56 protein-coding genes and 1 riboswitch (2 of these 57 only partly in view) are annotated in these 55,536 nt (G+C 62.3%); of the genes, 26 read left to right on the top strand and 30 right to left on the bottom strand.

Features of this window, described 5'->3' with window-relative positions:
* Together trmD and rimM are read right to left on the bottom strand one after the other, a co-directional pair.
* Positions 1–53 carry the beginning of a tRNA (guanosine(37)-N1)-methyltransferase TrmD gene (gene trmD, locus ASD64_RS02115; RefSeq protein ID WP_056099890.1) on the bottom strand. It extends 634 nt beyond the left edge of the window, so only the first 53 of its 687 coding nucleotides appear in the window; its start codon is at positions 51–53; its stop codon lies off the left edge, out of view.
* Positions 50–670, bottom strand: coding sequence for a ribosome maturation factor RimM (rimM, locus tag ASD64_RS02120; protein WP_056099892.1), 621 nt, complete (start codon positions 668–670; stop codon positions 50–52). Before rimM ends, trmD begins: the two co-directional genes overlap by 4 nt.
* Before the next feature lie 115 nt (positions 671–785).
* Here rimM and ASD64_RS02125 point away from each other — a divergent pair, with 115 nt between their 5' ends.
* From ASD64_RS02125 to ASD64_RS21320, 3 genes are all read left to right on the top strand, one after another.
* Positions 786–1,727 (top strand): tyrosine recombinase XerC, encoded by a 942-nt coding sequence (locus tag ASD64_RS02125; RefSeq protein WP_056100219.1) that lies wholly within the window; start codon positions 786–788, stop codon positions 1,725–1,727.
* A 321-nt stretch (positions 1,728–2,048) separates the two neighbouring features.
* The gene (locus ASD64_RS02130) at positions 2,049–2,264 is read left to right on the top strand and encodes a hypothetical protein (protein ID WP_056099894.1); all 216 of its coding nucleotides are present in this window, start codon (positions 2,049–2,051) and stop codon (positions 2,262–2,264) included.
* A gap of 205 nt (positions 2,265–2,469) precedes the next feature.
* On the top strand, positions 2,470–2,868 hold the full coding sequence (locus ASD64_RS21320; protein ID WP_200957776.1) for a hypothetical protein: 399 nt from the start codon (positions 2,470–2,472) through the stop codon (positions 2,866–2,868).
* Between the two features lie 70 nt (positions 2,869–2,938).
* Here ASD64_RS21320 and lpdA read toward each other — a convergent pair whose 3' ends face one another.
* The 9 genes from lpdA to ASD64_RS02180 all read right to left on the bottom strand — a co-directional run bounded on the left by lpdA (position 2,939) and on the right by ASD64_RS02180 (position 14,502).
* On the bottom strand, positions 2,939–4,345 hold the full coding sequence (gene lpdA / locus ASD64_RS02140; protein WP_056099900.1) for a dihydrolipoyl dehydrogenase: 1,407 nt from the start codon (positions 4,343–4,345) through the stop codon (positions 2,939–2,941).
* Positions 4,346–4,422: 77 nt separating this feature from the next.
* Complete coding sequence (locus tag ASD64_RS02145) at positions 4,423–4,947, bottom strand: hypothetical protein (protein WP_056099903.1); 525 nt, start codon at positions 4,945–4,947, stop codon at positions 4,423–4,425.
* A gap of 12 nt (positions 4,948–4,959) precedes the next feature.
* The gene (gene odhB, locus ASD64_RS02150; protein WP_056099907.1) at positions 4,960–6,246 is read right to left on the bottom strand and encodes a 2-oxoglutarate dehydrogenase complex dihydrolipoyllysine-residue succinyltransferase; all 1,287 of its coding nucleotides are present in this window, start codon (positions 6,244–6,246) and stop codon (positions 4,960–4,962) included.
* 31 nt (positions 6,247–6,277) lie between these two features.
* Positions 6,278–9,271 carry a 2-oxoglutarate dehydrogenase E1 component gene (locus ASD64_RS02155; RefSeq protein WP_056100222.1) on the bottom strand — a complete coding sequence of 998 codons (2,994 nt, stop codon included), beginning with the start codon at positions 9,269–9,271 and terminating at the stop codon, positions 6,278–6,280.
* Positions 9,272–9,408: 137 nt separating this feature from the next.
* A complete protein-coding gene (gene sucD, locus ASD64_RS02160; protein WP_056099909.1) occupies positions 9,409–10,305 on the bottom strand; it encodes a succinate--CoA ligase subunit alpha in 897 nt (298 codons plus the stop codon).
* A 4-nt stretch (positions 10,306–10,309) separates the two neighbouring features.
* Positions 10,310–11,506 carry an ADP-forming succinate--CoA ligase subunit beta gene (gene sucC, locus ASD64_RS02165; RefSeq protein WP_056099912.1) on the bottom strand — a complete coding sequence of 399 codons (1,197 nt, stop codon included), beginning with the start codon at positions 11,504–11,506 and terminating at the stop codon, positions 10,310–10,312.
* Positions 11,507–11,521: 15 nt separating this feature from the next.
* Positions 11,522–12,490, bottom strand: coding sequence for a malate dehydrogenase (gene mdh / locus ASD64_RS02170; RefSeq protein WP_056099915.1), 969 nt, complete (start codon positions 12,488–12,490; stop codon positions 11,522–11,524).
* A gap of 223 nt (positions 12,491–12,713) precedes the next feature.
* Positions 12,714–13,931: a cell division protein ZapE gene (gene zapE, locus ASD64_RS02175; RefSeq protein WP_056099918.1), complete on the bottom strand. Its 1,218-nt coding sequence runs from the start codon at positions 13,929–13,931 to the stop codon at positions 12,714–12,716.
* Between the two features lie 31 nt (positions 13,932–13,962).
* Complete coding sequence (locus tag ASD64_RS02180) at positions 13,963–14,502, bottom strand: protease inhibitor Inh/omp19 family protein (RefSeq protein ID WP_056100225.1); 540 nt, start codon at positions 14,500–14,502, stop codon at positions 13,963–13,965.
* Between the two features lie 228 nt (positions 14,503–14,730).
* Between ASD64_RS02180 and ASD64_RS20315 the strand changes: the two genes are divergently transcribed.
* The 5 genes from ASD64_RS20315 to ASD64_RS02200 all read left to right on the top strand — a co-directional run bounded on the left by ASD64_RS20315 (position 14,731) and on the right by ASD64_RS02200 (position 19,550).
* Complete coding sequence (locus tag ASD64_RS20315; RefSeq protein ID WP_082549814.1) at positions 14,731–14,892, top strand: DUF1328 family protein; 162 nt, start codon at positions 14,731–14,733, stop codon at positions 14,890–14,892.
* A 138-nt stretch (positions 14,893–15,030) separates the two neighbouring features.
* The gene (gene dapF / locus ASD64_RS02185; protein ID WP_056099920.1) at positions 15,031–15,912 is read left to right on the top strand and encodes a diaminopimelate epimerase; all 882 of its coding nucleotides are present in this window, start codon (positions 15,031–15,033) and stop codon (positions 15,910–15,912) included.
* Positions 15,912–17,210 carry a tRNA (N(6)-L-threonylcarbamoyladenosine(37)-C(2))-methylthiotransferase MtaB gene (mtaB, locus tag ASD64_RS02190; protein ID WP_056099923.1) on the top strand — a complete coding sequence of 433 codons (1,299 nt, stop codon included), beginning with the start codon at positions 15,912–15,914 and terminating at the stop codon, positions 17,208–17,210. Before dapF ends, mtaB begins: the two co-directional genes overlap by 1 nt.
* A 14-nt stretch (positions 17,211–17,224) precedes the next feature.
* Positions 17,225–18,838: a signal recognition particle-docking protein FtsY gene (gene ftsY / locus ASD64_RS02195; protein WP_056099926.1), complete on the top strand. Its 1,614-nt coding sequence runs from the start codon at positions 17,225–17,227 to the stop codon at positions 18,836–18,838.
* A 52-nt stretch (positions 18,839–18,890) separates the two neighbouring features.
* Positions 18,891–19,550, top strand: a complete 660-nt coding sequence (locus tag ASD64_RS02200) for a septation protein A (RefSeq protein WP_056099928.1) — start codon at positions 18,891–18,893, stop codon at positions 19,548–19,550.
* 41 nt (positions 19,551–19,591) lie between these two features.
* Here ASD64_RS02200 and ASD64_RS02205 read toward each other — a convergent pair whose 3' ends face one another.
* The 4 genes from ASD64_RS02205 to ccmA form a co-directional block, all read right to left on the bottom strand.
* Positions 19,592–20,167: a DsbE family thiol:disulfide interchange protein gene (locus ASD64_RS02205; protein ID WP_056099931.1), complete on the bottom strand. Its 576-nt coding sequence runs from the start codon at positions 20,165–20,167 to the stop codon at positions 19,592–19,594.
* Positions 20,164–20,337, bottom strand: a complete 174-nt coding sequence (ccmD, locus tag ASD64_RS02210) for a heme exporter protein CcmD (RefSeq protein WP_056099935.1) — start codon at positions 20,335–20,337, stop codon at positions 20,164–20,166. Before ccmD ends, ASD64_RS02205 begins: the two co-directional genes overlap by 4 nt.
* A gap of 134 nt (positions 20,338–20,471) precedes the next feature.
* Positions 20,472–21,137 (bottom strand): heme exporter protein CcmB, encoded by a 666-nt coding sequence (ccmB, locus tag ASD64_RS02215; protein WP_056099938.1) that lies wholly within the window; start codon positions 21,135–21,137, stop codon positions 20,472–20,474.
* Between the two features lie 81 nt (positions 21,138–21,218).
* Positions 21,219–21,830: a heme ABC exporter ATP-binding protein CcmA gene (ccmA, locus tag ASD64_RS02220; RefSeq protein WP_056099941.1), complete on the bottom strand. Its 612-nt coding sequence runs from the start codon at positions 21,828–21,830 to the stop codon at positions 21,219–21,221.
* A 275-nt stretch (positions 21,831–22,105) separates the two neighbouring features.
* On the opposite strand from ccmA, the gene acnA reads away from it, so the two are divergent.
* The 3 genes from acnA to ASD64_RS02235 all read left to right on the top strand — a co-directional run bounded on the left by acnA (position 22,106) and on the right by ASD64_RS02235 (position 26,538).
* Positions 22,106–24,808, top strand: a complete 2,703-nt coding sequence (gene acnA, locus ASD64_RS02225) for an aconitate hydratase AcnA (protein WP_200957777.1) — start codon at positions 22,106–22,108, stop codon at positions 24,806–24,808.
* 171 nt (positions 24,809–24,979) lie between these two features.
* Positions 24,980–25,762, top strand: coding sequence for a DUF1223 domain-containing protein (locus ASD64_RS02230; protein WP_056100230.1), 783 nt, complete (start codon positions 24,980–24,982; stop codon positions 25,760–25,762).
* Positions 25,763–26,151: 389 nt separating this feature from the next.
* Positions 26,152–26,538 carry a DUF2794 domain-containing protein gene (locus tag ASD64_RS02235; RefSeq protein ID WP_056099943.1) on the top strand — a complete coding sequence of 129 codons (387 nt, stop codon included), beginning with the start codon at positions 26,152–26,154 and terminating at the stop codon, positions 26,536–26,538.
* 112 nt (positions 26,539–26,650) lie between these two features.
* Here ASD64_RS02235 and ASD64_RS02240 read toward each other — a convergent pair whose 3' ends face one another.
* Together ASD64_RS02240 and ASD64_RS02245 are read right to left on the bottom strand one after the other, a co-directional pair.
* Positions 26,651–27,784, bottom strand: coding sequence for a patatin-like phospholipase family protein (locus tag ASD64_RS02240; protein ID WP_056100233.1), 1,134 nt, complete (start codon positions 27,782–27,784; stop codon positions 26,651–26,653).
* A 23-nt stretch (positions 27,785–27,807) separates the two neighbouring features.
* Complete coding sequence (locus ASD64_RS02245) at positions 27,808–28,590, bottom strand: 3-hydroxybutyrate dehydrogenase (RefSeq protein ID WP_056099946.1); 783 nt, start codon at positions 28,588–28,590, stop codon at positions 27,808–27,810.
* 237 nt (positions 28,591–28,827) lie between these two features.
* Between ASD64_RS02245 and ASD64_RS02250 the strand changes: the two genes are divergently transcribed.
* The 3 genes from ASD64_RS02250 (at position 28,828) to ASD64_RS02260 (ending at position 32,647) form a co-directional block, all read left to right on the top strand.
* Positions 28,828–29,832: an iron ABC transporter substrate-binding protein gene (locus ASD64_RS02250; protein ID WP_056099949.1), complete on the top strand. Its 1,005-nt coding sequence runs from the start codon at positions 28,828–28,830 to the stop codon at positions 29,830–29,832.
* Between the two features lie 146 nt (positions 29,833–29,978).
* Complete coding sequence (locus ASD64_RS02255; protein WP_056099952.1) at positions 29,979–31,562, top strand: ABC transporter permease; 1,584 nt, start codon at positions 29,979–29,981, stop codon at positions 31,560–31,562.
* Positions 31,559–32,647, top strand: a complete 1,089-nt coding sequence (locus tag ASD64_RS02260) for an ABC transporter ATP-binding protein (RefSeq protein WP_056099954.1) — start codon at positions 31,559–31,561, stop codon at positions 32,645–32,647. The genes ASD64_RS02255 and ASD64_RS02260 overlap by 4 nt, the downstream gene beginning before the upstream one ends.
* A gap of 80 nt (positions 32,648–32,727) precedes the next feature.
* Here ASD64_RS02260 and ASD64_RS02265 read toward each other — a convergent pair whose 3' ends face one another.
* The gene (locus ASD64_RS02265) at positions 32,728–33,951 is read right to left on the bottom strand and encodes an argininosuccinate synthase (RefSeq protein WP_056099958.1); all 1,224 of its coding nucleotides are present in this window, start codon (positions 33,949–33,951) and stop codon (positions 32,728–32,730) included.
* 257 nt (positions 33,952–34,208) lie between these two features.
* Between ASD64_RS02265 and ASD64_RS02270 the strand changes: the two genes are divergently transcribed.
* On the top strand, positions 34,209–35,474 hold the full coding sequence (locus ASD64_RS02270; protein WP_056100234.1) for a Glu/Leu/Phe/Val family dehydrogenase: 1,266 nt from the start codon (positions 34,209–34,211) through the stop codon (positions 35,472–35,474).
* 116 nt (positions 35,475–35,590) lie between these two features.
* The gene (locus tag ASD64_RS02275; protein WP_056099960.1) at positions 35,591–36,232 is read left to right on the top strand and encodes a LysE family translocator; all 642 of its coding nucleotides are present in this window, start codon (positions 35,591–35,593) and stop codon (positions 36,230–36,232) included.
* Here the strand turns inward: ASD64_RS02275 and ASD64_RS02280 are convergent.
* Positions 36,204–36,716 carry a hypothetical protein gene (locus ASD64_RS02280; RefSeq protein ID WP_056099963.1) on the bottom strand — a complete coding sequence of 171 codons (513 nt, stop codon included), beginning with the start codon at positions 36,714–36,716 and terminating at the stop codon, positions 36,204–36,206. The genes ASD64_RS02275 and ASD64_RS02280 overlap by 29 nt on opposite strands.
* On the bottom strand, positions 36,716–37,951 hold the full coding sequence (rlmN, locus tag ASD64_RS02285; protein ID WP_056100237.1) for a 23S rRNA (adenine(2503)-C(2))-methyltransferase RlmN: 1,236 nt from the start codon (positions 37,949–37,951) through the stop codon (positions 36,716–36,718). Before rlmN ends, ASD64_RS02280 begins: the two co-directional genes overlap by 1 nt.
* Before the next feature lie 130 nt (positions 37,952–38,081).
* On the opposite strand from rlmN, the gene ASD64_RS02290 reads away from it, so the two are divergent.
* Positions 38,082–38,393, top strand: a complete 312-nt coding sequence (locus ASD64_RS02290; RefSeq protein ID WP_056099966.1) for a DUF1294 domain-containing protein — start codon at positions 38,082–38,084, stop codon at positions 38,391–38,393.
* Between the two features lie 13 nt (positions 38,394–38,406).
* Here the strand turns inward: ASD64_RS02290 and ASD64_RS02295 are convergent, their stop codons facing one another.
* The 3 genes from ASD64_RS02295 to ASD64_RS02305 form a co-directional block, all read right to left on the bottom strand.
* A complete protein-coding gene (locus tag ASD64_RS02295) occupies positions 38,407–38,907 on the bottom strand; it encodes an invasion associated locus B family protein (protein WP_056099969.1) in 501 nt (166 codons plus the stop codon).
* Positions 38,908–39,167: 260 nt separating this feature from the next.
* Positions 39,168–39,530 carry a YkvA family protein gene (locus ASD64_RS02300; RefSeq protein ID WP_056099972.1) on the bottom strand — a complete coding sequence of 121 codons (363 nt, stop codon included), beginning with the start codon at positions 39,528–39,530 and terminating at the stop codon, positions 39,168–39,170.
* A gap of 89 nt (positions 39,531–39,619) precedes the next feature.
* On the bottom strand, positions 39,620–39,916 hold the full coding sequence (locus tag ASD64_RS02305; RefSeq protein WP_056100240.1) for a 4a-hydroxytetrahydrobiopterin dehydratase: 297 nt from the start codon (positions 39,914–39,916) through the stop codon (positions 39,620–39,622).
* A 53-nt stretch (positions 39,917–39,969) separates the two neighbouring features.
* Here ASD64_RS02305 and ASD64_RS02310 point away from each other — a divergent pair, with 53 nt between their 5' ends.
* Positions 39,970–40,488, top strand: a complete 519-nt coding sequence (locus ASD64_RS02310) for a low molecular weight protein-tyrosine-phosphatase (RefSeq protein WP_056099974.1) — start codon at positions 39,970–39,972, stop codon at positions 40,486–40,488.
* Here ASD64_RS02310 and thpR read toward each other — a convergent pair.
* Both thpR and ASD64_RS02320 read right to left on the bottom strand, forming a co-directional pair.
* Positions 40,392–40,988, bottom strand: coding sequence for an RNA 2',3'-cyclic phosphodiesterase (gene thpR / locus ASD64_RS02315; RefSeq protein WP_056099977.1), 597 nt, complete (start codon positions 40,986–40,988; stop codon positions 40,392–40,394). The two genes, ASD64_RS02310 and thpR, sit on opposite strands and share 97 nt — an antisense overlap.
* 126 nt (positions 40,989–41,114) lie before the next feature.
* Positions 41,115–41,759 (bottom strand): arylesterase, encoded by a 645-nt coding sequence (locus tag ASD64_RS02320; RefSeq protein ID WP_056099980.1) that lies wholly within the window; start codon positions 41,757–41,759, stop codon positions 41,115–41,117.
* A gap of 64 nt (positions 41,760–41,823) precedes the next feature.
* Between ASD64_RS02320 and ASD64_RS02325 the strand changes: the two genes are divergently transcribed.
* The 4 genes from ASD64_RS02325 (at position 41,824) to ASD64_RS02340 (ending at position 46,761) form a co-directional block, all read left to right on the top strand.
* Entirely contained in the window at positions 41,824–42,519 is a 696-nt protein-coding gene (locus ASD64_RS02325) for an ABC transporter ATP-binding protein (RefSeq protein WP_056099983.1), read from the top strand.
* Positions 42,519–45,068 carry an ABC transporter permease gene (locus ASD64_RS02330; protein ID WP_056099985.1) on the top strand — a complete coding sequence of 850 codons (2,550 nt, stop codon included), beginning with the start codon at positions 42,519–42,521 and terminating at the stop codon, positions 45,066–45,068. Before ASD64_RS02325 ends, ASD64_RS02330 begins: the two co-directional genes overlap by 1 nt.
* 234 nt (positions 45,069–45,302) lie before the next feature.
* On the top strand, positions 45,303–46,082 hold the full coding sequence (locus tag ASD64_RS02335; RefSeq protein ID WP_056099989.1) for a Bax inhibitor-1/YccA family protein: 780 nt from the start codon (positions 45,303–45,305) through the stop codon (positions 46,080–46,082).
* A 106-nt stretch (positions 46,083–46,188) separates the two neighbouring features.
* On the top strand, positions 46,189–46,761 hold the full coding sequence (locus ASD64_RS02340) for a GNAT family N-acetyltransferase (RefSeq protein WP_056099991.1): 573 nt from the start codon (positions 46,189–46,191) through the stop codon (positions 46,759–46,761).
* A 134-nt stretch (positions 46,762–46,895) separates the two neighbouring features.
* Here the strand turns inward: ASD64_RS02340 and ASD64_RS02345 are convergent, their stop codons facing one another.
* From ASD64_RS02345 to ASD64_RS02360, 4 genes are read right to left on the bottom strand one after another with little or no spacing between them, the layout of a single operon-like run.
* Positions 46,896–47,687, bottom strand: a complete 792-nt coding sequence (locus tag ASD64_RS02345; protein ID WP_056099994.1) for an ABC transporter ATP-binding protein — start codon at positions 47,685–47,687, stop codon at positions 46,896–46,898.
* On the bottom strand, positions 47,684–48,685 hold the full coding sequence (locus ASD64_RS02350; protein ID WP_056099999.1) for a FecCD family ABC transporter permease: 1,002 nt from the start codon (positions 48,683–48,685) through the stop codon (positions 47,684–47,686). The genes ASD64_RS02345 and ASD64_RS02350 overlap by 4 nt, the downstream gene beginning before the upstream one ends.
* Positions 48,682–49,548: an ABC transporter substrate-binding protein gene (locus tag ASD64_RS02355; RefSeq protein ID WP_244480680.1), complete on the bottom strand. Its 867-nt coding sequence runs from the start codon at positions 49,546–49,548 to the stop codon at positions 48,682–48,684. The genes ASD64_RS02350 and ASD64_RS02355 overlap by 4 nt, the downstream gene beginning before the upstream one ends.
* Positions 49,548–51,353, bottom strand: a complete 1,806-nt coding sequence (locus ASD64_RS02360; protein ID WP_156459975.1) for a TonB-dependent receptor domain-containing protein — start codon at positions 51,351–51,353, stop codon at positions 49,548–49,550. Before ASD64_RS02360 ends, ASD64_RS02355 begins: the two co-directional genes overlap by 1 nt.
* 260 nt (positions 51,354–51,613) lie before the next feature.
* Positions 51,614–51,814, bottom strand: a riboswitch (cobalamin riboswitch).
* Between the two features lie 158 nt (positions 51,815–51,972).
* Between ASD64_RS02360 and purE the strand changes: the two genes are divergently transcribed.
* From purE to ASD64_RS02380, 4 genes are all read left to right on the top strand, one after another.
* Positions 51,973–52,470, top strand: coding sequence for a 5-(carboxyamino)imidazole ribonucleotide mutase (purE, locus tag ASD64_RS02365; RefSeq protein ID WP_056100008.1), 498 nt, complete (start codon positions 51,973–51,975; stop codon positions 52,468–52,470).
* On the top strand, positions 52,467–53,552 hold the full coding sequence (locus ASD64_RS02370; RefSeq protein WP_056100011.1) for a 5-(carboxyamino)imidazole ribonucleotide synthase: 1,086 nt from the start codon (positions 52,467–52,469) through the stop codon (positions 53,550–53,552). The genes purE and ASD64_RS02370 overlap by 4 nt, the downstream gene beginning before the upstream one ends.
* Positions 53,553–53,693: 141 nt before the next feature.
* The gene (gene ykgO / locus ASD64_RS02375) at positions 53,694–53,819 is read left to right on the top strand and encodes a type B 50S ribosomal protein L36 (RefSeq protein WP_056100243.1); all 126 of its coding nucleotides are present in this window, start codon (positions 53,694–53,696) and stop codon (positions 53,817–53,819) included.
* Between the two features lie 122 nt (positions 53,820–53,941).
* Positions 53,942–54,538 carry a hypothetical protein gene (locus tag ASD64_RS02380; protein ID WP_056100014.1) on the top strand — a complete coding sequence of 199 codons (597 nt, stop codon included), beginning with the start codon at positions 53,942–53,944 and terminating at the stop codon, positions 54,536–54,538.
* Between the two features lie 49 nt (positions 54,539–54,587).
* Here the strand turns inward: ASD64_RS02380 and pyk are convergent, their stop codons facing one another.
* Positions 54,588–55,536, bottom strand: partial view of a pyruvate kinase gene (pyk, locus tag ASD64_RS02385; RefSeq protein WP_056100016.1) — the 3' portion only. The gene runs 497 nt beyond the window's last position; only the last 949 of its 1,446 coding nucleotides appear in the window; its start codon lies beyond the right edge, outside the window; it ends in the stop codon at positions 54,588–54,590.

A 55,536-nucleotide genomic window follows, 5' to 3' on the forward strand; every position in this document is an offset into this window, starting at 1 on the left:
GCGCCCGGAAACATTTCCGGATAGAGCGTCAGCACGGACGCGGCAAAGCTCACCGGTTGCCTCCGGAATCCTTCGGTCCGCGCGGGCGGCGTTTTGCATCGAAACCGTCACGCCCCGGCTCCGTTTCGATGTCCGGCTCGCCATCGCCGTCCTCATCCTCGACCAACCCGGCGGCAACCGTATCGATACGTACGAAGCCGGCGGCAATCGAAACTTCCGGAACCGCTGCCAGCGTAAAGGGAATAAGCACGCCCTTGCGGCTGCCAACCATCAGGTCGAGAATATCGCCACCACCGAAATTCTGCACTGCCAGCACCTTGCCAATGGTCGCGCCGGTTTCGTCCTTGACGGCAAGGCCGATCAGATCGGCCTGGTAGAACTCGTCTTCCTCGACCGTTTCGGGCAGTACGGAACGGTCGACGAAAAGCTCGGTGCCGGTCAGAGTTTCCGCCGCGTTACGGCTGTCTATGCCCTTGAAACGCACCACCGCAACGTTGCCAGCCGGCCTTATGCTCGTGATCTCGAAGCTGCGGCCATCTTTGGACGACAGCGGCCCGTAGTCGCCGAGCGCCTCGGGTGCGCCGGTAAAGGTCTTGACGCGCAGTTCTCCCTTGATGCCGTGCGCGGCTCCGATGACGGCCATCTGGACGGGGTTGTTAAGCTTGGGCATCCACTGAATCCTACGCTTTATCATGTCCTAAATTTTGGGCATTCGCATTACAAGCGCCCTTCACCGCTTCCTAACCTCGCTTCAGCAAGATGGCGAGACGGAGATGGAAACGATCATGCAGGAACAATTCCTGATTTCGGCAAAACCCGACCTGCAAAAAGCACGGCAGTGCTGGCTTGCCACGCTGGCGGGCGAGCGCCGCCTGTCCGCGCTTACCGTCGAAGCCTATGAACGCGACACCCGCCAGTTCCTGCAATTCCTGACCGGACATTGTGCTGGGCCGCCGGGCATAGCCGACATCGCCGACCTGCGGCCAGCCGACCTGCGTGGTTTTCTCGCAGCGCGCAGAAACGCCGGAGCCGGTGCGCGCACGCTGGGTCGCGGCCTTGCCGGCATCCGCTCGCTGCTGCGCTTCCTCGAACGGCAAGGCTTGGTCAATGCGGCAGGCGCAGCAGCCCTGCGCGCGCCCAGGCAACCCAAGTCGCTTCCCAAGCCGCTAACCGCAGAAGACGCCAGGCGCGTCGTCTCGGCCCGCGAACAACTGGCCGAGGAGCCATGGATCGCCGCACGAAATGCCGCCGTGCTGACCCTGCTCTACGGTTCGGGCCTGCGCATTTCGGAAGCGCTCGCACTGACTGGTAGCGACCTTGTCAACCAGCGCGAAACGGTGCTGCGAGTGACCGGCAAGGGCGGCAAGACCCGGCTGGTGCCGGTTCTGCCGGTCGCGCTACAGGCAATTGCCGAATATCGGCGGCTTTGTCCGTTTCATCTCGGAGCCGAGGGGCCGCTGTTTCGCGGCGCGCGTGGCGGCCCGCTCAACCCGGCCATCCTCCAGCGCGAAATGGGCAAGTTGCGCTCTGCGCTGAACCTGCCGGACACCGCAACGCCGCATGCGCTGCGTCATTCCTTCGCAACCCACCTGCTTGGACGCGGTGGCGATTTGCGCACCATCCAGGAACTGCTCGGTCACGCCAGCCTCTCGACCACGCAAATCTACACGGGTGTCGACACGGCGCGTCTGCTGGAAATCTACGAGTCGGCGCATCCGCGCGCCTGAGGACGCGACCTTTCGCGCGGCATCCCGACAATTTTCCGGCACTCGTTAACGGTTTGGCTGCGATTTGGATTTACGCTCCGTGCCATGAAACGCGCCATCATCATAGCAGACCGCACCGCCCTTATCGGCATTAAACTGCTTGCAGCATTGAACGTGCTGTTCTTCCTGTCGTTCCTGGCCATTTTGATGTCGGCCGCTTAACGGACCTCCATCCCGATCCGCTGACACAAGCAAGCCTGCTGCTCACGTAAAGCGTGATTGGGCCGTCCTAATCAAATCTGCTAGCCTCTTCGGACACTGATAAAGTGGAAGGAGAAGAGCATGACAAAAGCGCTTATCCTGGCAGCGTCGCTTGGCCTCTCGGTGTCGGCAGCAAACGCTTGCGACTACTTGAAATCCGCCGACAGCGCCGCTGTAGACAAAACGGCTGTGGTCGCGAGCATTTCGGAAGATCAGGCAGTCCCGATGTCGGTTCCGGGCGACCAGATCGTATTGCCGCTGCCTTCGCAGGCCGATACGGGTCAACCAACTCAATAAGCTTCGCGGTAGCGAACTATCTCAGGCTCGTCGGGGCGACTGGTCCGATCCGCAAGGGTCGGAACCGAGCGTGTTTGCCGTGGTACTCGTATGTGTGAATCCCCCGATCTGATGTGTGACGGATAATGCACGATCGGTGATGAAACCCATTCGCCGTTTGTGCGTTGATGGGTATTGCCCGATGCATTTCACCCAGGAGGACAGCATGGCCAACCCGAACAAGCCGGACCCGAACGATCCACGACTGACGGATCCGTTGAACCCGGTACCGCCGCTCTCAACATCCGATCCGCGCATTGGCAATCGACCGCCGATGGGACAGCGAAGCAGCGGCAGCACATGGCTGATAGCGCTCATCGTCATCGTCTTGGCGATCGTGGCCTACTACATATTCGTGCGCAGCGAACCGGCAGTCCCAACCGCCGAGCAGCCTGCGGCCACCGAATCCGCACCAGCACCAGTCGAACCTGCTCCTGCCGAGCCGGCTCCGGCCCCGGCAGAAACAGCACCTGCTCCGACTGAAACCCAACCCGCACCGGCTCCGACTGAGTCGGCGCCCGCTGAACCGGCACCGGCCGAACCGGCTCCGGCTCCCGCCAACTGACCGCCGTTCAAGCTGAAAGCAAAACGGCCCGCCGATCGGCGGGCCGGTTTTAGAACGCGAAAAACGCCTGTCAGATGTGGATCGGCTTGAAGAAGGTGGCGAGCGCCGCTTCCTTGATCGCTTCTGACATGGTCGGATGGGCGTGGCAGGTTCGGGCGAGATCTTCCGACGAGCCGCCGAATTCCATCAGCACCGTCAACTCGTGGATCATCTCGCCGGCCCCGAAACCGACGATGTGGGCGCCCAGGACGCGGTCGCTGGCCTTGTCAGCCAAAATCTTCACGAAGCCGTCCGTGTGCTGCATGGCGCGCGCGCGGCCATTGGCGGTGAAGGGGAATTTGCCGATCTTGTAGTCGACGCCGGCCTTTTTCAGTTCTTCCTCGGTCTTGCCGACCGAAGCGATTTCCGGGCTGGTATAGACGACACCGGGAATGACGTCGTAATTCACATGGCCGGCCTGGCCAGCGATGATCTCGGCCACCGCAACGCCCTCGTCCTCGGCCTTGTGAGCCAGCATCGGCCCGGCCACCACATCGCCGATGGCATAGATGCCGGGGATGTTCGTTTGCAGGCGAGCATCGGTCCTAACCCGGCCGCGCTCGTCCATCTCGACGCCGGCCTCGTTGAGGCCGAGGCTGTCTGTGTAAGGCCGCCGCCCGGTAGCGATCAGCACGACATCGGCGTCGACAGTTTCGGCAGCGCCGCCCTTGACCGGCTCGAAGGTCACCGTGGCGCCCTTCTTGGCCTTGGCAACGCCCGTCACCTTAGCGCCCAGCTTGAAGGTGAAGCCTTGCTTGCCGAGCATGCGCTGGAATTGCTTGGATACCTCGCCATCCATGCCGCCAAGGATGGCGTCGAGGAATTCGACCACCGTGACCTTGGCGCCGAGCCTCGCCCAGACCGAGCCGAGTTCAAGGCCGATGACGCCGCCGCCGACCACCACCAGATGGCCAGGCACCTTGTCCAGCGACAGCGCGCCGGTGGAAGACACGATCGTCGTCTCATCGATATCGACCTTGACGCCCGGAATGCCCGCGACTTCGGAGCCGGTGGCGATGACGATGTTCTTCGCCTCGATGTCCTGGCTCTTGCCGTCTTCGCCGGCGACGGTGACCTTACCCGCCGAAACCACCTTGCCGGTGCCGCGGAAGGTGTCGATCTTGTTCTTCTTGAACAGGAAGGCGACGCCGCTGACATTGGCCGCAACGGTCGTGTCCTTGTGCGCCATCATCTTCTTGAGGTTGAGTTTGGGCGCGGAAATCTCGACACCCAGCGTATCGAAGGAATGGCCGGCCTCGGCGAACATTTCGGAGGCGTGCAGCAGCGCCTTGGACGGAATGCAGCCGATGTTGAGGCAAGTGCCGCCGAAGGTGTCGCGCTTTTCCACCACGGCAACCTTCAGACCAAGTTGCGCTGCCTTGATGGCGCAAACATAACCGCCCGGGCCCGATCCGATAACGACGACGTCATAAGCCATGATACCAATCCTTCCAGCCGGTCCTCCGGCACCTTCGATTTATGCAGGGCGAAACGCTTCCGCCACCAGCCAGCCATTTATTCCTGGCAACCCTTCAATGCAAAAACGTCCCACGGCACCTTGGACAGACCATCTTCCCCGTAGACTGCCGACAGGCGCAGCGTGGGACCCAAGTCAGGAAAGATCAGGGCCTGCGGCGCATCCACGCCTTCGGCCGCAATGAGTTCCACCTTCCCGTCGGCGTTCGCCGAATAGACGACCCCTTCCCACAGCGTGCAGGCGGCGATCTCCTCGCCGGTGACATCACCTTCAGGGCACTGATACATCAGCGAGGCATAGGGCCGCCTGACCCCTTCGCTCCACATCACCATGCCATCGAGGACGACCCCCTTGTCGAGCACCATCTTGAAAGTGTTGGTCACCACCGCCGACTCACCTGTCGGCCTGAAATCGATCCATGCAGCGTCGTCGCGGTCACTGTAGACGGCAAGCTCCATGGGACAAGCGGCATGGGCAGGCGTCAGCGATGCAAGCAGCAAAGCCGACGCCACCGTACCCCGGAAAAACCGGGCGTTTCGCAAGCGGGTTGTGCCTGCTGCCATGGTGCCGAACCCTTACAGGTCGAGCACCAGCCGCTCCGGATCCTCCAGGCTTTCCTTGACCCGCACGAGGAAGGTCACGGCCTCCTTGCCGTCGACGATACGGTGATCGTAGGACAGCGCCAGATACATCATCGGACGAATGACGATCTGGCCGCCAACGACGACCGGGCGCTCCTGGATCTTGTGCATGCCGAGGATGCCCGACTGCGGTGCGTTGAGGATCGGCGTCGACATCAGCGAGCCGTAGACGCCGCCATTGGAGATGGTGAAGGTGCCGCCCTGCATGTCGGCAACCGAGAGCTTGCCGTCGCGCGCGGCGAGACCCAGGCGGCCGACTTCCTTCTCGATCTCGGCAATCGACATGGCGTCGGCATCGCGCACCACCGGCACGACCAGTCCCTTGTCGGTGCCGACCGCGACGCCGATATGGGCAAAGTTCTTGTAGATGATATCGGTGCCGTCGATCTCGGCGTTGACCGAGGGGATTTCCTTCAGCGCATGCGTCACCGCCTTGGTGAAGAAGCCCATGAAGCCGAGCTTCACGCCGTGCTTCTTCTCGAACACGTCCTTGTATTTGGTGCGCAGTTCCATGACCGCCTTCATGTCCACCTCGTTGAAGGTCGTGAGCATGGCGGCGGTCGACTGCGCTTCCTTCAGCCGGCGAGCGATGGTCTGGCGCAGCCGCGTCATGCGCACGCGTTCCTCGCGCGGCGCATCGTCCACGGACGATGGCGCACGAACCGCGACAGAAGCGGCAGGGGCGCGAGGGGCTTCGGCCGGTTGCGACGGGGCGCCCCTGGCGACGGCGTCCAGAACGTCACCCTTCAGCACCTGGCCACGTTTGCCGGAGCCGGAAACCTGATCGACGGAAAGGTTTGCCTCGGCAAGCAGCTTCGCGGCTGCCGGAGCCGGCGGCATGGTGCGCGCTTCGATTGGCGTATCGCCAGCGATCTTGGCGCCCTGGGCGGCCGCTTCCTTGGTTGTCGAAGCCGCAGTCGGTGCCGACGCTTGCGCCACGGCCGTTTCCTGCCTGGGCTCGGGCGCTGCGGATTTGCCTGCGCCGCCGCCGGCAATGGTGCCGAGCAAAGCCCCGACGGCGACGGTCTCGCCTTCCTTCACCGCGATTTCGGCAAGGGTTCCCGCAGCGGACGCCGGAACTTCGATGGTCACCTTGTCGGTTTCGAGTTCGACCAGCGGCTCGTCCATGGCGATGGCGTCGCCGACCTTCTTGAACCACTTGCCGATGGTCGCTTCGGATACGGATTCGCCGAGAGTGGGAACGCGGATTTCAGTAGCCATTTTGCCTGTCCGTTCTTTCTCTTCCAGATTCTTATTCGCCGAGCGCGTCTTCGAGCAGGGCGGCGAGTTGCGCCAGATGCTTCGACATCAGGCCGGTTGCCGGGGAAGCGGCAGCGGGACGGCCAGTGTAGCGTACCCGCTGGTACTTGGCGTCGATATGAGCCAGCACCCATTCCAGATAAGGATCGATGAACGACCAGGCGCCCATGTTCTTGGGCTCCTCCTGGCACCACACCATCTGGGCCCCGCGGAAGCGAGACAGTTCGGTGATCAGCGCCTTGGCCGGGAACGGATAAAGCTGCTCGACGCGCAGCAGATAGATATCGTTGATGCCCCGCTTCTCGCGTTCTTCGAGAAGGTCGTAGTAGACCTTGCCGGTGCACAAGACGACGCGGCGGATCTTGGAGTCCTTCACCAGCCGCACGAGATCGCTGCCACTGCCAGCCGACTGCGCATCATCCCACAACAGGCGATGGAAAGCGCTTTCGCCCGACATTTCCGACAAGCTCGACACCGCCCGCTTGTGACGCAGCAGCGACTTCGGCGTCATCAGGATCAGCGGCTTGCGGAAATCACGCTTCAACTGACGCCGGAGAACATGGAAATAGTTCGACGGCGTGGTTGGATAGACCACCTGCATGTTGTCTTCGGCACAAAGTTGCAGGAAGCGCTCTAGGCGGGCGGAGGAGTGTTCCGGTCCCTGCCCTTCGTAGCCGTGCGGCAGAAGGCAAACGAGACCAGACATGCGCAGCCACTTGCGCTCGCCCGACGAGATGAACTGGTCGAACACCACTTGGGCACCGTTGGCAAAGTCGCCGAACTGCGCTTCCCACAAGGTGAGAGCCTTGGGCGCGGCCAGCGAATAGCCGTATTCGAAGCCAAGCACGGCCTCTTCCGACAGCATCGAGTTGATCACCTCATAGCCGGCTTGCGCCGCCGAGAGACTGTTGAGCGGAATGTAGCGGGTTTCATCCTTCTGGTCGTAAAGCACAGAGTGGCGCTGCGAGAAGGTGCCGCGTTCGGAATCCTGGCCGGATAGCCGCACCGGGTTGCCATCGAGCAAAATGGCGCCAAAAGCCAGAGCTTCGGCGGTTGCCCAGTCGATGCCCTCGCCCGACTCGATGGCGTTGCGGCGGTTATCGAGGAAACGCTGGATCGTCCTGTGCGCCTCGAAGCCCTTCGGCACCTCGGTCAGCTTCTTGCCGATCTCCTTCAACGTCTTCACCGGCACGGCGGTCTTGCCGCGCCGCTGTTCGTCCTGATTGTCCGCGGTGCGCAGGCCCGACCAGGCCCCGTCAAGCCAGTCGGCCTTGTTAGGCTTGTAGGACTGGCCGCTTTCGAACTCCTGCTCGAGATGCTCGCGCCAGTCGGCCTTCATCTTGTCGAATTCGGCCTGGGTGATGTGGCCTTCGGCGATCAGGCGTTCGGCATAAAGCTGCACCGTGGTCTTGTGAGCGCGGATTGCACGGTACATGTTCGGCTGGGTGAACGCCGGCTCGTCGCCCTCGTTGTGGCCGAAGCGGCGGTAGCAGAACATGTCCACCACCACCGGCTTGTGGAATTTCATGCGGAACTCGGTCGCAACCTTGGCGGCATGCACCACGGCTTCCGGGTCGTCGCCGTTGACGTGGAAGATCGGCGCTTCGATCATCTTGGCAACATCGGACGGATAAGGCGACGAGCGCGAGAAGCGCGGATTGGTCGTAAACCCGATCTGGTTGTTGATGATGAAATGCAAGGTGCCGGCAACGCGATGGCCGCGCAAGCCTGACAGGCCGAGAATTTCGGCGATGACGCCCTGGCCGGCAAAAGCCGCATCGCCATGAAGAAGCAACGGCAGCACCTTGGCGCGCTCCTCCAGCGGCACGATCGCCTCGCGGGCACGCCCGTAGAGTTGGTCCTGCTTGGCGCGCGCCTTGCCCATCACCACGGGATCGACGATCTCGAGATGCGAGGGGTTGGCGGTCAGCGACAGATGCACCTTGTTGCCGTCGAATTCCCGGTCCGACGATGCGCCGAGGTGATACTTCACGTCGCCCGAGCCTTCGACATCGTCGGGGGCATAGGAGCCGCCCTTGAACTCGTGGAAGATGGCCCGGTGCGGCTTCGCCATCACCTGGCTGAGCACGTTGAGACGCCCGCGATGGGCCATGCCCAGCACGATCTCCTTCATGCCGAGTTGGCCGCCGCGCTTGACGATCTGTTCAAGTGCCGGGATCAGCGACTCGCCGCCATCGAGGCCGAAGCGCTTGGTGCCCTTGTACTTGACGTCGATAAACTGTTCGAAGCCCTCGGCTTCGATCAGCTTCAGCAGGATCGCCTTCTTGCCTTCGGCGGTGAACGAGATTTCCTTGTCGGTACCTTCGATACGTTCCTGAATCCAGGCCTTCTCTTCGGGATCCGAGATGTGCATGAATTCGACGCCGAGCGTCGAGCAATAGGTGCGGGTGAGAATTTCCAGCATCTGCCGGACGGTGCCGAACTCAAGTCCAAGCACATTGTCGAGGAAGATCGGCCGGTCGAAGTCGGCCTCGGTGAAGCCGTAGTTCTGCGGCGACAACTCGTTGTAGTCTTCGAGTTCGCCGGCAATTCCGAGCGGATCGAGCTTGGCGTGAAGATGGCCGCGCATGCGAAAGGCGCGGATCATCATGATCGCGTGAACGGAATCGCGTGTCGCCTGATGCACGTCGGTCTCGGAAAGCGCTGTCCCGTCGACGACCGCCTTTTCCTTGACCTTCTTCTCGATGACCTTCTCGACCAGGCCCCAATTGCCGTCGAGCGCCGAAATCAGTTCGCCATTGGCCTGCAGCGGCCAGGACGGCTTCGCCCAGGAAGCGCCCCGGGCATTCTTCCTGACGTCAGCGGCATCGTCCTTCAGCGCTGCGAAGAAGTCCTGCCATTCCGGGTCCACGGAGGCGGGATCGTCTTCATAGGCCGCATGCAGGGCTTCGATATAGTCGGCATTGCCGCCATAAAGGAAGGATGTGAGGGAGAATTGGTCGTTGGTTTGATCTTGTCTCGCCATGTCGCGCTCGAAGCCTGAGGCTTCATCTCCTTGCGTTTGCGGCACCGCCGCCCCATGCCTTGCGGCCGTTGCCGCCTTGTCTACGTCCACCCTTCCTGGTTGTACCGCGCCGGGTGCAGGACCGCCCGGCGCGTCGATCAGCCTTTGATCGCTTCGACCAGAGTCGTTCCCAAACGTGCGGGTGATGGCGAAACCTTGATGCCGGCCGCTTCCATCGCGGCGATCTTGTCTTCCGCCCCGCCCTTGCCACCGGAGATTACGGCACCGGCATGGCCCATGGTGCGGCCGGGAGGTGCCGTACGCCCGGCGATGAAGCCGGCCATCGGCTTGCTGCGCCCGCGCTTGGCCTCATCCTTGAGGAACTGGGCCGCATCTTCTTCGGCCGAGCCGCCGATTTCGCCGATCATGATGATCGACTTGGTCTCGTCGTCGGCCAAAAACATTTCGAGCATGTCGATGAACTCGGTACCCTTCACCGGATCGCCGCCGATACCGACGGCCGTCGATTGGCCAAGGCCCGCATTGGTGGTCTGGAACACCGCCTCATAGGTAAGGGTTCCGGAGCGGGAAACAACGCCGACCGAGCCCTTCTTGAAGATGTTGGCCGGCATGATGCCGATCTTGCACTGGTCCGGCGTGACGATGCCGGGGCAGTTTGGTCCGATGAGCCGCGACTTCGAGCGGTCGAGCCGCGCCTTGACCTTGACCATATCCATCACCGGAATGCCTTCGGTGATGCACACGATCAGCGGGATTTCGGCCTCGATCGCCTCGATGATCGCGGCCGCAGCGCCCGCTGGCGGAACATAGACGACGGACGCGTTGGCACCGGTTTTTGCCTTGCCTTCCGCAACGGTGGCGAAGATCGGCAACGGCGCGCTGCCGTCCCATGTCTCACCGCCCTTCTTCGGGTGGATGCCGCCCACCATCTGGGTGCCGTGATAGGCGAGCGCCTGTTCGGTATGGAACGAGCCGGTCTTGCCGGTCAGGCCCTGAACGAGAATTTTGGTATTCTTGTCGATGAGAATGGACATACGCTCAGTTTCCCTTCACCGCCGAGACGATCTTCTTGGCGGCGTCATCGAGATCGTCGGCCGAAATGACGTTGAGGCCGCTCTCGTTGATGATCTTCTTGCCAAGGGCGACGTTGGTGCCTTCGAGACGCACCACCAGCGGAACCTTGAGCCCGACTTCCTTGACCGCCGCGACCACGCCCTCGGCGATGACGTCGCATTTCATGATGCCGCCGAAGATGTTGACGAGGATGCCCTTCACGGCTGGATCGGCGGTGATGATCTTGAACGCAGCCGTCACTTTTTCCTTGGTCGCGCCGCCGCCGACATCGAGGAAGTTAGCCGGCTCGGCTCCATAGAGCTTGATGATGTCCATGGTCGCCATGGCAAGACCCGCGCCGTTGACCATGCAGCCGATATTGCCGTCGAGAGCCACATAGGCGAGGTCATACTTCGATGCCTCGATCTCCTTTTCGTCCTCTTCCGTGGTGTCGCGAAGCTCGACCACGTCCGGGTGACGGAACAGCGCGTTGTTGTCGAACGACACCTTGGCGTCGAGCACGCGCAGCCTGCCGTTCTTCATGACGATCAGCGGATTGACCTCGAGCAGGCTCATGTCTTTTTCGACGAAGGCCCTGTAGAGCAGCGGGAACAGTGTCTCGCCGTCCTTTGCCGCCTCGCCATCGAGCTTCAGCGCGGCATTGAGCTTCTTCACGTCATCGGCGGCGACGCCCTTTTCCGGGTTGATCGCCACGGTGACGATCTTCTCCGGCGTGTCGTGCGCCACAGTCTCAATGTCCATGCCGCCCTCGGTCGATACGACGAAGGCGACGCGCCCGACCGTGCGGTCGACCAGCAGCGACAGGTAAAGTTCGCGGGCGATGTCGGCGCCGTCCTCGATATAGAGACGGTTGACCTGCTTGCCGGCGGGGCCGGTCTGCTTGGTGACCAGCGTCGAGCCCAGCATCTCGTTGACGTTGGCGACCACCTCGGCCACCGACTTCGACAGGCGAACGCCGCCCTTGGCGTCCGCGGGCAGTTCCTTGAACTTGCCCTTGCCGCGGCCACCGGCGTGGATCTGGCTCTTCACGACATAAAGCGGGCCGGGCAGCGCCTTGGCGGCAGCTTCCGCTTCGCTTGCCTTGAATACCGGCACGCCATCGGCAACCGGGGCGCCGAAACCTTTCAGGAGCTGCTTGCCCTGATACTCATGAATGTTCATTCGACGTGGCTCCGATCACTTCTTGGCAAGTTGCGGGGCGATCTTGACGCAGGCCTCGGTGAGTCCCTGGACCGCGCCGACCGACTTCTCGAACATCTTCTGCTCGGCCTTGCTGAAATCGATCTCGATGACGCGCTCCACGCCACCGGCGCCGATCACCACCGGCACGCCGACATAGGTGTCCTTGACGCCATACTGGCCGTTGAGGTGCGCGGCGCAGGGCAGCACGCGCTTCTTGTCCTTGAGGTAGCTCTCGGCCATGGCGACCGCCGAAGCCGCCGGCGCATAGTAGGCCGAGCCGGTCTTCAAAAGGCCGACGATCTCACCGCCGCCCTTGCGGGTGCGCTCGACGATGGCGTCGAGCTTGTCCTTCGAGGTCCAGCCCATCTTGACCAGGTCGGGAAGAGGGATGCCTCCCACCGTCGAATAGCGGATCATCGGCACCATGTCGTCGCCGTGGCCGCCCAGCGTCATGGCGCTGACGTCTTCGACCGACACCTTGAATTCCTCGGCAAGGAAATAGCGGAAGCGCGACGAATCGAGCACGCCGGCCATGCCGACGACGTGGCTCTTGGGCAGGCCGGAGAACTTCTGCAGCGCCCACACCATGGCGTCGAGCGGGTTGGTAATGCAGATGACGAAGGCCTTCGGCGCATATTTCTTGATGCCGGCCCCGACCTGTTCCATCACCTTAAGGTTGATGCCGAGCAGGTCGTCGCGGCTCATGCCGGGTTTGCGCGGCACGCCGGCGGTGACGATGCACACATCCGCGCCTTCAATGCCGGCATAGTCGTTGACGCCGACATAGCGCGTGTCGAAACCGTCGACCGGCGAAGATTCCGCCAGATCCAGTCCCTTGCCCTGCGGAATGCCTTCGGCGATGTCGAACAGCACGACGTCACCGAGTTCCTTGAGGCCGATGAGGTGGGCGAGCGTGCCGCCGATCATGCCCGAGCCAATGAGCGCTATCTTGTTGCGTGCCATGTCAGGATCAATTCCCTTTGCTGTGACGGCGCCACGACGGCGTCGAGGATGAGGCCGGTAGGGTGCGGGGAACCCGCGAGAATTCGCCGCACGCAATAGCCCCGCCCCGCGAACAATTCAAACGATTATTTCCACGCCTGAAATTTCAATCGGTTATAAATGGTTTGAGTTACGTAAACGTCAAAATATTTCGTCGAGCGCGACGATTTTGACCTCTTTGGGGCTAGGTCGCCCGCTCTTCGACCGGGGTCGCCTCTGGTCCGTTGCCGTTGCCGGCGTTGTGCCGCTCGGCCCACGCCTCCAGCCAGTCGCGGCTTTGCATTTCGATGAGTCTTGAAGACGTGCGGTCGAACTCGAAAGCTTCGGTGACGCCGGCGCGGCCCGCATAAAGCTTGTCCGGGCGATCTTCGGCGCTGACAACGAGGCGCTTGTGCGTATCGTAGAGGGTGTCGATCAAAAGAATGAAGCGCTTGGTGGGATTGCGCCGGGTCTGATCGAGCACTGGCACGCGGTCGATGAAAATCGTGTCGAAGCGTTCGGCGATGGCCAGATAGTCGCGCGCACCGAGCGGAGCATCGCAAAGTTCGGCAAACGAGAAACGGGCAGCCCGCTCGACGGCGCGGGGCACATCCACGGTACGGCCCTTGATCTTTATCGCCACGGCTTTCTCGGGCTGGTCTTCGGTCATTGCCGCCCATGCCGTATCGAGCGCCGCGTCGGCGGCTGCGTCGGCCGGCGTCACATAGACCGGAAGGCTGTTCAGCTTTTCCAGCCGATAGTCCCTGTCACTGTCCAACCCCAGCACTTCTGTGTGCCGTTGCAGAATGCTGATGAACGGCAGGAAGAGTTGCCGGTTCAGCCCGTCGCGGTAAAGGTCGGCTGGCGCGACGTTCGACGTGGCCACCAGCACGACGCCATTATCAAACAGCGCCGAAAACAGGCGCGACAGGATCATCGCGTCGGCGATATCGGTGACGGTGAATTCATCGAAGCACAAAACCCAGGCTTCGTCGGCCAGAGCGCGCGCCACCGGCGCGATTGGGTCGTCTTCCTTGACCGAGCCGTTCTTGCGCGCATGCCGGTGTCTCTGGATGCGGTCGTGGACATCGGCCATGAAGTCGTTGAAATGCGCGCGGCGTTTGCGCCTAACCGGCAAAAGCTCGAAGAACATGTCCATCAGCATGGTTTTGCCGCGCCCGACGCCGCCATGGATATAGAGGCCTTTGACCGGCTCGCGCGTCTCGCGCTTGCGCCCGAACAGCCAGCCGAGCGCGCTGGACTTTTGTGCGATCCGTTTTGCCGAAATAGTGTCGATCAGCTTGTCGAGCCGCGCTGCAATGCGCAACTGCTCGGCATCGCGGACCACGGCGCCGCTTTCGACCATGTGGTCGTAGCGCTGCCTGACGGTCGCGTGGGTCTGGAGGCCGTCACGCAGATGCATTTGTCTCTTCGCCGAATAAGCCCTATCCGGCTTAGCGTGTTAGCGAAATGGCTTGCCCATTGGAAGTCTGGCCATCGAATTTACCGCCGCCGGACGAATAGAGCCGGGCCAGCGTACCGCCGTCCTGATCATAGAGGGTGAGCTGCTTGCCGGCCACGTTCCATGATTTGACGCCATCGACTGGCGCCGGGCAGCGCAGCGGGCCGGCGCGGTAGCCTTGCCCGAACTTGGTCTGCGGGGTGGCGACCTTGCAGCTCTGGCCGGCGACATTGGCGGTCCAAACACCCGCGACGCTTGACGCCGTGAGGTCGGCGGCGCCGACTGGCGCGCTGCCATCGGTGGGCAGCGATGCCACTTGCGTATTCTGCGGAGCCACCGGGAACTGCGACGGATCGGTCGGCGCCGGCGTAGCCGGCGGCGGCAACTGGCTGGACGATACGGTGCCCGAGGGTGAAGCCTGCAACGGCTCCGGCTGTGCCGAATCCATGGAGGAAAAGCGCGTGCTGGAGCAACCGCTCGCCAGCAACACGGCTCCGAATGCGGCAATCAGACCGGTTCTCAAATATGCCATCACAACCTCCACGGGACCACTCATGGCGCCGTTCAAAAAAATGAAGTGCCTCCCACCAAGATGGAGAAGGTGGCAGAATTTCAACCGGATATGGTTAAAATAGGGTTTTACCGAGAGATTTGTTGCAAATCGGCCGCAGTCTTGCGGTCTCGCGCGCCCGAAAAAGGGAACGCAACGGTGCGATACGCATTTTTCCAGACATGCATTCTGCGATGTCGGAGCCTGCCCATGATCAAATGGATTCTCATTCTCCTCATCGTCGCGGCAGCGGCGAGCCTGCTCGGCATGCCCGCCCTTGCCGGAGCCGCAGCGACCGGAGCGCGTATCCTGATAGGCATCGTGCTGGTCATATTCCTGCTGGTGGTGCTTGGCCTTTTCGCCGTGACATGAGCCGGCCACCAGGGGTGGTTGCACTGGTAATTCCCACCCGTTTCCGCCATATAGCGCCCAGTATTTGAATTTCGCAGTTCCGGACGGAAGACCGCCAGTCACTTTTCCGGGAACTGCCATGGCGGAAACAACGGATCGATGGCAGGCGCGGCCCCCTTCGCCAGGATGAACGGCATTGGCAACGAGATCATCGTTGCCGATATGCGTGGTCGTGCGGACACTGTAACTCCAGCCGCCGCGCTGGTGCTCGATGCCAACCCGGCAACGAAATTCGATCAGATCATGGCGATCCATGACCCGAAGACGGCCGGGACCGACTACTACATCGCAATCCTCAACTCAGACGGAACGCCGGCCCAAGCCTGCGGCAACGGAACGCGCTGCGTCGTGCAGGCGCTGGCCGCCGAAACCGGCCGCAAGACCTTCACTTTCGAGACGCTTGCCGGCATCCTGAGCGCCACCGAGCATGCCGACGGGCAAATTTCCGTCGACATGGGAACGCCCCGTTTCGGTTGGCAGGATATCCCGTTGGCCGAAGAATTCCGCGACACCCGCATGATCGAACTGCAGGTCGGGCCGATCGATGCACCGGTGCTGCACTCCCCCTCCGCCGTCTCGATGGGCAACCCGCACGCCATATTCTGGGTGGATCGGGATGTCTGGTCCTACGAACTCGACCGCTTCGGCCCGATGCTGGAAAATCATCCGCTGTTTCCCGAGCGGGCAAACATCACCATAGCCCAGGTGACCGGATCCGATGCATTGGCGATCCGCACCTGGGAACGGGGCGCCGGCCTCACCAGGGCTTGCGGTTCCGCCGCCTGTGCCGCGGCGGTTGCCGCAGCCCGCACGAGGCGAACCGGGCGAAGCGTCGATCTGACGGCGCCGGGAGGCCCGCTGCACGTCGAATGGCGCGAGGACGACCATGTCGTCCTGACGGGCGCAGCCGAATGGGAGTTTTCGGGTACCTTCGATCCGGCCACGGGCGCATGGCAGCGCGACGCTGAAAGCGCGGCCTGATGAGTGCCGAGACAAAAGGCATAGAGGTCGTCACCTTCGGCTGCCGGCTCAACACCTACGAGTCCGAAGTGATGCGCCGTGAGGCCGAAAAAGCCGGCCTCGGCGAGCTTGCCGGCGGCGCCATCATCTTCAACACCTGTGCTGTGACCGGCGAGGCCGTGCGCCAGGCAAAGCAAGCGGTGCGCAAGGCACGCCGCGAGCATCCAGACGCCCGCATCATCGTCACCGGCTGCGCCGCCCAGACCGGCCCGCAGGATTTTGTCGCCATGGACGAAGTCGACCTGGTTCTCGGCAATGAAGAAAAGCTCGCGGCGCATTCCTATCGCGCATTGCCGGATTTCGGCGTCAACGATTTCGAAAAGGCGCGCGTCAACGATATCTTTTCGGTGCGCGAGACGGCCTCGCACATGGTCGACGCCATCGAAGGGCGGGCCCGTGCATTCGTCCAGGTGCAGAATGGCTGCGACCATCGCTGCACCTTCTGCATCATTCCCTACGGGCGCGGCAATTCTCGTTCGGTGCCGATGGGGGGCGTCGTCGAGCAGATCAGGCGGCTGGCCGGCAACGGCTATGCGGAAGTGGTGCTATCAGGCGTCGACATGACCAGCTACGGCGCCGATTTGCCGGGCGCTCCGAAGCTTGGCAAGCTGGTCAAGACCATCCTGCGCCAGGTACCGGAGGTTAAGCGGCTGAGACTGTCGTCCATAGATTCCATCGAGGCAGACGACGAATTGCTCGACGCCATCGCTACCGAAAAAAGGCTGATGCCGCATCTGCACCTGTCGCTGCAATCGGGCGACGACATGATCCTGAAACGCATGAAGCGCCGGCATCTGCGCGCCGATTCCATCCGCTTCTGCGCGGACATACGCAAGCTGCGGCCTGACATCGTTCTCGGCGCAGACATCATCGCCGGCTTTCCGACCGAGACGGAAGAGATGTTCGAAAATTCGCTGAGGATCGTGGAGGAATGCGGCCTGACACATCTGCATGTCTTCCCGTTTTCGCCTCGTGAAGGCACGCCTGCCGCGCGTATGCCGCAGGTGCGGCGCGAGGTGGTGAAGCAACGCGCCGGGCGGCTGCGTGCCGCCGGCGAGACGGCTTATCGCCACCACCTCGAACGCATGCAAGGCAGCAGCCAGTCGGTTCTGATCGAGCGCGACGGGTTGGGCCGTACCGAGGGCTTTACGCTGGCAGCCATCGACGCCGGGGAACCTGGCGAAATTGTCGAGGCGGTCATCACCGGCCACGACGGTACGCGGCTCTGTGCCGTTCCGCGCGCCGCGCAGGCAGCTTGAAGTAGAGAGACCGCATGGCCTTCGGCTTCATCAAGAAAGTATTCTCCTTCGGCAAGAAGGAAGTCGTCGAGGAAAAGATCGACGAGACGGCCCCGCTGCCGCCACTCAATTTCGACGCCCTGAGACCGGCCGGCGAAGAAGTTCGGGAAACGGAACTACCGGAGTCGGAAAGCCCGACGCCCGAAGCAACTGAGCCGCCATCGCTAAAACCACTCCCGACGGCAACCGTCGAGCAGGTCGCGGAGAAGCAGACGGAAGAACCGGTTGCAGCCGAGGTCTTGCCTACCCATCCGTCTCCCCAGCCGATAATCGAACCAGAGCCCGAAACAGCCCCGGCACCGGAGCCCGAGGTTGAACCCTCTTCGGCCGAGAAAACCGACAAACAGAGGCCACAAGCCAATCAAGACCCTGAACCGGTCCTGCCTTTAGCTCCGGCAGCGGAGACCTCACCCGTCGAAGAATATATAGCCGAAAGGCAGCAAGAGATTGAGCCGGAGCCTATCGACGAACTAGTCCCGGCGGAGGCGTCACCCGAAAAGCTCGAACCTGTCCAGCCGGAAGTTGCGCGAGTCGCCGAGATCGCACCGAAACCTGCACGGATCCCGCAACCTGCACCTGCTCCGACAAAGCCCGCCCCCGGCAAAGTAGTCGTCGCCAAAAAGGTCGAGCAGAAAGCCGAGCCCCAGCCGGCGCCGGCTCCTACCGCACCGAGACGTTCCTGGTTCCAGCGCATGAAGGACGGGCTGGCGCGTTCGTCGCGTGAACTGTCCGGCAACATCGCTGGCGTGTTCACCAAGCGCAAGCTGGATGAGGACACGCTTCAGGATCTGGAAGACGTGCTGATCCGAGCCGACCTTGGCGTGGAAACAGCTCTGCGCGTCACCGATTCACTCGCCGCCAGCCGCTACGGCAAGGATGTGTCGGACGCCGAAGTGCGCGCCGTCATGGCGGCGGAAGTGGAAAAAGTCCTGGCACCGGTCGCCAAGCCGCTGGAACTCGACCTGTCGCACAAGCCGCATGTGGTTCTGGTCGTCGGCGTCAACGGCACCGGCAAGACCACTACCATCGGCAAGCTTGCCGCCAAGCTGACCGAAGGCGGCCTGTCGGTGATGCTTGCTGCGGGCGACACGTTCCGCGCCGCCGCGATCGAACAGCTCAAGATCTGGGGCGAGCGCACCGGATCGCCCGTTGTCGCCACCAAGCTTGGCGCCGATGCCGCGGGCCTTGCTTACGATGCTTTCGAAAGGGCCAAGGCGGAAGGATCCGACGTGTTGATCATCGACACGGCTGGCCGGCTGCAGAACAAGACCGAACTGATGGCGGAGCTGGAAAAAATCGTGCGCGTGCTCGGAAAGCTTGACCCGGAAGCACCCCACACCGTCTTGCAGACCGTCGATGCCACCACCGGCCAGAACGCGCTCAACCAGGTTGAGATTTTCCGCAACGTCGCCGGCGTCAACGGGCTGGTGATGACCAAGCTGGACGGCACGGCGCGCGGCGGCATCCTCGTCGCCATCGCGGCCAAGCACAAATTGCCGGTCTATTTCATCGGCGTCGGCGAGCAGATCGACGATCTGGAGCCGTTTTCAGCCAGCGATTTCGCCAACGCGATTGCCGGCACAGGGTAGTCTCCATACCAATTCCAGCATGCCAGCCCCACTTCAGCGGTAGCGAGCCATCATGAACGCCCCCATCCTCGAAAGCGACCCTTCCGACTCCCAAAAGCCGAAGAAGGAGGCCATTAATCCGGGGCTGAAGCTTGCGCTCGAACTGGGACCGCTTCTGGTCTTTTTCTTCGCCAATGCGCGCGGGGCATGGCTGGCCTCGCATTTCCCTGCACTGGCCGAACTAGGCAAACCGATCTTCATCGCCACCGGCCTTTTCATGATTGCGACAGCGGTAGCCCTCATCGCATCGTGGCTGCTCACCCGCACCTTGCCGATCATGCCGCTGATTTCGGGCATCGTGGTTTTCATATTCGGCGCGCTGACGCTTTATTTGCAGAACGACATCTTCATCAAAATGAAGCCGACCATCATCAATACGCTGTTCGGCGTCATTCTGCTCGGCGGTCTCTATTTCGGCAAATCCCTGCTTGGCTATGTCTTCGATTCAGCCTTCAAGCTCGACGCCGAGGGCTGGCGCAAACTCACTTTCCGCTGGGGGGTGTTCTTCCTGGTGCTGGCCGTCGTCAATGAAATCATCTGGCGCAATTTCTCGACTGATTTTTGGGTGGCCTTCAAGGTATGGGCGAACATTCCCATCACCGTCCTGTTCACGGCCAGCCAGATGCCGCTGATCATGCGGCACTCGCTCGACCGGCAGCAGGAAAAGCAATAGCCCGAACCTGGCTCGTCAACGGGATCGGCAGCTTGAGAAACCTAAGGCTGAGCAGCCAGCGCCTTCTCGACCTCAGGCATGAGCTTTGTGCTCACGGATTCAGGCGTCAGCGGGCCGACATGCTTGTAGGCAATCTTGCCATCCTTGCTGACGACGAACGTCTCGGGCACGCCGTAGACGCCCCAATCAATGCCGGTGCGGCCATTCTCGTCGACACCTATCGCCTTGTAGGGATTGCCGAGTTCGGCGAGAAACTTCACCGCATTCTCGCCCTTGTCCTTGTAGTTCATGCCAGCCAGCACGAAACGATCGTCCCTGGCGAGTTCCACCAGCAGGGGATGTTCGTCCCGGCATGGCGCGCACCACGATGCAAAAACGTTGACCAGCGTCACCTTGCCGGCGAAATCCTGCGATTTCAGTCCCGCAAGCCCGCTGCCTTCCAAGGGCGGAAGATCGGTCTTGGGCGCAATATGCCCGATCAGCACCGACGGCACTTCCGAAATGTCGCGGCCAGACATCAGTTGCGACAGGAACAAGCCGGCCAGGCCGAGAAAGACCAGCAGGGGAAGGAGCGGCAGGAACCGCCGGCCAGGCGGCCTTTGGGTTTCGGTGCTCACGATTCCGCGGCCCCAGCACGGTCAGATCGGCGTCGGATGCCCGCGGCCTCGAGTTCGGCCAGTTCCTTGCGCCGCGCACGCCGGTCAAGAAGGATCCAGCCCACCAACCCCGCCAGCACGAACACCGTCGCGGCATAGGCGGCGGCGACATAAAGGTCATGCGTGCTCACGCGGAGAACCTCGCCGCATTGCTGCCGACCGCCTGAACCACACTGTTTGGCGCCATCATGCCCTCCCTTAGCCTTCCCCCTCGAACCAGGCAATCCGCAGCTGCACCATAGGCGCGCACTTGAACCAAACGTGATCAGTCGCTGCCATGGCGCAGCGCCAAACCTGCCGCAAGCGGTCCAATGACGGCAAGGAACAGCGTCAAGGCCGTCAAGATGAGAAAGGGCTGCAGGAACGGATCGGGCTCCGCAACAGCGCCATAACTCGCCGAGACGCCGAAGATCAGCACCGGAATGGTCAGGGGAAGCACCAGAACCGAAATCAAAAGCCCGCCGCGCGGCAGCACCACAGCCACGGCCGCACCCGCCGCGCCGATGAAGGTGATTGCCGGCGTGCCGACAAGCAGCGTCAGCGCCGTGGCCCCGATCGCCAGCGGCTCCATGTTCATGAACAGGCCGAGCAATGGCGCGGCAACGACCAGCGGCAGCACGCAGCCGACCCAGTGCGCCACGCATTTGACCAGCACCGTCAGACTCAGAAAATGCCGGTCATCGGCAAGCACCATGAGGTCCAGCGATCCATCCTCGCGGTCGGCCTGGAACAGCCGGTCGAGGCCGAGCAGCGAGGCCAGCAATGCGCCGATCCACAGGATTGCAGGCCCGATGCGGGCAAGCAGATTGAGGTCCGGCCCAACGCCGAACGGAATGGTGGCGATGACAGCAAGAAAGAAGATGACGCCGGTCAGCGCACCGCCGCCCGCACGTACGCCTAGACGCAGATCGCGAGTGAACAGAGCTAGCATGACGGTTGTCGCTTCCCCGCGATCGTTTTGAGCACCGATAGGGGGCCTACGGGGTGGATACGTTCAAGGCAACCCTTAGCGCTACGCACCCGCAGCCTCCCCCATCCGCAATCCCTGCGCATCGATGCCCAGCGGCAAATGGGTGGCGGCCACCACGATGCCTCCATTGGTGCAATGCGAACTCATAAGCGCCGAAAACCGCTCCTCGGAGGCCTTGTCGAGGCCGGCCGTCGGTTCATCCAGCAGCCATATCGGCCGATGGTTGATCAAAAGCTTGGCAATCGAGACACGCCGTTTCTGGCCGGTCGAAAGATAGCCATAGGGCAGATGCCCGATGCCGCCGAGACCGACAACCTTCAGCGCCTCATCGATGGCGAGGCGCGGCTCATCATTGAAGCGCTGCCAGAAATCGAGATTCTCCGACACGGTGAGCGCGGTCTTCATCGCGTTCTGGTGGCCGAGATAGTGACAGGCGGCTGCGACTGCCGAAAACTCATCTCCTCCTCCCTCGACACGTACGCTGCCTTGTGCCGCCGGCAGCAGCCCTGCGACGATACGCAGCAGCGTCGACTTGCCGGACCCGTTCGGGCCGGTCACGATCAGTGCATGTCCGGCATCAAGCGCGAAGTTGACGCCGGAAAACACCATTTCGCCGCCGCGCTCACCGCCAAGACCTTCGGCGATCAGCCGCATGTGTCCTCCTCCGACTAAAATCTGAGTGCCGCAGCTTCGGGCTGCGGCAAAAATGGCAATTCCGTGTCTAGAACTATTCCAGAAAATTCTCTATATGCGAGGCAACCGGGCCAGCGGTCGGCTCGGGAACCCAATTTGCGCCGAACCAGCGCGCGAGCCGCCTTTAACGGCACGGACGCTTGGGGATGGACAGCGGAAATGGCCGTACCCGCACCTTTGCGCGTGATGAGCATGCCATCGGAGTCCGTTCCCACTCAGGCTGAACTGACTTTAGGATGGGATCGCACGTGTCCAAATCTCTCGATAGTTTTACTTGCCGCCGCACCCTGACCGCGGGCGGTACCGAATATGTCTACTACGATCTGGTCGAGGCCGAAAAGAACGGCCTGACCGGTATCGCCCAGCTTCCCTACTCCATGAAGGTGCTGCTGGAAAATCTCCTGCGTAACGAAGACGGTCGCTCCGTCACCAAGGAGAGCATCCAGGCGGTTGCCGGCTGGCTGACCGACAAAGGCACCGCCGGCGTCGAGATTGCCTACCGCCCGGCGCGCGTGCTGATGCAGGACTTCACCGGCGTTCCGGCCGTCGTCGATCTGGCGGCGATGCGCGACGGGATCGCCGCACTTGGCGGCGATCCTCAGAAAATCAACCCGCTGGTGCCGGTCGACCTGGTCATCGACCACTCGGTCATTGTCGATGAGTTCGGCACGCCGATGGCGTTCGCCCGCAACGTCGAACTGGAGTACCAGCGCAACGAAGAGCGCTACAAGTTCCTCAAGTGGGGCCAGCAGGCGTTCCGTAACTTCCGCGTGGTACCGCCCGGAACCGGCATCTGCCACCAGGTCAATCTCGAATATCTCGGCCAGGTCGTGTGGACCAACACTGAAGACGGCGAGACCGTCGCCTATCCGGACACCTGCGTCGGCACCGATTCTCACACCACCATGATAAACGGCCTCGGCGTGCTTGGCTGGGGCGTCGGCGGCATCGAGGCGGAAGCGGCCATGCTCGGCCAGCCGGTTTCCATGCTTTTGCCTGAAGTCATCGGCTTCCGTCTCACCGGCAAGGTGAAGGAAGGCGTCACCGCCACCGACCTCGTGCTCACCGTCACCCAGATGCTGCGCAAGAAGGGCGTGGTCGGCAAGTTCGTCGAGTTCTTCGGCCCCGGCCTTTCCAACATGACGCTGGCCGACCGCGCCACCATCGGCAACATGTCGCCGGAATATGGCGCGACCTGCGGGTTCTTCCCTGTCGACGTCGAGACGCTTCGCTATCTGACCATGTCCGGCCGTGAAGAAAGCCGCATCGAACTGGTCGAAGCCTATGCCAAGGCGCAGGGCATGTGGCGCCACGATGGTTCCGCCGATCCGGTCTTTACCGACCTGCTCGAGCTCGACCTCGGCAGCGTCGTCCCGTCCATGGCGGGACCCAAGCGGCCCGAGGGCCGGCAGGCCCTGGAGAATATCCCCGCAGGCTTCGCCGCCGCGATGGAGACCGAGTACAAGAAGGCGGCCGAAATCCACAAGCGCTACGCAGTCGAGGGAACCGACTACGACCTCGGCCACGGCGACGTGGTGATTGCTGCGATCACGTCGTGCACCAACACCTCGAATCCGAGCGTATTGATCGGTGCCGGCCTTCTGGCACGCAACGCCAACCGGCGCGGTCTGAAGCAGAAGCCGTGGGTCAAGACTTCGCTGGCGCCCGGGTCGCAGGTCGTCGCCGAATACCTGGAGAAATCCGGCCTGCAGAAGGAACTCGACCAGATTGGCTTCAACCTGGTCGGATTCGGCTGCACCACCTGCATCGGCAATTCCGGCCCGCTGCCGGGACCGATTTCCAAGACGATCAACGACAAGGGTTTGATCGGGGCAGCGGTGCTGTCGGGCAACCGCAATTTCGAGGGCCGCGTCTCGCCGGACGTGCAGGCGAACTATCTCGCCTCGCCGCCTCTGGTCGTGGCTCATGCGCTTGCCGGAACCGTCACCAGGGACCTGACCACCGAACCGCTCGGCGAGGATCGCGACGGCAAACCGGTCTATCTCAAGGACATCTGGCCAAGTTCGGCCGAAATCCAGGAATTCATCGAAAAGAACGTGACGCGCGAATTGTTCGCCCGCAAATACGCCGATGTCTTCAAGGGCGACGAGAACTGGCAGAACGTCAAGGTGCCCGAAGGCCAGACCTATGCCTGGGACAACAACTCGACCTATGTGCAGAACCCGCCTTATTTCGTCGGCATGGGAAGCCGCAGCGGCAGGATCGGCAACATCAAGGGTGCGCGCGTTCTGGGCCTGTTCGGCGACAAGATCACCACCGACCACATCTCGCCGGCCGGTTCGATCAAGGCAGCTTCGCCGGCCGGCAAGTACCTGATGGACAATGGCGTGGCCGTTGCCGACTTCAACCAGTACGGCACGCGTCGCGGAAACCATGAGGTGATGATGCGCGGCACCTTCGCCAACATCCGTATCCGCAACCACATGCTGGGTGAAAACGGCCGCGAGGGCGGCTATACCATCCACTATCCGTCCAAGGAGGAGATGTCGATCTACGACGCCGCCATGGAATACAAGAAGGAGGGCGTGCCGCTGGTCGTCTTCGCCGGCGTCGAATACGGCAACGGCTCGTCCCGCGACTGGGCGGCAAAGGGTACCAGTCTGCTCGGCGTGCGCGCCGTCGTCGCCCAATCCTTCGAGCGCATCCACCGCTCGAACTTGGTCGGCATGGGCGTCATTCCCTTCGTGTTCGAGGAAGGTACGTCATGGGCCTCGCTCAACCTCAAGGGTGATGAACTGGTCGAGATCGACGGACTTGAGACGATCCGCCCACGCCAGAAGATGGTTGCCAAGGTGACATATGGCGACGGCATGGTGAAGGACGTGCCGATCCTATGCCGCATCGATACGGTCGATGAACTCGACTACTTCAAGAACGGCGGCATCCTGCAATACGTGCTGCGCGATCTGGCTGCCTGATACGGAGAACAGCCTGTCGAAATCCAAAGCCGCCGGAGTTTCCTCTCCGGCGGCTTTGTTACTTTTGACACACAAATTTCACCGCAACGTGACTTCCCGTTGACTTCGGCATCTGCCAAACAAGTCGGCAACAACAAAGAAGCCGGGCAAGCCGGCGGATTCGGAAGTGCGATGGCGTCTGGAAAATCATTGCGGCTGGCGGCCATTGCGCTCGCGCTGTCGGCATGCGCCGGAGCCTCTGGCGCCGCTGAAATCGAAAAACCGCTGGGGGTGGTGGAATTGTTCACCAGCCAAGGCTGCAATTCCTGTCCGCCGGCCGACCAGTTTTTCACTGAGCTCGCCGGCAAGGACGACATCGTGGCGCTGGCCTACCATGTCGATTACTGGGACTATCTTGGCTGGCGGGACACGCTGAGCCGCAAGGAAAACACTGAGCGCCAGTACGACTACATGCGTGCCTTCGGCGGCCGCTCGGTCTACACGCCCCAGGCCGTGATCAACGGGCGCACCCATGTCAATGGAGCCAGCCGCACGGCAGTCGACGGCACTCTGGCGAAACTGCAGAAGTCCGGCGACGGCATGCAGATCGCCATCAAGGTCACGCGCGACGGCGACGGCGTGGTCATCGAGGCCGGCGATGCGCTTGGCGGCAATGTCGCTGCGGCCAAGGCACATGTGGTCATCGTCTATTTCGACCCGCCGCAGACCATCGAGATCGGCAAGGGCGAAAACGGCGGACGCAAGATGACCTACTGGAATGCCGTATCGGGCATCCAGACCGCCGGAATGTGGCACGGCAAGGCTCAACGCTATGAATTGCCGGCCAGCGAAGTCGCCAAGAAAGGCGGCTGCGCGGTACTTCTGCAATCGGTCGCAAAAGATGGCCTGCCGGGCCCAATCATCGGAGCGGCCTTTATCACACGCCCCGAGCCTCGCCACAGATCAAGTCCCTGACAAGCCAAGGCGCAGCGAAGCGCTCGGTTACCAGGGAGAACAGTTGATCTTGTTGGAGTTTTGCCGAACTTCCTCGCTCATGGCGAGGTTGGTTCGATCCGACTCAGACCCGTGGGCGGGGGGCTTGGGGGTTACGAGCCAGTGCCGGACCGAACCGTCTCAGGCAACACGGGTAAATTCGACGGACATTGGGGCATGAGCGCGGATAAAAAATGGCGAGAATGTGGCGAGGCATCACCAATTCCAACACGCCGTACATAAACGTGACAGGAGCAACATCATAAAGCGCCGGGAGGCCATCCTCGCCCTCACCCTTGCAATTGTGTGGTGAAAGCGCGAACCTGCTGTATCGGCGCAATCAGCGTTAAGCCTGTTCGAAGGATTGAGGCATGACCGAAGGCGGCGGAGGCGCGGGGGACTCAGACGCATCCGCAATATTGATCCCGCTCCACGAGGCGCGCCGCGAGCGCCTCGATATGCCGGTAGGATTCGACCGGCGTGAACTCGATCTGATCCTGCGCCTATACGGACGCATGGTAGCTGCCAATGAATGGCGCGACTATGCCATCGACCATCTGCCCGATCGCGCGGTGTTTTCGGTGTTTCGGCGCGCCAGCGAGGTGCCGCTGTTCCAGATCGTCAAGGACCCCAAATTGGCGCGGCGGCAAGGTGCTTTCGCAGTGGTGGCGGCAGGTGGGCGCATTCTCAAACGTGGCCATGAGCTGGCAAACGTGCTCGGCGTCTTCGATAACAAGCTGAGACTTGTAAAAGCTTAGAGCGCGTCGCGATCTTTCAGATTCGCCAGCGCGCTCTAAGTAGATGTTTCTATGCACGTCGTAGTCCCGACACCGGTTCCCACTTTCGGGCGATACGCATTGGTCTTCGAAGTCATTTGCGGCGGGACGCAACAGTCGGCGGCGTCTTGCGCGTCGCCAGGAATTCGCGGACCCGTTTGCCGAGCGCTGGCCCAGGCGCCGGCTTCAGGCCGTGGTCCAGTTGGCTCGACAGGTCGAGTGTCGCGTGCTTGCCGATCGCGTCGAAATTCTCGTCCAGCCAGTCGCTGGCGGCACTGCGCCCAAGGTCGCGCAAATATTCCAGGAAGGCCCATTCGGCATTGATCTTGGAAGAGGCCGAGAGATCCTTGAACGCCTCGTCGGCGTCAATGCGATGCATGCGGATGTCGCGGTATTCGCCATGCGGCAGGCGTCCGGCGGCGATCAGTTCCTTGACGAAGGCAATAGCGCGAAACTCGCGCAGCAGACCGGCGTTGAAGGTGATCTCGTCGATGCGGTTCTGGATCTCATAGGCGCTGGTCGGGGTGCCTTCACGCACCACCGGGTTGATCTGCACCAGAAGCACGTCTTCGGTCCCGGTTGTGTGGAAGAAGGGGAAAAGCGCCGGATTGCCGCCGTAGCCGCCGTCCCAATAGGGCACGCCGTCGATCTCCACGGCGCGGAACAGTTGTGGCAGGCAGGCGGAGGCCATCACGGGCTCAAGGCTGATCTCGCCATCGGCGAAAATGCGCAACTGGCCAGTCTCGACATTCGTGGCCGAGATGAACAACCGCAAGGCCTTGCAATTGTGTACGTTGCCGAAATCGATCTGCTGCTCGACAACGTCGCGCAACGGGTTGAGGTCGAGCGGATTGGCAACGTAGGGCGAGAAAATCCGCGACATCGCCTCGAACCAGACAAAGCCCGGCGTATTCTCGACCGACCAGTTGCCCCACAAGACGTCCCAAGGTGTGCGCTGCACGGGGCTGAAGCGACCCTTGCGGGCCACTGCGCGCCAGAAGTCGGATAGCTTTTGCCTGGCTCCCTCGACCCCGCCACGCTCGAGGCCGTCGGCAAGCGCTACCGCGTTCATGGCACCGGCGCTGGTGCCCGATACGGCGACGATGTCAAGCCGCCCATCCTCGAGAATGCGGTCGAGAACGCCCCACGAAAAAGCGCCGTGCGAGCCGCCGCCCTGGAGCGCGATGTTGATCTTCCTGCGCTCCTCGGCCTTGCCGGCGATGGCCATGGCGGCGCTCCTCTCGCGCTGCCCTATTCCGCCGTCCACCCACCATCGACGGAGATGTGCGTGCCGTTGATCTGGGCGGCGGCGGGAGAACACAGGAAGACGGCTGTGGCGGCGATCTGTTCGACGGTCACGAATTCCTTGGTCGGCTGCCTGGCCAGCATCACATCGCGGATCACCGTCTCGCGGTCCATCTTGTGCGTCTTCATCTGGTCGGGAAACTGCGCCTCCACAAGTGGGGTCAGCACATAGCCGGGGCAGATCGCATTGCAGGTGATGCTGTCGCGCGCCACTTCCAGCGCCACCGTCTTGGTGAGCCCCATGATGCCATGCTTGGCCGCGACATAGGCCGACTTGAATGGCGAAGCGACCAAACCGTGGGCCGAGGCGATGTTGACGATGCGCCCGCCGCCATTTGCCTTCATCAGGGGGATCGCCGCGGCGATGGTATGGAAGGCCGACGACAGGTTGATGGCGATGATGGCGTCCCATTTGTCGATAGGGAAATCCTCGACCGGGGCGACGTGCTGGATACCGGCATTGTTGACGAGAATGTCCACCGAACCGAAGCGCTCGGCCGCTTTCGCGATCAAAGCGCGGCACTCGTCAGGCTTCGACATGTCGGCCTTGATATAGATGACCTCGACCTTGTGTTTGGTCGCGATCGTCTCGGCGGTGCCATGATCCTGCGCGGTATCGGAGAAGGAGTTGACGACGACGTTGCAGCCATCGGCCGCGAGAGCCTCGGCAATGGCCAGTCCGATGCCTGAGGTGGAGCCGGTAACGATAGCGGTTTTTCTGGCGGCCATGATCGATGTCCTTTTTCAATGATGCTGCAGTGCAGTATATGTAAGGTGCGCCGCAAAACCAGCGCTATACCCGTTTCAGTCACGGGAACTTGTGCAGGGAACCCCGCTTCAGGCGATCACAAGGCCGTGACGCCATGGTCAGTCGTTCGCGCAAAGCGAATAAATCTTGACTGGCAAATTCATGTATGACTAATCCATTCCCGCACCTGAACAACGCCCCCGCTTTAGGAGTCACTCATGAAGTCCACCCTTTCGGCCCTTGCCGGTCTCGTAGCTTTGGCGGCGTTTGCCGCCGCCCCTGCTTCGGCGCAGGAAAAAGAGATCGTCGTCTACAACGCCCAGCACAAGAGCCTTGCCGAAGAGTGGGCGGAAGCCTTCACCAAGGAAACCGGCATCAAGGTGACGCTGCGCAATGGTGGCGACAGCGAGTTTTCCAACCAGATCGTTGCCGAAGGCGCGGCTTCGCCGGCCGACGTGTTTCTGACCGAAAACTCTCCGGCGATGACGCTGGTCGAGCAAGCCGGCCTGTTCGCGCCTGTCGATCCCGAAACGCTGGCCCTGGTGCCGGCGGAATACCAGCCGTCCAGCGGCAAGTGGGTCGGCATTGCCGCGCGCAGCACGGTGTTTGCCTACGACAAGACCAAGCTCACCGCCGATCAGCTGCCGAAGTCGCTGCTCGACCTCGCCGACGCGAGTTGGAAGGGCCGTTGGGGCGCATCGCCGTCCGGCGCCGATTTCCAGGCTATCGTCAGCGCGTTGCTGCAGATGAAGGGCGAGGAAGCTACCGCTGCCTGGCTGAAGGCGATGAAGGAGAACTTCAAGCCTTTCAAAGGCAACGGCACCGTGATGAAGGCGGTCAACACCGGCGAGATCGAAGGCGGCGTGATCTATCACTATTATTGGTTCGGCGATCAGGCCAAGACTGGCGAGAACAGCAAGAACGTCGAGTTGCACTATTTCAAGAACGAAGACCCGGGCGCTTTCGTATCGGTCTCCGGCGGTGGCGTGCTGGCCTCGAGCAAGCATCCCGAGGAAGCCCAGGCGTTCCTGAAGTGGATCGCCGGCAAGGGCGGTCAGGCAGTGCTGCGCGACGGCACATCGTTCGAATATGCCGTCAGCAAGGGGGAAGCTGCGAATTCGAAGCTGGTTCCGCTTGCCGATCTGCAGGCGCCAAAGGTCGACCCGGTAACTTTGAATTCAAAGAAGGTGACCGACCTGATGACAGCGGCCGGCTTGCTTTAGCCGCCAGTCGTCCTAAAAGGACTGAAATCGCGCTCCTGCGGATTGCTCCGCAGGAGCCTTGTGTTTTGAAGCACGGCATTCGCCATGAAAACGAGCCGGACCCTGCGTTCATCGGCCCAGCACCAGAATAAACGGTCACGCAGCTGATGCTGTCGTCGTCCGATTTCGTGCGTCCAGCCGTACCGGCCTCGCTCGCCGGCCGAAGGATGCGGCGAATCCGGCTGTCGTGGATCGCGCTCGCCGCCATCTTGGTTTCCCTGTTCGCGCTGATCCCGCTCGGCTTCATCATCACGGTCGCCATTCAAACCGGCTGGACGACGGTCGCTGAACTGGTCTTTCGGCCACGTGTCGGCGAACTGTTGATCAACACATTGTTTCTCGTGACGTTGACGGTGCCATTGTCTGTCGCCCTGTCGGTGGCGCTGGCCTGGCTGACGGAACGCAGCGACCTGCCCGGTGCCCGGTTGTGGGCTTGGCTGTCAGTGGCGCCGCTGGCTGTCCCGGCCTTTGTTCACAGCTATGCCTGGGTGACCATGGTCCCGGGCGTGCATGGGCTCGGCGCCGGTGTCTTCATTTCCGTGATCGCCTATTTCCCGTTCCTTTATCTGCCGGTTTCGGCGGCCCTGCGACGCCTCGATCCGGCGCTTGAGGATTCGGCCGCATCGCTGGGCCTTGGGCCGTGGAGCGTGTTCTTCCGAGTCGTGCTGCCCCAGCTGCGGCTCGCCATCTGCGGCGGCTCGCTGCTGGTCGGCCTGCATCTCTTGGCTGAATATGGGCTTTATGTCTTTATCCGCTTCGACACGTTCACCACTGCCATCGTCGATCAGTTCCAGTCGACCTTCAACGGACCGGCAGCCAACATGCTGGCTGGCGTGCTCATCGCCTGCTGTTTTGTGCTGTTGGCGCTGGAAATCCTGGTGCGCGGCGAGGAGCGCTACGCCCGTGTCGGGTCCGGCGCTGCACGCCAGGCACCGCGCACGCGGCTTGGCCGGGCCACCTTGCCATGCCTGCTGGTGCCGGGGCTGACGGCCTTGCTGGCGCTTGGCGTGCCCTTCGTCACCATCGGGCGCTGGCTTGTGGCCGGCGGCCTGGAGGTCTGGCGGCTGGATGAGATTTCTGCTGCCCTTGGCCAGACGGCCTTCCTCGCCTTGGCCGGCGCCCTGCTTGCCACTGTCGCGGCAATCCCGATGGCCTGGCTTTCGATCCGCAGGCCGGGCCGCCTGCAGCGCGTGCTGGAAGCCTGCAACTACATGGTAGGCTCCCTGCCGGGCGTGGTCATCGCGCTCGCCCTGGTCACCCTTACGGTGCGGTTCATGTTGCCGCTTTACCAGACGCTCGTCACCATCCTGATCGCCTATGCGCTGATGTTCCTGCCGCGCGCCATCATCAGCCTGCGCGCGTCAATCGCGCAGGCACCGGTGGAACTGGAGCGGGCGGCCAGCAACCTTGGCCGTAGCCCGGCGAACGCCTTGTGGTCGACCACCATCCGTCTGTCGGCACCGGGTGCGGCGGCGGGCATGGCGCTGGTGTCGCTCGGCATACTGAACGAACTGACCGCAACCCAGATGCTCGCGCCAAATGGCACCATGACACTGGCGCTGGCGTTCTGGTCCTACAGCGGCGAGATCGACTACGCCGCCGCAGCGCCGTATGCGCTGATCATGGTGGCGGCATCGCTGCCGCTGACGTGGCTGCTCTACGTGCAGTCGAAGAAGATGGCGGGACAATGAGCTTTCTCGAACTGCACGGCGTGCGCAAGAGTTACGGTCCGGTCAAGGCTCTGGATGGGATCGATCTCGACGTTCCCGCCGGCGGGAGAACCGCCATCGTCGGCCCATCCGGATGCGGAAAGACGACGTTGCTGCGCCTCATTGCCGGCTTCGAGCCACCCGACGCAGGCCATATTGCCCTGGACGGGCAAGTCCTGGCCAACGGCGGCGAAGCCGTGCCGGCATACAGGCGCGGCATCGGCCTGGTGGCGCAGGACGGGGCGCTGTTTCCCCATCTCACCATCGCCGAGAACATCGGCTTCGGCATGGGCCGCAACGCGGAAAAGCGCGCCGAGCGGATTGCCGAGCTTGCCTATATCGTCGGCCTCGACAAGGCGATCCTCAGGCGGCGGCCGCATGAATTGTCGGGCGGCCAGCAACAGCGGGTGGCGCTGGCCCGGGCGATGGCCAAGAAGCCTCGATTGATGCTTCTCGACGAGCCATTCTCGGCGCTCGACACAGGCCTGCGCGCCTCCATGCGAAAGGCTGTCGCGGAATTGCTGGAGGCAGCAGGCATCGCCACGATCCTGGTGACGCACGACCAGGCGGAAGCCCTGTCCTTCGCCAGTCAGGTCGCGGTCATGCGCGAAGGCAAATTCTCGCAGGTGGGGACGCCCCGTGATCTCTATTTGCGTCCGAAGGACCGCATGGTGGCCGAATTCATGGGGGATGCCATCATCCTGCCAGCGCGGATCGCGGATGGTTTCGCGCATTGCTCGCTCGGCCGTATCGCGATCGACAGCAACGAACGCCGCGATATCGCCCGCATCATGCTGAGGCCCGAGCAGATCCGGCTGGAACGCTCGTCGCGCGACGAACTGGCTGGAACCGTCACCTCCGGCAACCTTTTCGGCGAGGTGACGGAAGCCGAATTCGCCGGCTCGACCTGCTCGGTCTCGGTGCGGCTGTTGAACAGCCCCGATCCGCCGGATGCTGCGGCCATCGGCAACTCGCCGCTGATCGTGCGCCAGCCTGGCATGGGCGCGCCGATGCCGGGGGACGTGATGCGGGTCACCGTTACGGGAACGGCGCACCTCTTGGCCTGACATCAGCCAGACTTTACCAGGCTGAATGGAAGCGGCGCGAGGCTGGCCCGCGCCGCTTCCAAATCATCGTCAACAAGCGCTTATCCGTGGCGGCTGCGGGCGGCCAGTGTGCGCAACCGCAAGGCGTTGAGGCGGATGAAGCCCTCGGCATCCTTCTGGTCGTAGGCGCCGCGGTCGTCCTCGAAGGTGACGAGGTCGTTGCGGTAGAGCGACTTTGCCGACTTGCGGCCGGTCACGATCGCGTTGCCCTTATAGAGGTTCAGCCGCACCGTGCCTTCGACGTCTTCCTGGCTCTTGTCGATCAGGGCCTGCAGCATGACGCGTTCCGGCGAGTACCAGAAGCCGTTGTAGATCAACTCGGCATAGCGCGGCATCAACTCGTCCTTGAGATGAGCCGCACCCCGGTCGAGCGTGATCGATTCGATGCCGCGATGGGCGGCGAGCAGGATGGTGCCGCCGGGGGTCTCGTAGACGCCGCGCGATTTCATGCCGACGAAGCGGTTCTCGACCAGGTCGAGCCGTCCGATGCCGTTGTCGCGGCCGAGGTCGTTGAGCGCCGCCAGCATCGAGGCCGGCGACAGTTTCTTGCCATCAAGCGCGATGGGATCGCCCTTGAGGAACTCGATCTCGATTTCCGTCACCTTGTCCGGCGCATCCATCGGCGAAACGCTGCGCTGGTGGACGAATTCAGGCGGCTCGATCCACGGATCCTCCAGCACCTTGCCTTCGGAAGACGAGTGCAGCAGGTTGGCGTCGACCGAGAAGGGCGCGTCGCCTTTCTTGTCCTTCGGGACCGGGATCTGGTGTTTCTCGGCGAATTCGAGCAGATCGGTCCGCGACTTGAACGACCAGTCGCGCCATGGCGCGATGACCTTGATGTCCGGATCGAGCGCATAAGCCGACAATTCGAAGCGGACCTGGTCGTTGCCCTTGCCGGTTGCTCCATGCGCAATCGCGTCCGCGCCGGTCTCCCGGGCGATATCGACAAGATGCTTGGAGATCAGCGGCCGCGCGATCGAGGTTCCGAGCAGGTAAAGACCTTCGTACTGCGCGTTGGCGCGAAACATCGGGAAGACGAAGTCCGAAACGAACTCCTCGCGCACGTCCATGACGCGGATATCCTTGATGCCTAGCATCTCGGCCTTCTTGCGCGCCGGTTCCAACTCGCCACCCTGGCCGAGGTCGGCGGTGAAGGTGACCACCTCCGCTCCCAGTTCGGTTTGCAGCCATTTCAGGATGATCGAGGTGTCGAGCCCGCCCGAATAGGCAAGCACGACCTTCTTGACGTCTTTCAGCTTGGACATGGGTGTTTCCGGTGTGTGTTCGATTAAAACGGTCGCACGAAATTGCGTGCGCACTCATAAGCAGGAAAGCGCTGCCGGACAAGCACTGCGGCCAACTGACCGCGCCATGCACCTTTTTGGCCGGAGAGATTGACGTTATGCGACGAAAATCGCATGGCAGACGCAACAAAGTTTCAATGGGCATGGCCGACATTTTATGCAATGGAAGCCCGATCATCCGCCCGCGAAAGTATCATCAAGCCAGACAGGAACTCATGATGTCCGAAGACAGCCTCCTTGATAGCGCCCTTGTTCGTCTCGACGAAGCCGCCCGGCACATCAACGTCGACGCCGATGTTATCGAGAAGCTGAAATACCCGCGAGAAACGACCAAGGCGCGCTTGATGATCCGCATGGACGACGGTTCGCGAAAATCGTTCCTGGCCTGGCGATGCCGCTATGACGACACGCGCGGCCCGACCAAGGGCGGCATTCGGTTCCATCCCGACGCCACGGCCGACGAGGTCGAGATGCTGGCGTTCTGGATGACGTTCAAATGCGCCGTCATGAACCTGCCCTACGGCGGCGGCAAGGGGGCGGTGCAGGTCGATCCGCGCAAATTGTCCAAGACCGAACTGGAGCGCCTGTCGCGCTCCTACATCCAGGCTTTCGCCCGCATCCTCGGGCCGGATCGCGACATTCCAGCGCCCGACGTCTACACCAATGCCATGATCATGGGCTGGATGGCCGATGAATACAGCCAGATCGTCGGCCAGGCTTCCCCCGCCGTCATCACCGGCAAGCCGCTGGCGCTCGGCGGTTCGGTCGGGCGCGGTGACGCAACGGCGCGCGGCGGCTATTACCTAGTCCGCCACCTGGCCACGGAACTCGGCCTCAAGGGCAAGCTGCGCATCGCCATCCAGGGCTTCGGCAATGCCGGCCAGCACATTGCCTCCCTGTTCGCGGCAGACGGCCACAGCATCGTTGCCGTTTCCGATTCCGGCGGCGCGGTGCAGGCGGCGAACGGACTTTCACTCAATGCCCTTCTTGCCGCCAAGCAGGCCGACAAGTCCGTCATCCACACGATCGGCAAGGACGGTCACGAAGCGCTTAGCGCCGAGGAGCTTGTTGGCGCCGAATGCGACGTGCTGGTGCCGGCAGCCCTCGAAAACATGATCCGCATCGACAATGCCGAGACGATCAAGGCGCGGGTCGTGCTGGAACTGGCGAATGGCCCGGTCACCCACGATGCCGACGATATCCTGGCCAAGCGCAATGTGGTGGTTTTGCCCGACATCCTCGCCAATGCCGGCGGCGTGACGGTTTCCTACTTCGAGTGGGTGCAAAACAAGCAGGGCTATTATTGGCAACTGCAGGAAATACACGACAAGCTGCGTGTCATCATGGAACGCGAGGGGCGTGCGATCTGGGAACTGGCTGCTGCGCGCGGCATAACCGTGCGCACCGCGGCTTATGTACATGCGCTCAGCCGCCTTGCCGAAGCGATCGAGGCGCATGGCACGCAGAGCTACTTCGACAGTTAAAAGCTTCCTAGTATATTGGGGCGTGATCGAAGGCTGTGCCGTGGATTGCGTCCCAAGCCACCAAAGGCGTTTGCTTAGCGGCATCCGTTTCAAGAGATACATAAGCGGATCGACCGATGGCCTTCGTTCCCGACCTTTCCGTGCTGGTCCAGTTTTCCATCGCCACGATCATTCTGGCGATAACGCCGGGGCCGGACATGACGCTGTTCGTCAGCCGCACGCTCAACCAGGGGCGGCTGGCCGGTTTTGCTTCGATGGCGGGTGCGCTGTGCGGAACGCTGGTTCACACGACGCTCGTCGTTGTCGGCATATCGGCGCTGATCGTCGCATCGCCAACAGCTTTTTTTGTCCTGAAGATCTTCGGCGCCGGCTATCTCGTATTCCTGGCCTGGCAGGCGATCGCCAAGGGGTCGGCATTTTCGCCGGAGCAGAACGGCGGGCCTAATGTCTCGCTGTTTCGAAGCTGGGCAGCAGGCCTAGGCGTCAACCTGCTCAATCCCAAGATCATCCTTTTCTTCATGACCTTCCTGCCGCAATTCGTGTCGGCGCACGACACGCACGCACCCGGCAAGCTATTCTTCCTCGGTGCCCTGTTCGTGGTGCTGTCGATCCCGGTGACGGCACCGATGGTGTTTGCGGCGGAAAAATTCTCGGCTGCGATGAAATCCAGTCCCAAAATCACGCGGGTGGTCGATTACATGCTGGCCGGCGTTTTTTCCGCCTTCGCGCTCAAGATCCTGACGGCCCAGGCGAAGTAGGCAACTGTGGTTGCGGTTCGGAGCGCCAGTTTCCCGCCCAGCGGCCTGAAACCAGCCAATAGGCAATTCCACCAACGATGCCGCTGCCGATCATCGATGCGATGAAGCGTGGCGTCATAAAAGTCGAGTCTATCTCCGTCTCGAACCCGCCGCCCGGCATCGGCGATTGCCAGAATAGAGCAACCACCGCCACTCCTATCGCTGCCCCGGCCAGTGCATAGAAGAGCCAGTTGCGCAGGCCGAGAATTTCACTGACCACAATGGCGACGCCAGCCGGCACGAAGGCGAAGTAGCCGACGAAAAGCGCCGTGAACGGGATCGAAAACAGCAACGGTCCCACGACATAGGCAGTGCTTTCGTCGGGCTGGAAGCCGGCAGCGCCAAGAAAAAGCAGATGGATGAAGGCGCTGGCGGCCAGCGCCGCCGCCGCATAGCCGATGAGGATGACGGCAAAGCGGATCAGATAGGCGAACATCCGCCCCATCACGCCTCGCCGTGGCCTGCGATCATCATGGCTTCCAGCGCAAGGCGATCCACCTTGCGCATGCGCTCCGACTCCGATTTCAACTGACCGCAGGCGGCGAGGATGTCACGCCCCCGGGGCGTGCGGATCGGCGAGGCATAGCCGGCATTGTTGATGTAATCGGCAAACTTCTCGATCGTTTCCCATTCCGAACACTGGTAGTTCGTGCCCGGCCAGGGATTGAACGGAATGAGGTTGATCTTGGCCGGAATGCCCTTCAGCAGCTTGATCAGCGCCTTGGCGTCGTCGATCGAGTCGTTGACCTCCCGCAGCATCACATATTCGAAGGTGATGCGGCGGGCATTCGACAGACCCGGATAGGCACGGCAAGCCGCGATCAGTTCCTTCAGCGGGTACTTCTTGTTGATCGGCACCAGAAGATCGCGCAGATCGTCGTTGGTCGCATGCAGCGAGATCGCCAACATGACGCCGATCTCTTCGCCGGTCCGATAGATTTCCGGCACGACACCGGACGTGGACAGCGTGATGCGGCGCTTGGACAGCGCCAGCCCGTCGCCATCGGAGGCGATCAGCAACGCCTTCTTCACCGCTTCGAAATTGTAGAGCGGCTCGCCCATGCCCATCATGACGATGTTGGAGATTTTCCGCCCCTCGGCCGGCACGATGGCGCCAGCCGACGTGTCGTGGTCGGGAAAGTCGCCGAGCTTGTCGCGGGCGGTCAAAAGTTGCGCGAGGATTTCTTCCGCCGTCAGGTTGCGCACCAGTTTCTGCGTGCCGGTGTGACAGAAGGTGCAGGTCAGCGTGCAGCCGACCTGGCTGGAGATGCACAGCGTGCCGCGCCCTTCCTCGGGAATGTAGACGGTCTCGATCTCTACCGGGCGACCGGCGCCGCGCGGCGGAAACCGGAACAGCCATTTGCGGGTGCCGTCGGTGGAAATCTGCTCTTCGACGATCTCCGGTCTGGCTACGGTGAAGTGCTTGTCCAACTCCGAGCGCAGATCCTTGGAGATGTTGAACATATGCGAAAAATCGGAAACCCCGCGCACATAGAGCCAGTGCCAAAGTTGGCTGGCGCGCATATTCGCCTGACGGGCCGGGACTATCCCGGCACCGACCAGCGCTTCGGCAAGCTCGGCCCGCGTCAGGCCGATCAGAGAAGGCTTTTCGGACATGGCGGCGCGTGCGGCCAGAGCGGCGCGGGTCGCGTCAGAGGTGAGATCGATCGATAAGGTCATGATCGGCACTATATAGGAACGAAAAGAAAAAGATCAGCGCCGATAGCACGCGGTGGCGGCTCCGTCACGCCACGACGTGCGGCGCGGCATGTTTGCTACCTGTTAGCCTCTGATCGCGTAGGCTTTGCCTATGGATTCCATTGCCCACATATTGCTCGGCTTGCTTGCACTCAACCTCGCCGCGTTCCTGGCATTCTGGTGGGACAAGCGGCTGGCTGAGGCGGGGTCCTGGCGCATCAGCGAACGGACCTTGTTGTGGCTGGCCCTGCTGGGCGGCAGCCTGGGCGCGGTCTCGGCCCAGCAGATATTTCGGCACAAGACGCGCAAGGAACCGTTCAGGACCCTGCTTTACCTGATTGTCTTCCTGCAGATCACCATCGGTGCAAGCTGGCTGCTTGCACCGGATCTTGTGGCCGGTCTCATCCGTCGGTTGGCAAGCTGACGTCGAAGCGGCGTCACTTGCAGTTGGCGATGGAACTCAGAGCCGCCGAGATGCCTTTCAGCGAAAAGACGTAGTTGGTGGCATTGCCGCGGCCGGATTTGGCCTCCACCTTCATATCCGAGCCGCCTTTCATTGCGGCGATCAGGACTGGCTCCTCGGCGGCATTCTCGACCCAGGCGGATTTGCCGCGCGTGAACATCGTGAAGGATTTGTCGCCCACCGAGACGGTAACCTTGGAGTTTTCCTGGAAATTGTAGCCGGCAATGAATTGCGGTTCGTAGGAGACCTGCTGGCCGGGCCTCTGGCTGACGAAGAAGAACATGTCGCCATGGTCGAGCGTCGGCGGCTGCTTGTCGGTCGGCACCGTCAGCACGTAGCAGACCTTGCCGTTCTGCGCCTGGTAACTGTAGGTGCCCCAGGCATTGTGCTGGCCGATCTTGGTTGCCTGCTGGGCGAGCGCTGGCGTTGCGGCGAGCAGCACCAAGCCTGAAATTGTAGCAATCAATCCGCGCATTGTGTTTCCCGTATTCCAAATGGTGCGGGGGCAGGCCGGCGTCTCGTCCTGCCCGTTCGCTTTATTTTGATTTAATCTGGGTTACCAAAGGATGAAGTTTTGCAAGAAAGCACTTCTGCCATAGGAAACCGCCGCCATTTCAGCACCTTCGCCTTCGGGGACGTTTCGTCCCTTGGCTCCGGCACCATGTCCCTGGCGCGACTTGGAAGGCAGGAAAAAGGCGAGAGTTTGACTGGTCGGTAGAGGATGGCCCTCAACCGTCAGCCGTTGTCTGAAATCGCCTGGCGGGCCGCCAGGCGATGTGCAGGCTTGATATGGGCGCGCACCGCTGTAATCGCCGCCGTCAACACGGCAATGTCGTCGGTGAAGCCCAGGCCGAGGATGACGTCGGGGATGGTGTCGGCAGGCAGGATGAAGTAGCCGAGCGCCGCCAGCAGGATAGCCTTGGCGCGCAGCGGCGTATTCCTGTCCAGCGCACAATAGTAGGCGGCAACGACATCTTCCATGAAGGGGATCTGGCGCGCGGCCTGCTTTGCCTTGTGCCAGAATTTTGAACGCACCTCGCTTTCGTCACCGGCCTTGCCGGAAAGACCAGAGAAATTGACGCGGTTTTCCTTTGCCATTGCTCGCGATCTCCTTACGAACGGGCAGCGTTGGGCGCCCGCAAGCGCAATGTGGTGAAGGTAGGCCCCCACTGCAAGATGCAACCGGTTCAGCCGCCGAAGATGCGATTGATCTTCTTCGCCAATTCCATGTCGAGTGCGGTGATGCCGCCAGCGTCGTGGGTGTTCAAGGTGATGTCCACAGTCTTGTAGACGTTCGACCAGTCGGGGTGATGATCCATCTTCTCGGCCGCCAGCGCCACGCGCGTCATGAAGGCGAAGGCTTCGGAAAAATTGCGCAAGGTGAAAACGCGGTTGATCGACCTGCCGTCCGCGGCGAGCGACCAGCCTTGCAGCCCAGCCAGCGCCTCATTGATTGCGTCCCTGTCGAGTTTTTCTCGTCCCATGCGGTCCATCCGTGCTATCGGCAATGCCTGCAAACAAACATAGCGCGGGATCGATGGACGCGAAGCCCCAAAAATCAATCCTGTTCGTTTGCCTCGGCAATATCTGCCGTTCGCCCCTGGCCGAAGGCGTCTTCGCAGCCGTGCTCGCGGAAAAAGGCCTGAGCGACCGTTTCCAACTCGATTCGGCAGGCACTGGAGGATGGCATGTGGGATCGGCGCCGGATCCCCGGTCAATTGCGATCGCCGCCAGTCATGACATCGACATTTCCAGGCAGAAAGCGCGCAAGGTCACGGTCGACGATTTTTCCCGGTTCGACCTTGTCCTCGGCATGGATAGCAGCAACGTGGAGGACCTGCGCCAATTGGCACCGGCAACCGGCCGGGATCGCATCCACTTGTTCCTTGAGTTTGCCGAGGGCTGGCCGCGCGACGTTCCCGACCCGTATTATGGTGGCGACGACGGCTTCGGAGCCGTCTACCGCACGATACGCGAAGCGTCCGACAGACTGGCAAGCCGGCTGGCCGAACGCATGTCGTTACCCGAAAGCGGCCAGGCCTCTTCGACGACATAGGGGCCGCCGCCGACCGAATCGCGCGACGACATCAGCACGAACCTGCCGACGCGGAACGGCGTTGCCGCAAAGTTGCCGCGTGCCGAGAGATAGGTTGCAACCTCGATCGGGCTGGAGTTGCGCAGCCTGGCGAGAGTGACGTGCGGCATGAATTTGCGCGGATCGGCCGAGATGCCGATGCGCTGGCAGATGCGGTCGATCTCGCCCTGCAGGGCCGACAGGTCGGGGGAGGCGGCGACACCGGCCCATACCGCATGCGGCTTCTTCTGGCCGAAAGCGCCGACGCCCGACAGCGCCAAGGTGAAGGATGGGCGCCGCACCCGATCGAGTTCATTGGCGATGTCATCGGCGACATGACCACCGACATCGCCGATAAACCGCAAGGTGATGTGGTAGTTTTCGACGTCGACCCAGCGGGCGCCTGGCAGGCCTCCCCTGAGCAGCGAGAGGGAGAGGGCTGCGTCACGCGGAATTTCGAGGGCGGTGAAAAGACGTGGCATTTAAAGCCTCCTGTCCCCGAATCGAACTCTCTATGTCCAGCGAATCACCGATAGGAGCGTGGGGCAAGCGGTTTGTTTCCCGAACTGCGCCTTGTGGTTTCCACGGTGGAAGCTGTGGCCGTTTGGTTACTTGGCCGGCGGTAGTGCTGCGATGGCTTTCTCGATTGTCGGCAGGAAGCTTTCGACCATGCGTTCGACGCCTGCCGCGTTCGGGTGCATACCGTCGTCAAGCTGCATGGAGCCGTTGCCGGCGACGCCGTCGAGGAAAAACGGATAGAGCGTGGCGCCATATTTTTCGGCAAGTGCGGGGTAGATGGTTCCGAACTGCTCGCCATAGGCATGTCCGAGATTTGGCGCGGCGACCATGCCGGCCAGCACCACCGGAATGCCGCGCGCTTTCAGGCGCGAAAGCATGGCGTCGAGGTTTTGCTCGATGAGAGCGGGATCGACGCCGCGCAGCATGTCGTTGGCGCCGAGTTCCAGAATCACCAGGCGCGTGCCATCGGGTATGGACCAGTCGAGACGGGCGAGACCGCCGCTGGTCGTGTCGCCGGAAACGCCGGCATTGACGACGGCGACGTCATGCCCCTTGGCGCGCAGCGTCGCCTGCAATCTGTCGGTGAAGCCTTCGCCGGGGCCAAGACCGTAGCCCGCCATCAGGCTGTCGCCGAAACCAACGATCTGCAACGGCTCAGCTTTGGCCGAAGCTGCTGGCGCAAACGTGAACGCGGCGAGCGTGACAAGCAGGGCAACGATGTGTTTGAAAGCCATGCGGCAGGCCCCATATGACCAGGACAATTTCAAGACGCCTTTTCCCATATAGGACAAATTCGCTTTGACAGAAGCCGTCATCGAACTGAAAGACGTATCGCTGACGCTGGGAGAAGGTGCGTCCTCGGTCGATGTGCTGAAGGGTGTCGGTCTCTCGATCTCTCCGGGTGAGGCGACCGGCATCGTCGGCCCGTCAGGCTCCGGCAAGTCGACCTTGCTGATGGTGCTGGCCGGGCTGGAACGGGTCGATCGGGGCACCGTCCGCATCGCCGGCGAACTGCTCAATGGCAAGAGCGAGGATCAGATCGCATCGTTTCGGGGCCGTAACATCGGCATCGTGTTCCAGTCCTTTCACCTGATCCCCAACATGACGGCGCTGGAGAATGTCGCCGTACCGCTCGAACTGGCAGGCCACGCCGATCCGTTCGCGGTGGCGGAACGGGAACTGGCTGCCGTGGGCTTGAGCGATCGTGTTACTCATTATCCGGGCGAACTGTCTGGCGGCGAGCAGCAGCGCGTGGCCATTGCGCGTGCGCTGGCCCCGTCGCCGTCGATCCTGATTGCGGACGAGCCTACAGGCAACCTCGATCAGGCGACTGGCAAGCAGGTTGCGGACCTGTTGTTTGCCAAGGCTGCCGAACGCGGCATGACGCTGGTTCTGGTCACGCACGATCCGGCCTTGGCCGCGCGGTGCTCGCGCCAGGTGGCCATGCGCTCGGGGAGCATCGAACAGCCGCCGCCGGTCAAGGCGATCGCCTGATGCCGCTGGCCAGGACGCTCAGCCTCGCCATCCGGTTTTCGTTGCGGGAAATGCGCGGCGGGCTTTCGGGCTTTGCCATCTTTCTCGCCTGCATCGCGCTGGGCGTGGCTGCGATCGGCGGCGTCAATTCGGTGGCGCAATCCATCGCCGACGGCGTTGCCAGCCAAGGCCAGCCGCTGCTCGGCGGCGACCTGCGCTTCCAGCTTAACCAGCGCGAAGCGAGCGCGGAGGAACTTAGCTATCTCGAAGGAATGGGGACGGTTTCCCACAGCGCCAACATGCGCTCCATGGCGCGCCTCGAAGATGGTTCGGATCAGGCTCTGGTCGAGGCAAAGGCCGTCGACGCGGCCTATCCGCTCTACGGTGCGCTGGAAACGCAGCCGGCCCTTTCCAGGGACAAACTGTTTGGCGAGCGCTCAGGGGTCTTCGGTGCCGCCGCGCCCGATCTGTTGTTCGAACGGCTTGGGCTGAAGCTCGGCGGCAGGGTCAGGCTTGGCGAGGCGGCCTTCGAACTGCGCGCCGTGCTGGTTACCGAGCCGGACGCCGTCTCCGACGGCTTCGGCTTTGCGCCACGCCTGCTGGCCTCCATGGAGGGACTGACTGCCTCAGGCCTGGTCCGGCCGGGCAGCCTGGTCGAACATTCCTATAAGGTGAAGCTACCTGCCGCGACCAGCGAGGCAGGCATCACGACGCTGGAAGACCAGGCGCGCACCGCCTTCCCGCAGGCCGGCTGGTCGGTCCGCACGCGGTCCAACGCGGCGCCGGCGCTATCCTCCAACATCGAGCGCTTCTCGCAATTTCTGACGCTGGTCGGCCTGACCGCGCTGGTGGTCGGTGGCGTCGGCGTCGCCAATGCCGTGCGCGCCTATCTCGACGGCAAACGCGCGGTAATCGCGACTTTCAAGAGCCTCGGCGCTTCGGGCGGTTTTGTCTTCACGGTCTACCTCGTGCAGATTCTTGTGATTGCGGGCCTGGGCGTCCTCGCCGGGCTTGTGCTCGGCGCTTTGATGCCATTCGCCGCCAGCGCGGCGCTGCAATCGGTGATCCCGGTGCCGGCACAGGCGAGTGTCTATCCTGGCGCACTCGCTCTGGCTGCCTTGTTCGGCCTTTTGGTCACGCTGGCCTTCGCGCTTATGCCGCTGGGCAGGGCGCGCGATATTCCTGCGGCGGCGCTGTTTCGCGAAATGGGCTTCGCGAGCCGGGGCATGCCGCGCGCGGTCTACGTGGCAGGGGCGCTGACGATTGCCCTTGCCCTGGCCGCACTTGCCGTACTGAGCGCCGACGACCGCCGCATCGCCTCGATCTTTGTGGGAGCAACGGTGGTTTCCTTCCTCGTCCTGCGCCTTGTCGGCCTTCTGGTGCAATGGCTGGCAAGGAAATCGCCCCGCATTCGCTCGACGGTGCTGCGACTCGCTGTCGGCAATATCCATCGCCCCGGTGCCTTGACGCCTTCGGTAGTGCTGTCGCTCGGCCTTGGGCTGACGCTTCTGGTGACCCTGGCGCTGATCGACGGCAATCTGCGCCGCCAGATCACCGGCAGTCTGCCGCAGATGGCGCCGAACTTCTTCTTCGTCGACATTCAGGCCAGCGATGTCGATGCCTTTTCCGCATTGGTCGGCACCGAGGCGCCCGGCGGAACTGTGGTCAAGGTTCCGATGTTGCGCGGCCGTATCATGCAGCTTAACGGCGTCGATGTGGCCAAGGCCAGCATCCCCGCTGCCGGGGCCTGGGTATTGCGCGGCGATCGTGGGCTGACTTATGAGGCGACCCAGCCGGCAAACGCCACCCTGACGCAGGGAAACTGGTGGCCGTCCGACTATTCCGGCGAGGCGCTTGTGTCGTTTTCCGCACATGAAGCGCAAGAGCTTGGCCTCAAGCTCGGCGATACGGTGACCGTCAATGTGCTTGGCCGCAACATCACCGCCCGAATCGCGAATTTCCGTCAGGTGCAGTGGGAATCCATGGGCATCAATTTCGTCATGGTGTTCTCCCCCAACACCTTTGCCGGCGCGCCGCACAGTTGGCTGGCGACGCTGGCCGATCCGCAAGCGACAACGGCCGACGATGCGCGCGTACTCAACGCCGTCACCCGCGCCTTTCCGGCAGTGACCACCGTGCGGGTCAAGGATGCGCTGGATGTCGTCAACCGGCTGGTCGGCGAACTTGGCATGGCGATCCGGGCGGCCGCAGGCGTTGCCCTGGTGTCGTCCGTGCTGGTGTTGGCCGGCGCGCTGGCGGCCGGCAACAATGCCCGCATCCACGACGCCGTGGTGCTGAAGACCCTCGGCGCGACGCGAAGGACGCTTATCGCCGCCTTTGCGCTGGAATATATGCTGATCGGCCTGGCCACGGCGGTGTTCGCGCTGGCCGCCGGCGGCGTTGCCGCCTGGTTCGTGGTCAGCGAGATCATGACGCTTCCCTCGCAGTTCTCGGCCGAGGTCGCGCTGACCACCATTGCCCTTGCGCTGGTACTTACGGTCGGCATCGGCCTTGCCGGCACCTGGCGGGTTCTGGGGCACAAGGCAGCACCCGTCTTACGCAACCTCTGATCCTGCTTCGGCCTCACCGCAGGAAATTTTGGTTAATTCGCGGTAATGTTTCGGCAAATACGGCCAGGAATCTGCGCTTTTGTGCTTTCACGAAGCATTGCCAGGGGTTACAGGTCTTGTTCTGAAGGCTAAGAACCCTCATATTTTGCCGTAGGCATGCTGGAGCCCCGCCAGCGGCGCCTGGGTTGGAAAGAACCCGACACCCGACGGGGCAGAAGCAATAGAGGAATTCCCATGGCTGAACCCCTTCGCAACTACCAGACGCGCACGGTTCCCTATGGCCGCGCGGATGCGGCCATCGACGAGGGCCTGCGCGCTTACATGATCCGCGTCTACAATCTGATGGGCATGGGCCTACTGATCACCGGTCTTGCCGCCGTCGTCACCATCATGATGGCGACAACCAATGATCAATCGGCTGCCGTCGCTACGCTGCCGAGCGGCCAGATGCTCACCTCCTTCGGCTACGCGATCTTCGCTTCGCCGCTGAAATGGGTGGTCATTCTCGCCCCTCTTGCTGCCGTGTTCTTCCTGTCGTTCCGCGTCCAGTCGATGAGCGTTGCCGCCGCCCAAACCACGTTTTGGGTCTACGCCGGCCTTGTCGGCCTGTCGCTGTCGTCGATCTTCCTCGTCTACACCACAGCCAGCGTAACGCAGACCTTCTTCGCCACCGCGGCCGCCTTCGGCGCGCTGTCGCTCTATGGCTACACGACCAAGCGCGACCTGACCGCGATGGGCTCGTTCCTGATCATGGGCGTGTTCGGCCTGATCATCGCGATGGTGATCAACATCTTCCTGCAATCGTCTGCCCTGTCTTTCGCCGTCTCGGCGATCGGCGTGCTGATCTTTGCCGGCCTCACCGCCTACGACACGCAGAAGATCAAGGAAATGTACTTCGAGGGCGACGACACGGTAGTCGCCGGCCGCAAGTCGATCATGGGTGCGCTCACCCTCTATCTCGACTTTATCAACCTGTTCATGTTCCTGCTGCAGTTCATGGGCGACCGCCGCTAGTCAACGGCTGGACCAGTTGAATGCCAAAGGGCGGCCCAACGGTCGCCCTTTCCATTTGCGCCGACGTTTGATGTAATAAAAGGCATAAACGAACATTGCCTATTTATTGAGCAAGACGATGATACGAGCGGCGACCGTAGCGGACCTTGGACAGATCACCGAGATCTATTCGGATGCCGTTCTCAACGGCACGGCGAGTTACGAACTCGAGCCGCCGACGCTTGCTGAAATGCAGGCCCGCTATGACAACCTGCGCGCGGGCGGATTTCCTTACCTTGTTGCAGCGGATGCAGCGGGTACCATTCTCGGCTATGCCTATGCCGGACCATTCAGGACACGTCCGGCCTATCGCTTCATCGTCGAGGATTCGGTCTATGTGATGCCGTCCGCGAAAGGCCGCGGCGTTGGCCTCGAATTGCTGCGAGCGCTGATTGAGGCCGTGCGCCAGCTTGGCTTCCGGCAACTTGTGGCGGTGATCGGCGACGGCAGCGCCGAAAGTCCGTCCGTCCGTTTGCATGAGAAGTTGGGTTTTCGCCATTGCGGCCGGCTGCAAGGCTCCGGCTACAAGCGTGATCGCTGGCTGGACACGGTTTTCATGCAACTGGAATTGAATGGCGGCACAACGTTGCCGCCGGATGCCGACTCGCTACCGGAGAAAAAATTCCGTCACGAAATGTGAAAGCTTGCCTGCGCTACAGGCGGAAACGGCGCTGGCGCTTTGATGAGAATCCGAAAACCAGATTTTGGTTTTTAGCACGCATGAAAGAAAATGCTTAAAGTGCGGCCAGCTAATCTGAAAGATCGCGGCGCGCTCTAAGATCCAGCCGATCCAGGGTCGGCAAGGTCGAGCGGATGCACGATGCGGGCGCCATCGGCATCGCCGAAAAATGCCTCGACGCCATAGACGGCGCGCAACGTCTCCTGCGTCAGCACGGTTTCGGGAGGACCATCGGCGACGATCCTGCCGCGGTCGATCAAGATGAGGCGCGAGCACCAGCGCGCCGCAAGCCCGAGATCGTGCAGTGAGGCCACCACGCTCCTGCCATCGCGCGCCAGGTTGCCGAACAGCCGCATCAGAGCGATCTGGTGCGAAGGATCGAGCCCGGCTGTCGGCTCGTCCGCCAAAAGCAGCGGCGTGTCCTGGGCAAGCGCGCGGGCCGTCAGAACGCGCGCTTTCTCGCCGCCGGACAGTTCCGTCGCGATGCGGTGGCTGAACGCCTCGACATCCATGCGCCGCATGGCTTCGTCGATGACGGCACGGTCGGCATCGGTAAGCGCTGCAAAGCTCGGCAGGTGCGGCGAGCGCCCGAGCGCCACCACCGCCTCCACCGGCACGTCCCAGGCGATTTCGCGCTCCTGCGCCAGATAGGCGATCTTGCCGGCCCGCTGCCTGGCGCCGATTGCCGTGGCACTTTTTCCGTCAAGCAGGATCGTTCCGGCAAACGGCAACAGGCCGAGGACGGACCGCAGCAAGGTCGACTTGCCGGCGCCGTTCGGGCCGATGAGGCCGACGAACTCTCCCGCAGCCACGGAAAATGTCAGGTCGTGCAGGACTTGTTTACCGCCGAGGCTGACGGAAAGGCCGGTTGAGGACAGAAGCGTCATGTCAGCCTCCGCCGGGCACGAAACACCAGCCACAGGAAGAACGGCGCACCGACGATTGCGGTCAGCACACCGAGCTTCAAGTCGCGTTCCGGCGCAATCAGGCGCACCAGCACGTCGGCGGCAAGCACCACGCAGGCGCCGCCAAGCGCACTGGCAAGCAAGAGACGCGACGGCCTCGACCCGACCAGGGGCCGCAGTATGTGCGGCACCACCAGACCGACAAAGCCGATGGCGCCCGAAACCGCTGTGCCGGCCCCCACGCAGGCGGCAGTACCGAACACGGCGAGGAACTGGACGCGGCGCATGTCGATGCCCATGCTGGCTGCGGTTTCCGAACCGAGGGTGAGCGCATCGAGCGAGCGCCCGAGCGAACCCAGCATCACCCAGCCGACGACCATGAATGGTCCGGCAAGCCACACATGGGTCATGGAGCGGTCGGTCAGCGAGCCGAGCATCCAGAACATGATCTCCAGCGCGGCAAACGGGTTGGGCGACAAGTTCAGCGCCAGGGAGGTCATTGCGCCGGCAAAGCTGGTTACGGCAATGCCGGCCAGGATGATGAGCAGCGAATTGCCGCGCGTACCTGCCATGGCTTGCACGACCACGACCGCGAGCACAGCACCCGCCAGCGCCGCCAAGGGCAGCGCCAGGGCAAACGCAGCCGACAGACCGGTATAGATGGCAAGCACGGCACCGAGCGAAGCCGTGGCGCTGATGCCCAGCAACCCCGGCTCCGCCAGAGGGTTGCGCAGATAGCCTTGCAGGACGGCGCCCGACAGGCCAAGCGTCGCGCCGATCATCAACCCAAGCAGGGCGCGCGGCAGCCTGATGTCGCGCATGATCAAGGTCACGGCGTCCGCCTTGCCGGAGAAAAGGGCCACCATGCTGTCGCCGAAAGCGATACCTGCCGGTCCGACCGTCAGCGACAGCAGGAACAGGACCAGCGTAGCGGCGGCAAGCAAGGCGACCAGAAGCCTGTAGCGGAGGTTTACGGTCACGGCCGCTCCTGCCCCCGTGCGGCGGCGCGCTGCAGCACGAAAGCGGCCTCGAGCGTGAAGGGAGCACCGCAGATCATGTTGGGCACCGGCACACCTACGCTCTGCTTTTCCGCTTCGAGCGCCCGGAACGCTGGATGCACGAAATTCTCCTGCGCCAGTGCCGGCGCGCCGCCATAGGAACGAAAGCTGGTGGCGATCAAATCAGGCTGCGCCGTGATCAGCAATTCCAGCGGCAGTCGGGTACTGCCTGAGATCCCCAGCTTTTCAGCAATATTGACGAGACCGGCGGCGCGGAAGATTTCGTTGGCCAGCGTGCCGGTACCGGTCGTGTAGCTGTTGGCGTCGTACAGCGCGATCGAACGGCCGGGAGGCTGTCGAGCCTTTAGCACGGCAAGGCCGGCGTCCAGTTCGGAAACAAGTTCGCCGGCACGTTCCTGCCGCTGCAGGAGTTCGCCGACACGCAGGATGTTCTTGCGAATATCGTCGAATGAGCGCGCCGGCGCGAACTCTTCCACCTTGACGCCGAGTTCTCGCAGAAGGTTCACCGTTGCCCTTGACGAAAACGTCCCGGCCAGCACGAGATCCGGTTCCATCAGGAAGATTTCCTCCGCCAGTGCATGGTTGACGGCGAAAGCCTCGGCCTCGTTCGCCATCGCTGACGAATTCGGATCGCGCGCCAACGCCGAAACCGAGTGAAGCTGCCTCTCTCCGGCAATCAGCATGGCGAGTTGGTCGGTGCACACATTCATCGACACGACGCGATGGGGGACGGGTTCGGCATGAACGGGAGCGGTGAAAAGCAGGCCCGCCGCCACTAGCGGAACGAAGCCCGGCCCCCATCGCATCGGTCGACGGCGTTTCATCAGAAGGTTCGCGAAAAGCTCAAAGTGATCGTCCGGCCCATGGCCTTGTAGCCTTTGATGCGCTCATACTTTTCTTCGAACAGGTTTTCCACCGAAAGCTTCAGTTCCGACTGCTCATCGAGACGATAGGCGCCGCTCACATCGACCGTCGTATATGAAGACATTTTGTCTGTATTATTTGCATCAGCGAAACGGGTGCCGACGTAAAAGAGGCCAGCCTTCAGATGGAGCTTCTCCGTAGCTTGGAAATCCACTTCGGCCGAAGCCTTGAAGCGATCCTGGCGGGGCACGAAGTTACCGGTTGTCTCATCTATCGGCTTGCGCACATCGATGGATGCCTTGCCACCCCAACGGTCATTGAACCTGTGGGAAAGCACCGCCTCGAATCCTGTGACCCTCACGCGATCCAGGTTGAAGGGCTGCATAGGCCACAGAGTAGTATCCCAATTGATCTGATCCTTGATCCAGTTCTGATAGAAAGCCATGTCGAGGCTGGTCGCGTCGGTCGGCTGCCAATTCAGGCCGACCTCATAGGAGCGCGACCATTCCGGTCTCAAGTCGGGGTTGCCGACACCGAACGACTGCTGAAAATAAAGATCATTGAAGTTCGGAGCCCGGAAACCGGTTCCGTAAGAGGCGCGGGCGGTTAGTTCGGGCATGATGGCGTAGCTTGCCCCGATATTATAGGTCGTCGCGTCACCAAACTGCTCGTTGTAGTCATAGCGAAGGCCGGAATCGAAGCTAAGATCTCCGAGTTCCAGCGAATACTGGCCGAACAGGGCCGCAAGATCGCGCCGTTTGACGGTATAGGTTCCCGTGCCATCAATCTGCTCGCGATATACCTCGGTTCCGACACTGACGATGTGGTTCGCCGTCTCCGTCTCGAAGGATTTCTCCGTCGAGGCCAAGATACCAAAACGTGTTGAATCGAATTTGTCCTCGGCAGTGACCCCGTCGCGGAAATTGGTGGAATTGTCCGAATTTGCACTCGCCTCGAACGTCGAGTTCCAGCTTTCCGAATGGTCCAGCCTGACGCCGATTTTGCCGACCAGCGTGTCGGTTTCAGTTTCGTTCAGCCCAACGGGATCGAAAGGACCCGGCTTGTTGTCGTATTGTGTCCGTGCCCGGGATATCAGGCCGTTCGAGTAAACGCCGCCCCAGTCGAACTCCTTTGATAGCGAATAGTTGAATGAACCTTGCCTGAAGCCGTCGTCGTCCGGCTCATTCGAGGTGTTGTCAGGCGTCGTGAAGTCATAACCCTGCGTGCCGAACAAACTGCCGCCAAAGGAATATTCCACTCCATCGACGGTTTGTCCGGCGTGGCTCGCAGACACCGTTCCTCCCCGGGGATGCATCACACCCGTCGTCACCGTGGTGCAGGAATTGTCGCCGTTCGCGCAAACACCACCGCTCCTGGTTATGATGTTGATGATACCGCCGATGGCGTCGGCTCCGTACTGGGCTGAATGAGCGCCCTTGGCAACTTCTATCCGCTGGATCGATTCGAGAGGAATATTGAACAGAGAGACTGAACCGCTGGTGGCAGAGCTCACGCGCACGCCATTGACGAGAACCAGTGTCTGCTCGGCCTTGGTGCCACGGAGCGCAACGCCCGACGTTGCACCGATACCGCCGTACATGCTCACGGAAACGCCAGCATAGGTTTTCAAAAGCGAAGGCAGGTCGACTGCTGCCGATTGCCGGATTTCCTCTTCCCCGATGACGGTTACCGACGATGTCGAGCGCTCCAGCGACGATGCACGCCGCAGCGGCGTAGTCACCACGATGCGGTCAAGGGTTGTCATACCATTGTTACCGGGCAGGCCCTGTGCATTGGCACCCCCCGTCAGTGCCAGCACACATGCACCGGCAGCAAATATCGTCTTTCTCAATTCCAACCCCAAAAGTCGCGGGCGAAGCTTCGCCCATTGGTTTTTTCAAACCGCGAACTGGTCGGGACAGGTTGGAATGCGCACAATCCACCCTGCGGCCGTTCCGGCGCGCGGCAACACGTCTTCCGTGTCACCGCAACGGACGACCGCGCCTGACCACACCCCGTGGGCAAGCATGGGTGACCGAAACCGGCAGGTCTCCTGACTTCCGTGTCGTCGCTTCCTTCCGCCTTCCCGGCTGTCTCTAGCCAGTGGCATCGTGGAAGAAGGCTCAACGGTTACAGTTGCGGGGGCAGTCCGGCTTGTGCCGATGGCTCGGCCAACCGTGTTCCCTTTTCATCCGCCTTGGCGGAACCAGTTCCGACACCAGCTAGCCATGATCGATAAGCGCTGTCAATTCCGGCAGCGCCGGCAACAGTCCGGATTGCGTCAATGCGTCGCCGGGTGAAGGGCAACCCGGGCCAATGCCGCACCGTCCTTGCGGGAAGTTGCGAATTCCGCTACGTCGCCGCTTTGCGGACGGGAGCAGGCCTTGACCGATCAACGCGCCGATGTCGCCATCATCATGGGCAGCCAGTCTGACTGGGAAACCATGCGCCATGCCGCCGAAACGCTGGAAGCGCTCGATGTCCCGCACAAGCGCCTGATCGTCTCGGCGCACCGTACCCCCGACCGGCTGTATGATTTCGCCAAGGGGGCCAAGGCAGCCGGCTACAAGGTGATCATCGCGGGAGCCGGCGGCGCCGCCCATCTGCCAGGCATGACGGCGGCCATGACGGCGCTGCCCGTATTCGGCGTGCCGGTTGAATCGAAGGCGCTGTCCGGCCAGGATTCGCTTCTCTCCATCGTTCAGATGCCAGCCGGCATTCCGGTCGGAACGCTGGCCATTGGCAAGGCCGGCGCAGTCAACGCCGCCTTGCTTGCCGCTGCCGTGCTGGCATTGTCTGACGCAGCACTTGCATCGCGGCTCGATGCCTGGCGCGAGGCGCAGACGGCCAAGGTGGCGGCCGAACCCGAGGATCAACGCTGATGCTCGCAGCCGGATCGACCATCGGCATCATCGGCGGAGGCCAGCTCGGCCGCATGCTGGCGATGGCCGCAGCACGCCTCGGCTACCGGACCGTGGTGCTGGAGCCGCAGCCGGATTGCCCCGCGGCACAGGTTGCCAATCGCCAGATCACCGCCGCCTATGACGACCCGGCTGCACTCGCCGAACTCGCAGCGGCCTCAGCCGTAGTAACCTACGAGTTCGAGAATGTTCCGGTTGCCGCTGCCGAGATACTGGCCGCCAGGGTACCCGTCCATCCGCCCGCGCGCGCCCTCGAAGTGGCGCAGGACCGCGTGGTGGAAAAAGAATTCCTCAATGGCATCGGCATCGCCACGGCCGGCTTCCATCCGGTCGACGACGACGCCGGTTTGACCGAAGCCTTGCGCGCCTTCGACGGCAGCGGCGTCTTGAAGACCCGGCGCATGGGCTACGACGGCAAGGGCCAGCGCGTATTCCGCAACATGGCAAGCGGCGGCTTCGCCGGCGTGTGCGAAGCGATGGGCAGCGTGCCGCTGATCCTCGAGGCGCTGGTGCCTTTCGAGCGCGAGATTTCCGTCATCGGCGCACGCGGTGCGGACGGGGCGATCGCGACCTATGCGCCGGCCGAGAACATCCATCGCAACGGCATCCTCCACTCCTCGACCGTGCCGGCCGCCATTTCCACAACAGCGGCGGACGCAGCGCGCGCGGCAGCGGCGAAGATCCTCAACGCGCTTGACTATGTCGGCGTCATCGGCGTCGAATTCTTCGTACTGCCGGATGGCGCGCTGCTGGCCAACGAGATCGCCCCGCGCGTTCACAATTCCGGTCACTGGACCGAAGCCGCCTGCGCACTATCGCAGTTCGAACAGCACATTCGCGCAGTCGCGGGCCTGCCGCTCGGCGATCCACGCCGTCACAGCGATTGCGTGATGGAAAACCTGATCGGCAACGACATCGCCCGCGTGCCCGCCTTGCTGGCCGAAGCCGACGTATTGGTGCATCTTTATGGCAAGGCCGAAGCCCGCCTCGGCCGCAAGATGGGGCATTTCACCCGGCTTGGCCGACGCATTGCCCAAAGCTGAGGGTAAAGCGAGCGCGCCCGGTCGTCACGCGAAGGTTGACAGGGACGAGACTCCTCGTTTATGAGCCTGTCACGAATTTGGCGCGCTCCTGGGCGCGCTTTTCAATTCCGCCCGCAAAGGGCCAAGTTGACGGGCAAGACCATGAAGATCAAGAACTCGCTCAAGGCGTTGAAGGCGCGTCACCGGGACAACCGCCTGGTTCGCCGCAAGGGCCGCATGTACATCATCAACAAGACCGACCCGCGCTTCAAGGCCCGCCAGGGCTGAGTTGCGACTGGGGCCTGCGCTCGAATTCGGGTGCTTCGCAGTCTTGTGATGACCGCCGGCAAGCCGGCGCGCTCACACTAATTTCAGTTTGACCTTGCGCATGGCGAGACTAGACTCTTGCCATGCGTATTTTTGTTGCCATCTGTCTGGTGCTTCTGGCGGCTACGCCCATGTCGCAGGCCGCCGACAAAGCCGTGCCGGGCGAGCCGGGTGCGAAAAGCACTGCGGCAGAGACGCATGAGCAACGCCTCGACAGGCTGTTCGGGGAGCTCAAGCGCGAGCGCAACGAAAAAATAGCGACCCACATATCCCAGCGTATCTGGCAGGAATGGGCGCAGTCAGGCAGCGCCTCGGTCGAACTGATGATGCAGTGGTCGCAAAAAGCCATCGAGACAAAGAAGTTCGATGTCGCGCTTGATTTCCTTGATCAGGTTGTAACCCTGCAACCTACCTATGCGGAAGGCTGGAACCGCCGCGCGACCGTTCACTACATGATGAAGAACTACGGGAAGTCGATGGCCGACATCGACCGCACCCTGCAGCTTGAGCCGCGCCATTTCGGCGCTCTGTCCGGATTGGCGCAGATCATGATGGATACCGATCGCAAGGAGGCGGCGCTGCGGGCCTGGCAGCGTGTCCTCGACATTTATCCGATGCTGCGCAACGCCCAGAACCAGGTTTCGGCCATATCCGAAGAACTGGCGGGCGAAAGCATCTGATCTTCTCCGGCACCGCCTGAGCGGGCAAGCCGGCCCCCATCTGATGCAATCAGGCCCCGGCGGGTTTGCCGTCGCCGAGCGGTTCGATATTGGCGATGCGCAGCATGTTTGTGGAGCCGGGCGTCCTCAGCGGCACACCGGCGGTGACGATGATGCGATCACCGACCTTGCCGAAATTCTCCTCATACGCGATGCGGCAGGCCCGGTTGACCATATCGTCGAGATCGCTGGCATCGGGCGACACGACGCAATGCGTGCCCCACACGAGCGAAAGGCGACGTGCGGTGTTCAGGATCGGCGATAGCGCGATGATCGGCACCTGCGGCCGTTCGCGCGCCGCTCTGAGCCCGGTGGCTCCCGATGCCGTATAGGTCACGATGGCCGACAGCTTCAGCGTCTCGGCGATTTCGCGGGCCGCCAGCGAGATGGCGTCCGCTCCGGTGGCCTCCGGCGCGGAGCGCTGCGCGTTGATGACGGAGGCGTAGGTCGGATCGCGCTCCACGCGTTCCGCAATGCGGTTCATCGTTGCTACAGCCTCCACAGGGTAAGCACCTGCGGCCGACTCGGCAGAAAGCATGACGGCGTCGGCGCCTTCGAACACCGCCGTCGCCACGTCCGACACCTCGGCGCGCGTGGGCACCGGGGCCGAAATCATCGATTCCAGCATCTGCGTGGCAATCACCACCGGCTTGCCGGCGCGGCGCGCGGCGCGCGTGATCTGCTTCTGGATGCCGGGCACGGCTTCGAGCGGCATTTCCACACCAAGATCGCCGCGCGCGACCATCAAGGCGTCGGACAGGTCCATGATCTCGGCCAGGCGCGTGACCGCCTGCGGCTTTTCGATCTTGGACATGATCAAAGCCCGGCCTCGCGCGATCTTGCGCGCCTCGGCCAGATCTTCAGGCCTCTGGATGAAGGACAGGGCCACCCAGTCGACGCCGGCGGCGAGCACGGCATCAAGGTCGGCGCGGTCCTTTTCCGTCAACGCTCCGACAGGG

The sequence above is a fragment of the Mesorhizobium sp. Root157 genome, from assembly GCF_001427385.1.
Classification (GTDB): Bacteria; Pseudomonadota; Alphaproteobacteria; order Rhizobiales; family Rhizobiaceae; genus Mesorhizobium.

Excerpts from the sequence above, each read along its gene's own strand:
- rimM (WP_056099892.1), bottom strand. The coding sequence starts at position 670 with ATGCCCAAGCTTAACAACCCCGTCCAGATGGCCGTCATCGGAGCCGCG.
- ASD64_RS02125 (WP_056100219.1), top strand. The coding sequence starts at position 786 with ATGCAGGAACAATTCCTGATTTCGGCAAAACCCGACCTGCAAAAAGCA.
- ASD64_RS02130 (WP_056099894.1), top strand. The coding sequence starts at position 2,049 with ATGACAAAAGCGCTTATCCTGGCAGCGTCGCTTGGCCTCTCGGTGTCG.
- ASD64_RS21320 (WP_200957776.1), top strand. The coding sequence starts at position 2,470 with ATGGCCAACCCGAACAAGCCGGACCCGAACGATCCACGACTGACGGAT.
- lpdA (WP_056099900.1), bottom strand. The coding sequence starts at position 4,345 with ATGGCTTATGACGTCGTCGTTATCGGATCGGGCCCGGGCGGTTATGTT.
- ASD64_RS02145 (WP_056099903.1), bottom strand. The coding sequence starts at position 4,947 with ATGGCAGCAGGCACAACCCGCTTGCGAAACGCCCGGTTTTTCCGGGGT.
- odhB (WP_056099907.1), bottom strand. The coding sequence starts at position 6,246 with ATGGCTACTGAAATCCGCGTTCCCACTCTCGGCGAATCCGTATCCGAA.
- ASD64_RS02155 (WP_056100222.1), bottom strand. The coding sequence starts at position 9,271 with ATGGCGAGACAAGATCAAACCAACGACCAATTCTCCCTCACATCCTTC.
- sucD (WP_056099909.1), bottom strand. The coding sequence starts at position 10,305 with ATGTCCATTCTCATCGACAAGAATACCAAAATTCTCGTTCAGGGCCTG.
- sucC (WP_056099912.1), bottom strand. The coding sequence starts at position 11,506 with ATGAACATTCATGAGTATCAGGGCAAGCAGCTCCTGAAAGGTTTCGGC.
- mdh (WP_056099915.1), bottom strand. The coding sequence starts at position 12,490 with ATGGCACGCAACAAGATAGCGCTCATTGGCTCGGGCATGATCGGCGGC.
- zapE (WP_056099918.1), bottom strand. The coding sequence starts at position 13,931 with ATGCATCTGCGTGACGGCCTCCAGACCCACGCGACCGTCAGGCAGCGC.
- ASD64_RS02180 (WP_056100225.1), bottom strand. The coding sequence starts at position 14,502 with ATGGCATATTTGAGAACCGGTCTGATTGCCGCATTCGGAGCCGTGTTG.
- ASD64_RS20315 (WP_082549814.1), top strand. The coding sequence starts at position 14,731 with ATGATCAAATGGATTCTCATTCTCCTCATCGTCGCGGCAGCGGCGAGC.
- dapF (WP_056099920.1), top strand. The coding sequence starts at position 15,031 with ATGGCAGGCGCGGCCCCCTTCGCCAGGATGAACGGCATTGGCAACGAG.
- mtaB (WP_056099923.1), top strand. The coding sequence starts at position 15,912 with ATGAGTGCCGAGACAAAAGGCATAGAGGTCGTCACCTTCGGCTGCCGG.
- ftsY (WP_056099926.1), top strand. The coding sequence starts at position 17,225 with ATGGCCTTCGGCTTCATCAAGAAAGTATTCTCCTTCGGCAAGAAGGAA.
- ASD64_RS02200 (WP_056099928.1), top strand. The coding sequence starts at position 18,891 with ATGAACGCCCCCATCCTCGAAAGCGACCCTTCCGACTCCCAAAAGCCG.
- ccmB (WP_056099938.1), bottom strand. The coding sequence starts at position 21,137 with ATGCTAGCTCTGTTCACTCGCGATCTGCGTCTAGGCGTACGTGCGGGC.
- ccmA (WP_056099941.1), bottom strand. The coding sequence starts at position 21,830 with ATGCGGCTGATCGCCGAAGGTCTTGGCGGTGAGCGCGGCGGCGAAATG.
- acnA (WP_200957777.1), top strand. The coding sequence starts at position 22,106 with ATGGGATCGCACGTGTCCAAATCTCTCGATAGTTTTACTTGCCGCCGC.
- ASD64_RS02230 (WP_056100230.1), top strand. The coding sequence starts at position 24,980 with ATGGCGTCTGGAAAATCATTGCGGCTGGCGGCCATTGCGCTCGCGCTG.
- ASD64_RS02235 (WP_056099943.1), top strand. The coding sequence starts at position 26,152 with ATGACCGAAGGCGGCGGAGGCGCGGGGGACTCAGACGCATCCGCAATA.
- ASD64_RS02240 (WP_056100233.1), bottom strand. The coding sequence starts at position 27,784 with ATGGCCATCGCCGGCAAGGCCGAGGAGCGCAGGAAGATCAACATCGCG.
- ASD64_RS02245 (WP_056099946.1), bottom strand. The coding sequence starts at position 28,590 with ATGGCCGCCAGAAAAACCGCTATCGTTACCGGCTCCACCTCAGGCATC.
- ASD64_RS02250 (WP_056099949.1), top strand. The coding sequence starts at position 28,828 with ATGAAGTCCACCCTTTCGGCCCTTGCCGGTCTCGTAGCTTTGGCGGCG.
- ASD64_RS02255 (WP_056099952.1), top strand. The coding sequence starts at position 29,979 with ATGCTGTCGTCGTCCGATTTCGTGCGTCCAGCCGTACCGGCCTCGCTC.
- ASD64_RS02260 (WP_056099954.1), top strand. The coding sequence starts at position 31,559 with ATGAGCTTTCTCGAACTGCACGGCGTGCGCAAGAGTTACGGTCCGGTC.
- ASD64_RS02265 (WP_056099958.1), bottom strand. The coding sequence starts at position 33,951 with ATGTCCAAGCTGAAAGACGTCAAGAAGGTCGTGCTTGCCTATTCGGGC.
- ASD64_RS02270 (WP_056100234.1), top strand. The coding sequence starts at position 34,209 with ATGTCCGAAGACAGCCTCCTTGATAGCGCCCTTGTTCGTCTCGACGAA.
- ASD64_RS02275 (WP_056099960.1), top strand. The coding sequence starts at position 35,591 with ATGGCCTTCGTTCCCGACCTTTCCGTGCTGGTCCAGTTTTCCATCGCC.
- ASD64_RS02280 (WP_056099963.1), bottom strand. The coding sequence starts at position 36,716 with ATGGGGCGGATGTTCGCCTATCTGATCCGCTTTGCCGTCATCCTCATC.
- rlmN (WP_056100237.1), bottom strand. The coding sequence starts at position 37,951 with ATGACCTTATCGATCGATCTCACCTCTGACGCGACCCGCGCCGCTCTG.
- ASD64_RS02290 (WP_056099966.1), top strand. The coding sequence starts at position 38,082 with ATGGATTCCATTGCCCACATATTGCTCGGCTTGCTTGCACTCAACCTC.
- ASD64_RS02295 (WP_056099969.1), bottom strand. The coding sequence starts at position 38,907 with ATGCGCGGATTGATTGCTACAATTTCAGGCTTGGTGCTGCTCGCCGCA.
- ASD64_RS02300 (WP_056099972.1), bottom strand. The coding sequence starts at position 39,530 with ATGGCAAAGGAAAACCGCGTCAATTTCTCTGGTCTTTCCGGCAAGGCC.
- ASD64_RS02305 (WP_056100240.1), bottom strand. The coding sequence starts at position 39,916 with ATGGGACGAGAAAAACTCGACAGGGACGCAATCAATGAGGCGCTGGCT.
- ASD64_RS02310 (WP_056099974.1), top strand. The coding sequence starts at position 39,970 with ATGGACGCGAAGCCCCAAAAATCAATCCTGTTCGTTTGCCTCGGCAAT.
- thpR (WP_056099977.1), bottom strand. The coding sequence starts at position 40,988 with ATGCCACGTCTTTTCACCGCCCTCGAAATTCCGCGTGACGCAGCCCTC.
- ASD64_RS02320 (WP_056099980.1), bottom strand. The coding sequence starts at position 41,759 with ATGGCTTTCAAACACATCGTTGCCCTGCTTGTCACGCTCGCCGCGTTC.
- ASD64_RS02330 (WP_056099985.1), top strand. The coding sequence starts at position 42,519 with ATGCCGCTGGCCAGGACGCTCAGCCTCGCCATCCGGTTTTCGTTGCGG.
- ASD64_RS02335 (WP_056099989.1), top strand. The coding sequence starts at position 45,303 with ATGGCTGAACCCCTTCGCAACTACCAGACGCGCACGGTTCCCTATGGC.
- ASD64_RS02345 (WP_056099994.1), bottom strand. The coding sequence starts at position 47,687 with ATGACGCTTCTGTCCTCAACCGGCCTTTCCGTCAGCCTCGGCGGTAAA.
- ASD64_RS02355 (WP_244480680.1), bottom strand. The coding sequence starts at position 49,548 with ATGAAACGCCGTCGACCGATGCGATGGGGGCCGGGCTTCGTTCCGCTA.
- ASD64_RS02360 (WP_156459975.1), bottom strand. The coding sequence starts at position 51,353 with ATGACAACCCTTGACCGCATCGTGGTGACTACGCCGCTGCGGCGTGCA.
- ykgO (WP_056100243.1), top strand. The coding sequence starts at position 53,694 with ATGAAGATCAAGAACTCGCTCAAGGCGTTGAAGGCGCGTCACCGGGAC.
- ASD64_RS02380 (WP_056100014.1), top strand. The coding sequence starts at position 53,942 with ATGCGTATTTTTGTTGCCATCTGTCTGGTGCTTCTGGCGGCTACGCCC.